The sequence below is a fragment of the Nostoc sp. LPT genome, assembly GCF_017115165.1.
Classification (GTDB): domain Bacteria; phylum Cyanobacteriota; class Cyanobacteriia; order Cyanobacteriales; family Nostocaceae; genus Nostoc.
Genome location: NZ_JABXKF010000035.1, coordinates 1 through 57,671, shown reverse-complemented (window position 1 = coordinate 57,671; position 57,671 = coordinate 1). Strand labels below are relative to the sequence as shown.

57 protein-coding genes and 1 tRNA gene (1 of these 58 running past the window's edge) are annotated in these 57,671 nt (G+C 40.3%); 39 read left to right on the top strand and 19 right to left on the bottom strand.

Features of this window, described 5'->3' with window-relative positions:
* Positions 1-205 carry the end of an MFS transporter gene (locus tag HWQ58_RS08485; RefSeq protein WP_292860346.1) on the top strand. It extends 1,049 nt beyond the left edge of the window, so 205 of the gene's 1,254 nt are visible here — the last part of the coding sequence; its start codon lies beyond the left edge, outside the window; the stop codon is at positions 203-205.
* 39 nt (positions 206-244) lie between these two features.
* Here the strand turns inward: HWQ58_RS08485 and HWQ58_RS08480 are convergent.
* A tRNA-Arg gene (locus HWQ58_RS08480) sits at positions 245-318 on the bottom strand.
* 34 nt (positions 319-352) lie between these two features.
* On the opposite strand from HWQ58_RS08480, the gene moaC reads away from it, so the two are divergent.
* The gene (moaC, locus tag HWQ58_RS08475) at positions 353-862 is read left to right on the top strand and encodes a cyclic pyranopterin monophosphate synthase MoaC (protein WP_292860343.1); all 510 of its coding nucleotides are present in this window, start codon (positions 353-355) and stop codon (positions 860-862) included.
* A 309-nt stretch (positions 863-1,171) separates the two neighbouring features.
* Here the strand turns inward: moaC and HWQ58_RS08470 are convergent, their stop codons facing one another.
* A complete protein-coding gene (locus HWQ58_RS08470; RefSeq protein WP_292860340.1) occupies positions 1,172-1,843 on the bottom strand; it encodes a Uma2 family endonuclease in 672 nt (223 codons plus the stop codon).
* 123 nt (positions 1,844-1,966) lie between these two features.
* Here HWQ58_RS08470 and HWQ58_RS08465 point away from each other — a divergent pair, with 123 nt between their 5' ends.
* The 3 genes from HWQ58_RS08465 to HWQ58_RS08455 all read left to right on the top strand — a co-directional run bounded on the left by HWQ58_RS08465 (position 1,967) and on the right by HWQ58_RS08455 (position 3,147).
* Positions 1,967-2,224: a hypothetical protein gene (locus HWQ58_RS08465; RefSeq protein ID WP_292860338.1), complete on the top strand. Its 258-nt coding sequence runs from the start codon at positions 1,967-1,969 to the stop codon at positions 2,222-2,224.
* Positions 2,225-2,343: 119 nt separating this feature from the next.
* Positions 2,344-2,652 carry a DUF3181 family protein gene (locus tag HWQ58_RS08460; protein ID WP_292860335.1) on the top strand — a complete coding sequence of 103 codons (309 nt, stop codon included), beginning with the start codon at positions 2,344-2,346 and terminating at the stop codon, positions 2,650-2,652.
* A gap of 279 nt (positions 2,653-2,931) precedes the next feature.
* Positions 2,932-3,147 carry an acetyltransferase gene (locus tag HWQ58_RS08455; protein ID WP_292860332.1) on the top strand — a complete coding sequence of 72 codons (216 nt, stop codon included), beginning with the start codon at positions 2,932-2,934 and terminating at the stop codon, positions 3,145-3,147.
* 67 nt (positions 3,148-3,214) lie between these two features.
* On the opposite strand, the gene HWQ58_RS08450 is transcribed toward HWQ58_RS08455, so the two are convergent.
* Entirely contained in the window at positions 3,215-3,685 is a 471-nt protein-coding gene (locus tag HWQ58_RS08450) for an ABA4-like family protein (protein WP_292860329.1), read from the bottom strand.
* A gap of 391 nt (positions 3,686-4,076) precedes the next feature.
* The gene (locus tag HWQ58_RS08445; protein WP_292860326.1) at positions 4,077-5,261 is read right to left on the bottom strand and encodes an acyl-CoA dehydrogenase family protein; all 1,185 of its coding nucleotides are present in this window, start codon (positions 5,259-5,261) and stop codon (positions 4,077-4,079) included.
* Positions 5,262-5,917: 656 nt separating this feature from the next.
* Here HWQ58_RS08445 and HWQ58_RS08440 point away from each other — a divergent pair.
* Positions 5,918-7,603, top strand: a complete 1,686-nt coding sequence (locus tag HWQ58_RS08440; RefSeq protein WP_292860323.1) for an iron uptake porin — start codon at positions 5,918-5,920, stop codon at positions 7,601-7,603.
* Between the two features lie 219 nt (positions 7,604-7,822).
* On the opposite strand, the gene HWQ58_RS08435 is transcribed toward HWQ58_RS08440, so the two are convergent.
* The 3 genes from HWQ58_RS08435 to sfnG all read right to left on the bottom strand — a co-directional run bounded on the left by HWQ58_RS08435 (position 7,823) and on the right by sfnG (position 11,425).
* A complete protein-coding gene (locus tag HWQ58_RS08435; RefSeq protein WP_292860320.1) occupies positions 7,823-8,872 on the bottom strand; it encodes a hypothetical protein in 1,050 nt (349 codons plus the stop codon).
* A gap of 92 nt (positions 8,873-8,964) precedes the next feature.
* Entirely contained in the window at positions 8,965-10,173 is a 1,209-nt protein-coding gene (locus tag HWQ58_RS08430) for an SfnB family sulfur acquisition oxidoreductase (RefSeq protein WP_292860317.1), read from the bottom strand.
* 154 nt (positions 10,174-10,327) lie between these two features.
* On the bottom strand, positions 10,328-11,425 hold the full coding sequence (gene sfnG / locus HWQ58_RS08425; protein ID WP_292860314.1) for a dimethylsulfone monooxygenase SfnG: 1,098 nt from the start codon (positions 11,423-11,425) through the stop codon (positions 10,328-10,330).
* A gap of 572 nt (positions 11,426-11,997) precedes the next feature.
* On the opposite strand from sfnG, the gene HWQ58_RS08420 reads away from it, so the two are divergent.
* The gene (locus tag HWQ58_RS08420; RefSeq protein ID WP_292860311.1) at positions 11,998-13,047 is read left to right on the top strand and encodes an LLM class flavin-dependent oxidoreductase; all 1,050 of its coding nucleotides are present in this window, start codon (positions 11,998-12,000) and stop codon (positions 13,045-13,047) included.
* Positions 13,048-13,070: 23 nt separating this feature from the next.
* On the top strand, positions 13,071-15,089 hold the full coding sequence (locus tag HWQ58_RS08415; protein WP_292860308.1) for a LysR family transcriptional regulator: 2,019 nt from the start codon (positions 13,071-13,073) through the stop codon (positions 15,087-15,089).
* Positions 15,090-15,382: 293 nt separating this feature from the next.
* Here the strand turns inward: HWQ58_RS08415 and HWQ58_RS08410 are convergent, their stop codons facing one another.
* Entirely contained in the window at positions 15,383-16,099 is a 717-nt protein-coding gene (locus HWQ58_RS08410) for a heme oxygenase (biliverdin-producing) (protein ID WP_292860305.1), read from the bottom strand.
* A gap of 567 nt (positions 16,100-16,666) precedes the next feature.
* Here HWQ58_RS08410 and glmM point away from each other — a divergent pair.
* The 10 genes from glmM (at position 16,667) to HWQ58_RS08360 (ending at position 27,018) form a co-directional block, all read left to right on the top strand.
* Complete coding sequence (gene glmM / locus HWQ58_RS08405; protein WP_292860303.1) at positions 16,667-18,139, top strand: phosphoglucosamine mutase; 1,473 nt, start codon at positions 16,667-16,669, stop codon at positions 18,137-18,139.
* Between the two features lie 341 nt (positions 18,140-18,480).
* Entirely contained in the window at positions 18,481-19,257 is a 777-nt protein-coding gene (locus HWQ58_RS08400) for a glycosyltransferase family A protein (protein ID WP_292860300.1), read from the top strand.
* 164 nt (positions 19,258-19,421) lie between these two features.
* On the top strand, positions 19,422-21,077 hold the full coding sequence (gene hpsL, locus HWQ58_RS08395; RefSeq protein WP_292860297.1) for a hormogonium polysaccharide biosynthesis protein HpsL: 1,656 nt from the start codon (positions 19,422-19,424) through the stop codon (positions 21,075-21,077).
* A gap of 271 nt (positions 21,078-21,348) precedes the next feature.
* Positions 21,349-22,329 carry a hormogonium polysaccharide biosynthesis glycosyltransferase HpsN gene (hpsN, locus tag HWQ58_RS08390; protein WP_292860294.1) on the top strand — a complete coding sequence of 327 codons (981 nt, stop codon included), beginning with the start codon at positions 21,349-21,351 and terminating at the stop codon, positions 22,327-22,329.
* Positions 22,330-22,388: 59 nt separating this feature from the next.
* Entirely contained in the window at positions 22,389-23,564 is a 1,176-nt protein-coding gene (gene hpsO / locus HWQ58_RS08385) for a hormogonium polysaccharide biosynthesis glycosyltransferase HpsO (protein WP_292860291.1), read from the top strand.
* A 49-nt stretch (positions 23,565-23,613) separates the two neighbouring features.
* A complete protein-coding gene (gene hpsP / locus HWQ58_RS08380; RefSeq protein ID WP_292860372.1) occupies positions 23,614-24,789 on the top strand; it encodes a hormogonium polysaccharide biosynthesis glycosyltransferase HpsP in 1,176 nt (391 codons plus the stop codon).
* Positions 24,790-24,847: 58 nt separating this feature from the next.
* Positions 24,848-24,964 carry an element excision factor XisH family protein gene (locus tag HWQ58_RS08375; RefSeq protein WP_366837582.1) on the top strand — a complete coding sequence of 39 codons (117 nt, stop codon included), beginning with the start codon at positions 24,848-24,850 and terminating at the stop codon, positions 24,962-24,964.
* Positions 24,965-24,975: 11 nt separating this feature from the next.
* Positions 24,976-25,299 (top strand): XisI protein, encoded by a 324-nt coding sequence (locus HWQ58_RS08370; RefSeq protein ID WP_292860369.1) that lies wholly within the window; start codon positions 24,976-24,978, stop codon positions 25,297-25,299.
* Positions 25,300-25,680: 381 nt separating this feature from the next.
* Positions 25,681-26,319: a peroxiredoxin gene (locus HWQ58_RS08365; protein WP_292860289.1), complete on the top strand. Its 639-nt coding sequence runs from the start codon at positions 25,681-25,683 to the stop codon at positions 26,317-26,319.
* A gap of 114 nt (positions 26,320-26,433) precedes the next feature.
* A complete protein-coding gene (locus HWQ58_RS08360) occupies positions 26,434-27,018 on the top strand; it encodes a Uma2 family endonuclease (protein WP_292860287.1) in 585 nt (194 codons plus the stop codon).
* Positions 27,019-27,025: 7 nt separating this feature from the next.
* On the opposite strand, the gene rppB is transcribed toward HWQ58_RS08360, so the two are convergent.
* Positions 27,026-28,417, bottom strand: coding sequence for a two-component system sensor histidine kinase RppB (gene rppB / locus HWQ58_RS08355; protein ID WP_292860284.1), 1,392 nt, complete (start codon positions 28,415-28,417; stop codon positions 27,026-27,028).
* 503 nt (positions 28,418-28,920) lie between these two features.
* Between rppB and HWQ58_RS08350 the strand changes: the two genes are divergently transcribed.
* The 4 genes from HWQ58_RS08350 to HWQ58_RS08335 all read left to right on the top strand — a co-directional run bounded on the left by HWQ58_RS08350 (position 28,921) and on the right by HWQ58_RS08335 (position 30,660).
* Positions 28,921-29,085, top strand: a complete 165-nt coding sequence (locus HWQ58_RS08350; RefSeq protein WP_292860282.1) for a hypothetical protein — start codon at positions 28,921-28,923, stop codon at positions 29,083-29,085.
* 58 nt (positions 29,086-29,143) lie between these two features.
* Positions 29,144-29,452 (top strand): helix-turn-helix transcriptional regulator, encoded by a 309-nt coding sequence (locus HWQ58_RS08345; RefSeq protein WP_292860279.1) that lies wholly within the window; start codon positions 29,144-29,146, stop codon positions 29,450-29,452.
* The gene (locus HWQ58_RS08340) at positions 29,439-30,347 is read left to right on the top strand and encodes a reverse transcriptase family protein (protein WP_292860276.1); all 909 of its coding nucleotides are present in this window, start codon (positions 29,439-29,441) and stop codon (positions 30,345-30,347) included. The genes HWQ58_RS08345 and HWQ58_RS08340 overlap by 14 nt, the downstream gene beginning before the upstream one ends.
* Before the next feature lie 79 nt (positions 30,348-30,426).
* Positions 30,427-30,660, top strand: coding sequence for a hypothetical protein (locus HWQ58_RS08335; RefSeq protein WP_292860274.1), 234 nt, complete (start codon positions 30,427-30,429; stop codon positions 30,658-30,660).
* 68 nt (positions 30,661-30,728) lie between these two features.
* On the opposite strand, the gene rppA is transcribed toward HWQ58_RS08335, so the two are convergent.
* Entirely contained in the window at positions 30,729-31,439 is a 711-nt protein-coding gene (gene rppA, locus HWQ58_RS08330) for a two-component system response regulator RppA (RefSeq protein WP_292860272.1), read from the bottom strand.
* Between the two features lie 300 nt (positions 31,440-31,739).
* On the bottom strand, positions 31,740-32,438 hold the full coding sequence (locus tag HWQ58_RS08325) for a DUF305 domain-containing protein (RefSeq protein ID WP_292860270.1): 699 nt from the start codon (positions 32,436-32,438) through the stop codon (positions 31,740-31,742).
* A 193-nt stretch (positions 32,439-32,631) separates the two neighbouring features.
* On the opposite strand from HWQ58_RS08325, the gene HWQ58_RS08320 reads away from it, so the two are divergent.
* Positions 32,632-32,769 (top strand): hypothetical protein, encoded by a 138-nt coding sequence (locus HWQ58_RS08320; protein WP_292860267.1) that lies wholly within the window; start codon positions 32,632-32,634, stop codon positions 32,767-32,769.
* 154 nt (positions 32,770-32,923) lie between these two features.
* On the top strand, positions 32,924-33,781 hold the full coding sequence (locus tag HWQ58_RS08315) for a sulfurtransferase (protein WP_292860264.1): 858 nt from the start codon (positions 32,924-32,926) through the stop codon (positions 33,779-33,781).
* Positions 33,782-33,822: 41 nt separating this feature from the next.
* Here the strand turns inward: HWQ58_RS08315 and HWQ58_RS08310 are convergent, their stop codons facing one another.
* Positions 33,823-34,014: a hypothetical protein gene (locus HWQ58_RS08310; protein WP_292860261.1), complete on the bottom strand. Its 192-nt coding sequence runs from the start codon at positions 34,012-34,014 to the stop codon at positions 33,823-33,825.
* A gap of 30 nt (positions 34,015-34,044) precedes the next feature.
* Here HWQ58_RS08310 and HWQ58_RS08305 point away from each other — a divergent pair, with 30 nt between their 5' ends.
* A complete protein-coding gene (locus tag HWQ58_RS08305; protein ID WP_292860258.1) occupies positions 34,045-34,185 on the top strand; it encodes a hypothetical protein in 141 nt (46 codons plus the stop codon).
* 65 nt (positions 34,186-34,250) lie between these two features.
* On the opposite strand, the gene raiA is transcribed toward HWQ58_RS08305, so the two are convergent.
* Positions 34,251-34,898, bottom strand: a complete 648-nt coding sequence (raiA, locus tag HWQ58_RS08300) for a ribosome-associated translation inhibitor RaiA (RefSeq protein WP_292860256.1) — start codon at positions 34,896-34,898, stop codon at positions 34,251-34,253.
* A 619-nt stretch (positions 34,899-35,517) separates the two neighbouring features.
* Here raiA and lipB point away from each other — a divergent pair.
* Both lipB and HWQ58_RS08290 read left to right on the top strand, forming a co-directional pair.
* Complete coding sequence (gene lipB / locus HWQ58_RS08295) at positions 35,518-36,210, top strand: lipoyl(octanoyl) transferase LipB (protein ID WP_292860254.1); 693 nt, start codon at positions 35,518-35,520, stop codon at positions 36,208-36,210.
* Positions 36,211-36,475: 265 nt separating this feature from the next.
* On the top strand, positions 36,476-36,676 hold the full coding sequence (locus tag HWQ58_RS08290) for a hypothetical protein (RefSeq protein WP_292860251.1): 201 nt from the start codon (positions 36,476-36,478) through the stop codon (positions 36,674-36,676).
* Between the two features lie 108 nt (positions 36,677-36,784).
* On the opposite strand, the gene HWQ58_RS08285 is transcribed toward HWQ58_RS08290, so the two are convergent.
* Positions 36,785-37,555 carry an amino acid ABC transporter ATP-binding protein gene (locus HWQ58_RS08285; RefSeq protein ID WP_292860248.1) on the bottom strand — a complete coding sequence of 257 codons (771 nt, stop codon included), beginning with the start codon at positions 37,553-37,555 and terminating at the stop codon, positions 36,785-36,787.
* A 76-nt stretch (positions 37,556-37,631) separates the two neighbouring features.
* Between HWQ58_RS08285 and HWQ58_RS08280 the strand changes: the two genes are divergently transcribed.
* From HWQ58_RS08280 to HWQ58_RS08255, 6 genes are all read left to right on the top strand, one after another.
* Positions 37,632-39,152, top strand: a complete 1,521-nt coding sequence (locus tag HWQ58_RS08280; RefSeq protein ID WP_292860246.1) for an ABC transporter permease subunit — start codon at positions 37,632-37,634, stop codon at positions 39,150-39,152.
* 398 nt (positions 39,153-39,550) lie between these two features.
* Entirely contained in the window at positions 39,551-39,817 is a 267-nt protein-coding gene (locus HWQ58_RS08275) for an AbrB/MazE/SpoVT family DNA-binding domain-containing protein (protein WP_292860244.1), read from the top strand.
* Positions 39,814-40,239 carry a putative toxin-antitoxin system toxin component, PIN family gene (locus HWQ58_RS08270; RefSeq protein WP_292860242.1) on the top strand — a complete coding sequence of 142 codons (426 nt, stop codon included), beginning with the start codon at positions 39,814-39,816 and terminating at the stop codon, positions 40,237-40,239. The genes HWQ58_RS08275 and HWQ58_RS08270 overlap by 4 nt, the downstream gene beginning before the upstream one ends.
* Positions 40,240-40,463: 224 nt before the next feature.
* The gene (locus tag HWQ58_RS08265; RefSeq protein ID WP_292860240.1) at positions 40,464-41,099 is read left to right on the top strand and encodes a restriction endonuclease subunit R; all 636 of its coding nucleotides are present in this window, start codon (positions 40,464-40,466) and stop codon (positions 41,097-41,099) included.
* A 69-nt stretch (positions 41,100-41,168) separates the two neighbouring features.
* A complete protein-coding gene (locus HWQ58_RS08260; protein ID WP_292860237.1) occupies positions 41,169-41,792 on the top strand; it encodes a Uma2 family endonuclease in 624 nt (207 codons plus the stop codon).
* 96 nt (positions 41,793-41,888) lie between these two features.
* A complete protein-coding gene (locus tag HWQ58_RS08255; RefSeq protein ID WP_292860234.1) occupies positions 41,889-42,053 on the top strand; it encodes a hypothetical protein in 165 nt (54 codons plus the stop codon).
* A 67-nt stretch (positions 42,054-42,120) separates the two neighbouring features.
* On the opposite strand, the gene HWQ58_RS08250 is transcribed toward HWQ58_RS08255, so the two are convergent.
* The 3 genes from HWQ58_RS08250 to HWQ58_RS08240 form a co-directional block, all read right to left on the bottom strand.
* Positions 42,121-43,335 carry a GUN4 domain-containing protein gene (locus tag HWQ58_RS08250; protein WP_292860232.1) on the bottom strand — a complete coding sequence of 405 codons (1,215 nt, stop codon included), beginning with the start codon at positions 43,333-43,335 and terminating at the stop codon, positions 42,121-42,123.
* A 79-nt stretch (positions 43,336-43,414) separates the two neighbouring features.
* Entirely contained in the window at positions 43,415-44,458 is a 1,044-nt protein-coding gene (locus HWQ58_RS08245; protein WP_292860230.1) for a glycerate kinase, read from the bottom strand.
* Positions 44,459-44,473: 15 nt separating this feature from the next.
* Positions 44,474-44,806: a DUF565 domain-containing protein gene (locus tag HWQ58_RS08240; RefSeq protein ID WP_292775454.1), complete on the bottom strand. Its 333-nt coding sequence runs from the start codon at positions 44,804-44,806 to the stop codon at positions 44,474-44,476.
* Positions 44,807-45,518: 712 nt separating this feature from the next.
* Between HWQ58_RS08240 and HWQ58_RS08235 the strand changes: the two genes are divergently transcribed.
* Positions 45,519-46,145 (top strand): hypothetical protein, encoded by a 627-nt coding sequence (locus tag HWQ58_RS08235; RefSeq protein WP_292860227.1) that lies wholly within the window; start codon positions 45,519-45,521, stop codon positions 46,143-46,145.
* 395 nt (positions 46,146-46,540) lie between these two features.
* Positions 46,541-48,460 carry a glycosyltransferase family 39 protein gene (locus tag HWQ58_RS08230; protein WP_292860225.1) on the top strand — a complete coding sequence of 640 codons (1,920 nt, stop codon included), beginning with the start codon at positions 46,541-46,543 and terminating at the stop codon, positions 48,458-48,460.
* A gap of 65 nt (positions 48,461-48,525) precedes the next feature.
* Here HWQ58_RS08230 and HWQ58_RS08225 read toward each other — a convergent pair whose 3' ends face one another.
* Positions 48,526-51,762 carry an ATP-binding protein gene (locus tag HWQ58_RS08225; protein WP_292860365.1) on the bottom strand — a complete coding sequence of 1,079 codons (3,237 nt, stop codon included), beginning with the start codon at positions 51,760-51,762 and terminating at the stop codon, positions 48,526-48,528.
* Between the two features lie 660 nt (positions 51,763-52,422).
* On the opposite strand from HWQ58_RS08225, the gene HWQ58_RS08220 reads away from it, so the two are divergent.
* The 4 genes from HWQ58_RS08220 (at position 52,423) to HWQ58_RS08205 (ending at position 57,384) form a co-directional block, all read left to right on the top strand.
* Complete coding sequence (locus HWQ58_RS08220) at positions 52,423-53,004, top strand: KaiA family protein (RefSeq protein WP_292860223.1); 582 nt, start codon at positions 52,423-52,425, stop codon at positions 53,002-53,004.
* A 109-nt stretch (positions 53,005-53,113) separates the two neighbouring features.
* On the top strand, positions 53,114-53,428 hold the full coding sequence (gene kaiB, locus HWQ58_RS08215; RefSeq protein ID WP_292860220.1) for a circadian clock protein KaiB: 315 nt from the start codon (positions 53,114-53,116) through the stop codon (positions 53,426-53,428).
* A 76-nt stretch (positions 53,429-53,504) separates the two neighbouring features.
* Positions 53,505-55,067, top strand: a complete 1,563-nt coding sequence (gene kaiC / locus HWQ58_RS08210) for a circadian clock protein KaiC (RefSeq protein WP_292860218.1) — start codon at positions 53,505-53,507, stop codon at positions 55,065-55,067.
* 103 nt (positions 55,068-55,170) lie between these two features.
* Entirely contained in the window at positions 55,171-57,384 is a 2,214-nt protein-coding gene (locus HWQ58_RS08205; protein WP_292860216.1) for a TolC family protein, read from the top strand.
* 74 nt (positions 57,385-57,458) lie between these two features.
* On the opposite strand, the gene HWQ58_RS08200 is transcribed toward HWQ58_RS08205, so the two are convergent.
* Positions 57,459-57,671 (bottom strand): hypothetical protein (locus tag HWQ58_RS08200; protein WP_292860213.1); only part of this gene is annotated, 213 nt, incomplete at its 5' end.

Below are 57,671 nucleotides of genomic sequence, written 5' to 3'. Positions count from 1 at the left end.
CGCTGCTCCTCTTTTGGGTATTATCGCAGAACTTGTAGGCTACCGCGATATGTTTGGCTACGGTGCTGCAATCACTTCTGTAGCACTTATCCTCTTCCTCACCCGTTCGAGCAAAAACTTATCCAACTCACTGCGCTTTGCATTAGGTCTAGCTCCAGATGCCTACGCCTTGAAAAACTTAAAAGTTAGGAGTGATGAAATGTGACTCTTCACTCCTAATTTTCAACTCTTAACTTTTTAAAAACGGGCGAGGAGGGATTCGAACCCCCGACACCGTGGTCCGTAGCCACGTGCTCTAGTCCACTGAGCTACACGCCCTCACCGACAATCTATATTAACACGTTCTAATCAAATGGCACAAGATAATTTTCCAGCTAATTTTGCCAACTTAACCCATCTAGATCCCCAAGGACAGGCACAGATGGTTGATGTGTCTGATAAAGCACCCACCATTCGCCAAGCAGTAGCAGCTGCCAATGTGCGAATGCTGCCAGCCACCTTCGCTGCCATTCAAGCCGGAAATGTCCCAAAAGGGGATGTGTTAGCAACTGCAAGATTGGCTGGGATTATGGCAGCCAAGCAAACAGCCACTTTAATTCCCCTCTGTCATCCGTTACCTTTGCAAAAAATCGCAGTCGAAATCATACCCGATTCCCAACTACCGGGTTATCAAATTCAAGCCACAGTCAAAACCAAAGCTGAAACCGGTGTAGAGATGGAAGCCTTAACTGCCGTTTCTGTAGCTTCTCTGACTTTATACGATATGGCAAAAGCTTTAGAAAAGTCGATTCAAATTGAATCAATTCGTTTAATAAGTAAAAGTGGCGGGAAATCAGGAGATTATTCGCCGTCAGAGCAATAAGCTATTGGGCATATTAGGTGACAGTTCAGTAGTGCTGAGTACTGAGTGCCTCGGCTTAGAGTATAACCCCATAGTTAAAACTAGGGGATTGAAAACTTGGACGTATTTTTTCTTGCACTACGTGTCTCAAAAAAAATAAAAATATTTTTTTCATAAATAAATTTAGGGGCGCGACTACCCTATATGCTGAGTGCAATTAATTTTACTTTTTACTCTAAGCCGAGTTACTCGGCACTCAGCACTGTTTTGGTGATAGGGAATAATCTGTACCCTGTAACCTGTACCATATTTCCTTCTTCATCTCCCCAGTCACGGCAGGTTGTCAGGATCAATGCCGAGATTACGTAAGTATGCTGCCAACTGTTCGGCGCGTTGGCGTTCTTGTTCTAATAAGAACTCAGCCCGTTCTGCCCGTTGATTGAGTTCCAGGGAGTTCAAAAATCTCTGTCCATCTAAACGGTAAATTACTAACTCTCCTTGCCCAGTCTCAAATCTAATTTCCAAACGGGGACTGACCCAACCATCCATTTGCCATAGCTTATTCAAATGGTTGTTTTGCCGCAACCAGCCATCTAGTTGAAAACTTTCAGGGTCGTACAAATAATATTCTTCAACACCATAAGTATCGTAAAACTCTAACTTCCGATCCATTTCCTTGGCATCGTTACTAAGGGAGAGAATCTCGAAGACTACTTGCGGTGAAATATTGTCTTCTTGCCACTGACGATAGGAACGACGTTTGCCCTTTGGTCTACCAAAGACAACCATCACATCAGGTGCAGTCGGTGTAATCAGCTGGGAACGGACAGGATACCAAAGTAAATCGCCTACAATTAAAATATTGTTATTATTAGCAAACAGAATCTCCAAATTCTCTTTAATTAAGACAATCCAACGATACTGTTCTGTGTTTTCTGCCATTGGTTTGCCGTCACTATCGGGATAAAGCAGATCGGAGTCTATTTGCCCAAAGATAGTCATAGGATTTAACCCAGCTGTGCTTGACTTGCAATTCAATTATGACTGCTTCTAGAAGTCTAATAGCAACGACTGCACCAAAAACCTTAGAATGAGTAGGTGTATTTAAATCTGTAACAAATATTTATGCCTCCTCGTTGGCCTCGCAAACCCGATCGCAAAGACCCTGATTACCGCAAGATTGATGACCGGATGAATTTTGCCATGCATGTAGCGATCGCTGCTACAATTAATTCTGGCTTATGGTTTTTTCACATCTTGAAAAGCACTACCTGGGAGTGGCTGCCGTTGTTCACTGCAAGTTGGACAGGAATAGTATTAGTGCATCTAATTTATATTAGTGCGATCGCTAATTACAGCGAAACTCCACCTAAATCCACCTGAAGACGGATTACTGATGCTGGGGCGATTGTAACCTCTGGTAGTAGGATTAGGCTGTTAATTGAGCCATAATGTAAGAAAGTCTGAGATTTCGCACTTTTTCTTAATGTAGGGTTATTTTTATGGCAAAGACTAACACCACAGAACTACTAGAAGCCCTAGCAGCTGAAATTGGCGAAAATGTCTACATAGATATTGCCAAATGGCATCTTTATTTATCTAATGCCAAACTGCACACCCTTGTAGCTGAACAGTTATATCCTTTAATTACTTCCAACAATGTAAGTGAAGATCAAGTTTTAAAAGTCTTGAAATCAATTACAGTAAAAATTGGTGGCGGTAGAAGTGAACTTCCTTTAAGTGATTTACTGCCACTGCAATGCCAAGTAACATTAATTGATATTTTAGAAAAATATCAACGCGAAATCTAATCTCTACAACCAAGATTAGTTTGAATTAGACAATTTTCTCGATCAGTATTCCTTTATTTGAAATGCTGAATTGATGATTAATTTATTATCGCGTCAATTTTATAAAGATAAAAACCACAGAGACACATAGATGAATTTTATGTAATTTATGTGTTCATATCTGGTAAAAATTTCCTTTAACAATTAAGGAATCTCGACCTTCTAAATTGGTTGAGGCGCGAGTGAATATATTTTGAGACTCACTCCCAACTTTCATGCAAATTTATTGAGGCAATTTCTATGCTTTTACAAGTCAAAGATAGTGGCGAATTGGTAAAAATTGTTGAAATTCAGGAATTAATTGACCCGAATACTGATGCTGTTAAAGCAAAAGATCAAGAGGGTCAAGAAGAACAGCAACCAGAGACTTTTAAAAAAGAAAATCTCGTTTTTCCTTCAGGTGAAGTTCTACCGCGCTGTTGGTTAGATGCTGACTATAGACACGACAAGGCTTAATAATTTGAAAATCAGGTAATTTGTAATAGTAGGGGCGCACATCTATGCGCCCCTACTATATGCCAGATTATGACGCAGCTTTTTCTCCTACCGTCACCGTTTCATTCTGCTGAAACTTTGGAAAAAATCTCTTAGTAATCCAGTCAGTTAAAATGTGAGACAGTAATCCCAAAGGCCCAGCGAACAAAGATAAAGCCAGAGAGTGAATTGTCCAAACACCTGTTTTCTGTCCTTCCCAATAAATCCAGCGACCGACAAATAAATCCATCACTAAAAAATGAATCCAACCTGTTGCCGCAGCTGTTTCATTTGCAAAAAACCGTACAATATCAGCTAATTGAGGATTCGATAAAGCTTGAGCATTTTCTGGGGTAATGCTGTTGATAAACAAATACAAATACGCCCCAGCTAACAGCACAAAGGGTAGATATGATGACATTATCTGTCGTGTGACTTTCCAGTTCGGCAATAAAATCATCAACGCCCAAAATGGCAATACGAAAAGATTGGCAACGTTAAATAGTTGAGAAATCGTCATATTTGTATAAAGTAAGGAGTTAGTAATTTGAAGTTATTGTTCTTTTTTGTTTTGAATTAACTTCAGTAGATATATCCCCGACTTTGAAAATAAGTAGGGGATCTCGATATAATTATAAAGCTACAAGCTGTGATTCAATTTCTGAAGACTTCAAATCACTAAAACAGTGCCTCGGCTTAGAGTAACTCGGCTTAGAGTAAAAAGTAAAATTAATTGCACTCAGCATATAGGGTAGTCGCAACCCGAAATTTATTTATGAAAAAATATTTTTATTTTTTTCGAGACGCTCATGGTGAGAAAAAATATGTCCTAGGTTCAATCCCCTAGTTTTAACTATGGGGTTATACTCAGCACTACTGAATTCCGATTATCTACACCAATAACCCTATAACTATGAATAAAAGTTAGGTTTTGGCAGTTCATCATTTAACGCCCAATTTCCGATCTCCTGAATTTTGTAATCTACCGGATCATGGAGAGTGAACGTGCGAAGATTACGCCAATAGCGATCAAAACCGTATTTTGCCGTAGTAGCGCGTGCGCCCATAACTTCAAAAATGCGGTTAGTAATGTTTAAACCGACTCTGGTCGCTGCAACTTTGGCAGTAGCGACGCAAAGCGCACATTCCCCACGTTGTTCGGCGGTGAGTGACCATTCTTCTTCCCAAGCCGCTTGTAATAATTCTCCTGCTTGCTCAGTCAAGCTCTTAGCTGCTTGGAGTTCAACCCATATTTTGCCATAGTGCTGGAGGATGTAAGGATCTTGGGTTGCACTTTCTACGCCTGATGTCAGCCAAGGTTTTGTATTAGTTGCAGTATATGTTTTAGCAGCCTCAAATGCTCCTTGGGCAATTCCCAAGTAGATATTAGCAAGATTCAATTGAGTTAAGCAGGCGCGAATAGTGTTGAAGGGTTGACTGGGTTTGTCTCTACTACCAAGAATTTCGTCAGGGTACACCAACACATTCTCAAAAGTAACACTACCACTATCTGTTTGACGTTGCCCGATATTATCCCAATCATGATGAACAGTAACGCCTTGCCGTTGCGTAGGAATTACCAAAATATTCAATTCACTAGTTTTTTGATGAATGGCAGTAATCGGTAATATATCCGAGTCTTGAGAGCCAGAGCAAAAGCTTTTAATTCCGTTCAGACGAAAATAATCATTTTCCGGTGTCAGAGTCGCTCTTTTATCTAAAGGGTTGAGGGCATTGCACCAAAACCAATTATTCTGAATAGTTGCTGAGTAATATCGCTGTTTTTGCTCTGCCGAACCAAAGATATGCGGAATTACTACGCCTAGATGGTGGTAAGAAAAGACGTGAGCAATGGAACTATCAACCTTAGCAAACTCGCGGGTAATTTGCAGAACGGTAATCCAGCTTTGCCCTAAACCGCCGTACTCTGTGGGTACGATTAGTTTTAGCAGGTTGCTTTGGCGCAAGCGATCGCGTTCGTGCTTTGGCGTTCCCCCTTTAGCATCCCGCTCGACAGCAGTCTGGGCAAATTCCTCTGCTAAAGACTTAGCTAGATCGAGATAATTTTGAGACTCTTTTGTTTCGATTAATTGCATACTTTGCAACTTCTCCTACTAACCTTATTGTGAGAAGCAACTATAAATTTTGCTGAAAAACTTTGAATTAAAAATAGTTTTACAAAACTACTTTACTATAAAATAAGTATTGCATATATAAACTAATAAAGCAAGCTAAAATAAAATAATTTTTGCTAACTTGTATAAGTTGTTAGTGCAACGTAAAAAACATTTTATTGATAGATAAGTAGAATAAAAAGTTGAAAATAAATTCTATCGTCTACTTGTATTTCTAGAATATATATGCAATATTATTAATTCAAAGGCAAAAATCTACTTAAACTTGATAGTTATATAGTAGCTTTTAGTTACTTGCCGATAAAATCAGATTATTCTGTAAAATGGCAATATTTTTACAGATAGATATTCTCTTGGCAAATAGATTAGCTTGTGCAAGGACTCTATTTGTGTGAAAACAACTCTTTTCTACACTGAAATATGCAGATAACAATACTAGAAATTACCTGATATATCTGGTTATATCTCAAAGTGTAGCAATCTTAGTTAAAAATTTCCAGTGTTAAATTAATTCAACCTTATCAGGACTAGTCATGATTTTTTAGCTTGAAAAGTCACTGAAATGTGTGATGGCGTTCACTAAATTTTTCAAACTAAAAATATGAGGAGTGGTAGAAATGTTCAATCGTTCATTTCATAATTTATTCATAGAATCGATGGTTTTGGGGGCTACTTTGCTAGCCAGCACATCAGCCCATGCTGAAGACAGGAATTTAGTAGCTAGGACTGAAATTCAAACAAATATACCAATTGCGATCGCGCAACCCGCCGCAAGCATCGCCACTTTTGGAAACAATTCTTCGGTAACAACCATCGCCCAAACGCCCAAAATTCCTGCAATCAATAGTGATGCAAATGTCCAACAGACAAATAGTATGTCTCAGGTAACTTCTGTATCTCAGTTTTCAGATGTACAGCCAATTGATTGGGCGTTTATTGCACTCCAGTCTTTAGTTGAGCGTTATGGATGTATTGCGGGCTATCCAAATAGTACTTATCGGGGAAATCGCGCCATCACTCGCTATAAATTTGCAGCAGGTTTAAATGCTTGTTTATCTCGGATCAACGAGCTAATTGCAACAGCTACATCTGACTTAGTTACCAAACAAGACTTAACTACCCTACAAAGACTGCAAGAAGAATTTAGTGCTGAACTAGCAACTCTACGGGGTCGCGTTGATAATTTAGAAGCTAGAACTGCGGAACTAGAAGCAAATCATTTTTCCACAACTACAAAACTTTCTACGGAAGCCATCTTTGTGATTACGAATGCCTTCCAAGGCTCAGTTAATGGTGATAACACAGTTTTTCAAGATAGAGTTCGCCTCGTATTCAAAACTAGTTTTACAGGTAAAGACTCTCTATATACTCGTCTAAGTACTGGAAACACTAATATTTTGCAGCTTCCTGGTGGTTCAGCTGAAGGTTTGCAAACCTTCAATCTTGCTCCTAGTAACAACAACCTGGCCGTAGATTGGCTCTCTTACTATTTCCCAGTTGGCAGCAAAATCGATGCTTATATAGGAGCCGTGAACGGAGTATATTTTGATTTTGTTCCGACTCTGAGTCCCTATTTGGATAGTGCCACAGGAGGCCGTCGCGCTTTGACAGAATTTGCTTCCTCTAGTCCTATCTATCGTATTGGTGGTGGTGCTGGTGGGGGATTCAATTATCGATTAAGTGACCAATTGGTATTGAGCTTGGCTTACTTAGCAGGAGACCATGCCAATCCTCAGCTCGATAGCGGTTTTTTTAATGGTCAATATAGCGCATTTGGACAAATAGCATGGAACCCCAACAGTAACTCTGGCATTGGTTTGACTTATGTAAATGCTTACCAAAATCGAGGAGGAATATTTGACCTGGGTAGTGGTTTTACGCTGGTCGGAACAGCTCAAGCTAATACTCCATTTGAGCGGACGATTACCAACTCCTACGGAGTCGAAGCTTTCTATAAATTTAATCCTCGATTTGCAGTCAATGGGTTCTTTGGCTACACTAACGCCAAGAATCTAGCAGGTAGTGGTAGTGCAGATATTTGGTACTATGCTTTAGGATTGGCATTTCCAGATTTAGGGAAACAAGGCAACCTTGGTGGCGTTCTTGTGGGTGCAGAACCTTATAGAGGTGGTAATCCTGAACCTGCAAATGATTTATCCTTACATATTGAAGGCTTTTACAAGTATCAGCTTACAGATAACATTGCTATCACCCCTGGCGTAATTTGGATTACAGCTCCTGCTCAAAACAATGACAATCAAAATGCGGTAATTGGCACTCTCAGGACAACCTTCACGTTTTAAATCATCTCAGCAACGTTACAAATGCGTTGCTGATTAAGAATGTGAATTTGCTTAACGCACAGACGCAGAGAGTAAGATTTGAGAATGTTTTCATTTATTTAGATCGCACTCATATATTCTTCTTTGCGCCTCTGCACGAGATAACAAATGCAGATATGAAAGCCAAATTACTAATTCCTAATTCGTAGTTAAGAATATAATTACGAATTACGAATTATTCTAACGTCTTTCACGATTCAAGCTTAGGGGTTGTTCTTCAACTAGTGGCAGCACATCCTGCCAAAGGCTAATTCCGTCGTATAATCCTGGAGCCATTAAGAATACTTGCACCCAAAGGATATTAAACCACCAGTAAAGCCCTTGGATAATATTTTCCTGACCTACCAGATATGCTGTCAGCAGGTACAACAAGATTGAAATTATTAAACTAGCAACAGATGCAACTATGCCTTTTGTGGGCTGTGACAACTCTGTGAAAGGCCACATATTGAATTGCCAAACAAATCCTAAACCAACAGTTGTCCAAATTGCTGCAAAGGTTGGCCCTGTCGTTGTTGTAAATAAATCCAGTCCTAGTTGTTTGAGGAATAATTCTGTAATCAGAGTGAGTAAAAAAATAATACCTGTATGAAGTAACCCCAAACGTGGCATTCCTAGTTCCAATTTGTTCAAAGGCCAACGTTCAAAGAAACTGCCGAATACTGTCGAACAAGGATACCAATACCAAGGAATGTAAAATGGTTGAAGTCCCCACATTTGCGGCAAAAAAGTGAGGGCAGGGGCAATAAAGAAGATGGCAAAAAAGATATTGAGAAAGCCGCTCACTGGATGCCAGTTGCGTACTTTTTCGGTGGTGACAATCGTATTGTCAAAGAAGAACAAACTGGCGGCGGCTACAATGATTGCTGTTTGTCCCCACAAGCCAACAGCTGTATCAGTGAGAATTGCTTTTGCAGAGATGATTTTCCAAATTTCTCCAGTTATGTAAACTAGCGCCAACAGCGCTAATAAATTCACTGTTCCTCGTCCAAATCGGGTGGAATAAAAGCGAGAACCTGGATAGCCATTGAGGGAAAAACCTAGATGCCACCACCAGACGAAGCATATCGTGATGTAAGTCAACTTTGTTCCCACATTCAGCTGAATAACTTGACCAAAGATGAGTTCAAAAATATAGCTAATGACAGCAATTACAGCAATAAAAAACAGCCCCTTAAATGGCTGACTTTTCCAAATGCTCCGCCTCTGGGTTGGGTTTGCAACGCTCATAGTATCAACTTAAATAATGTTGGATTTATCAGGAGTAAAGCATTCTGGTAAATATTAATTCTGAAAGCTTCACCCCAGAGAGAATGTTGCAATTACAACCAAGGATGGCGCGGGGGATAGACACCATTGAGGAAGTAGTTACCAACAGCGTAGTACTTCCAACGCACGGGATCGTGGAGTGTGTGAGCGCGGGCATTTCGCCAGTGGCGATTGTAGTTGAATTCCTCCAATGTGGATTTAGTACCAGCTAGTTCAAACAATTTGTTGGTAGCTAGTAATGCTGCTTCGGTAGCTAAGGCTTTGGCTTCAGCAACTGCAATTGATGCTTCAACTACCTTGGGTTCTTCTAAGCCTGACTCGTTGGCGATGTCAAGAAATTCGCCTGCACGACGCAGCAATGCTTCAGAAGCGTGAACCTGAATTTGGACATTGCCTAAGTTATAGAGTGTCAGTGGGTCTTCGTAACCTTTTTCTAAATTGCTGTCAACCCAAGGGCGGGTATGCTTGCGAACGAAGTGGATGGTGTCACGGACTGCGGCTTTAGCAATTCCCACATCTACGGCGGCTTGGATAATTTGCGCGATCGCACCCATTGGTGTAGCCCTCTCAAAGGCTAAGTAGTGCGGAATCACGTGTTCTGCCTTAACTTTCACATTTTCAATAATGGTAGTGCCGCTAGCAGTGGTACGCTGTCCGAAGCTTGTCCAATCATCAAGTAGGGTTAATCCTTCGGCATCTCTTTCGACAAATGCCACCACTGTCTTACCATCTGGATTACTGGCAATCACAGGAACCCAATGTGCCAATAGTGCCCCAGCAGAGTAGTATTTACGTCCGTTGAGTGCGAAGTCAGAGCCATCTGGTGTTAATTTTGTTTGGACATCAGTCACAGACTTAGTGCCAATTTCTGAGAAGGCGTTACCAAAGCGCTTACCTTGTAGAACCAAATCAAAGAAGAACTTCTTTTGCTCATCTGTACCATCCAACCGGACTGCTTCCACCATGTAGAGATGGTTTTGGGGAATTTGACCGAGGCTAGAATCAGCTTCGGAGATGATTTTAATTACTTCTGCCAGGGTGGCACTTGATACAAAAGCACCGCCATACTCTTTTGCGACTGTAATTCCCCACAATCCACTCTGGGAAAACTTTTCTACCTCTTGGGCAGGTAAACGCCGAGTTTGATCGCGCTCTGAGTCTCCCTTGGCAAACTCAGCTGCTAGTTCGTGAGCGATCGCGATCGCTTCTTTGTCATCCCGAATAATATGCGCCTTCTGGTCAGTATTAATTACTGATGTCATGGTGAAACTCCTTGATTGTGATTGAATGACTGATAATCGTCACTACTATGAGACAGCCTTTGGGTTTTTCTTAGTGCCGTTCGGATATAGCTGTTATCTACAACAGTTTCAATCCACAAAACCCGCTCCTACAGAGTATGTTGCTGTTAATCTTTTACACTCCAACCAACTCATCAGCTGTCCGACGATTAGCTTTAAGTTCGCGCACAATTGGTATTACTGTCTTACCAAATGCTGGTAAATCATCTGTGTAGTGTAAGAAGCCACCGAGAATTAGATCGACTCCCGCTTCATGGAACTGGCGAATCTTTTCAGCTACTTGTTCAGCCGTGCCAATCAAGCCCGATCGGAAGCCATCGTTATACTGTACCAAGTCTTCAAAATTGGAATTCGCCCACATTCCCTGACGTTCACGAGTAGAAGATCCCGCCTGTTTCACCGCTTCGCCAAATCCTTTCACCGCCTCTACATCCGCTTGGGCAATAATATCGCGCAATACTTCATGCGCTTCTGCTTCTGTATCTCGCACGATGATAAAGGAATTCAAACCAAACTTAATTGTGCGTCCTGCTTGACGAGCTAATTCAGACACCTCTGCAATCTGCTCTTTCACGCCTTCTATGGTGTTGCCATTCATGAAATACCAATCAGACACGCGACCAGCCATCCGCCGTGCTGCCTTGGAGTTACCACCTTGGAATATCTCCGGGTGGGGATTCTGATTAATTGGTTTAGGCTTCACCCAACCACCGTTGATGCGATAAAAGTCGCCTTTGAAGTGAAACTCCTCCTCAGTCCACAAACCTTTGAGAACGCGGATAAATTCTTCTGAACGACGATAGCGTTCGTCATGGTCTAACCAATGTTCACCATATATAGTGAATTCATCTTTGAACCAACCGCTAACTACATTCAGAGCAAACCGACCGTTAGAGAGAAAATCAATACTTGCACCCATTTTGGCAACTACTCCCGGATGCCACAATCCAGGGTGAACTGCTGCAATCAATTTCAATTTCTTGGTGACTGGAGCCAAGGCTGACACAGTTGTAAGTGCCTCTAGCTGATATTCAGCGCCATAGCTAGCGATAAATCTGGCTTGTGCTAGAGCATATTCAAATCCAACTTCTTCAGCCGTCTGAGCTAGTTGAGCATTATATTCGTAAGTCCAATCTGTGCGTTGGGGAATTTTACTAACAACTAACCCACCGCTAACGTTGGGAATCCAGTATGCGAACTTAATATCTACCATAATTGTGCGTTTGTAATTGAAATTGCTTGGTTATTTGTCTAAGTTTGCAAGTGAAGTAACAAAATCTAAATTTGTGATCACTAACAAATCAGCTAAAACTTGATAGGGCAAAATTTTAGTCAAAATCGAAAGCTTGAGAGTGGTTGCAAACTACTTTGAGTTTACAAGTAGACAATTCTTTGATGGCAATAATATACCATAACTCGACTGTGCTACCGTAGTTTTTAATGAATCAGACTTTATCACAACAATTTTTCTGATGTCGTGACTCGATATACTTAAATTCCATTTCCATATTCCATTTTGGAATACTGCCCAATTTTCCTGGGTATTTAATTATTTTTTATACCTGCTGGCTATTATCCTGATTCAGTCAGAGCAATCAGGAATCAGGACTCGACAAAGTATCGATACTATTCCAGATCGTGATAAATAAATGCTTCTCATCTGTCATCTGCAACTATACATAGCAGAAATAAATGTGGTAGTGTGAACTATTAAATTACGGTAAAAAGATATAGCTACCGTAGTTTACTGAATGCCTCGTAAAAAAAAGCACAGGAAAAACATTTATGCCACTTCAGTTTGGAATTTGGTCGCCGGTCTGTGGTGGATGGTTGCGGGTTGTCAACCATGAAGCTAATTTATCTACACAAGACTTGGTAAAGCTGGCAGTTCAGGCAGACGAGTTAGGTTATGACTTTTATTACATTCCCGAACATTACTTAAATGCAGTTTATGGGCCTAACTATAATGTCGCTGACGCTTGGATTACAGCAGCTTTAGCAAGTTTGAACACCAAGAATATCAAGATTGTTGCGGCTGTACAACCTGGTTTTAAACTGCCTGCGGTAGTTGCCAATTTGAGTGCAAACATTCAAAATCAGCTTAGTAACGGCAGATTTGCTCTCAGTGGTATTGCAGGTTGGTGGAAGTTAGAAGTAGAAAGCTATGGAGATATCTGGCTACCTCACAGCGATCGCTACGCACGATTAGAAGAGTACATTGATGTAATCAAGGGGCTGTGGACAGTCGAAGGGTTTAATTATGTTGGCAAATACTACACTATTAAGGGTGGTATTCTCGCAGATCGGCCGACACCAACACCACCCATTTTCATTGCTGGTGAATCAGACAGGGCAATTAACCTAGCGGCTCGTCTGGGAGATTATCTATTTATCAACGCTGATGACCCAGAAAAAACGGCAGCATTGGTGCAGAAAGTGAAAAGATTGGCTAGCGATCGCTACGGTCGTCAGATTAAAGTAGCAATGAGTGCGTTTGCGATCGTTGGCGAACATACCGCCCAAGCCCAAGCCAGATTAGAAGCGATTTATCGTTCTGCCGATTGGCAGCAAATCGAGTACTTTCAAGAGCAAATCGATCCTAACGTAGTTGCCCACAACAAACTAGATATTAGTCAAACCATTGAAGCCAATCTCGGTTTATCTGCTCAACTGGTTGGCGATCGCTATACTGTTATTAAGCGCCTGAAAGAATACGAAGCCGTTGGCGTTGACTTAATAGTACTGAAATTTGAATCTATGTTGGAAGACACTATTCGCTTCCACAAACTAGTTATTTCCGAATATAGACAGCAGAGTAGCTTAATTACCTTGTAATTAAAAATCTTGCCTTACCTAGTATGAATAAGATTAAACTCGAAGACATTACCCTAAATCACCTCAAAATCTTAAAAGCAGTAGATGACTGTGGTAGCTTCTCTAAAGCAGCACAAAAACTAGGTTATAGTCAAGCACTAATTAGTAAAAAAGTCAAACAAATAGAGGATTATTTTGGAGTAATTCTCTTAAATCGCTCACCTGGCTCTATATGTTTGACTAATAAAGGCAGGAAATTGATTTCCCAGACACTTAATGTTGTAGAAACTGTAGAAAATCTGCAAGAAGAATTTCAGGCAACATTTAGCGCTGAGGGCGAAGATTTGATATTGGGAGCTACTAGTTTAATTTTAGAAGTCTGGCTCAAACAATATTTGCAGCGATTTCAGCTTTGTTTTCCAGGTAGAAATCTTAAAGAGATTGCGGTTAAAAATAGCACATTTTTTTCCAATTCTCAACTCCTAGAAATGGATCTTTTGCTCAACAGTTGCGCTGGATACAAAGAAGAACACCACTGCACTAGATTAAAAACTCATAAAATGCTGTTGGTATCCTTTGGGACAAGTAAATATCTCAATGAGCATAGCCCAGTCAAAATAAATGATATTGATCTGACTGATATTGTACTTTTAGACGAGGTTCATCAAGAACTATCTAAAAATGAATTTTTGATGATCAAATTAACTGGTGTACAGGTGCTACACAGTTATCAAGAGATACTAAACTACGCTGACAAAAATCAAAAGCTAACCATTTTACCTGACTTTTGCCAAGCTGATATAATATCTCAATATCAAGTTTTAACTTTTCCGATTCAAGATATCAATGAATATGGAATTTATCTTCATGTTCCTCGCTTTAGTGAATTGTTAATATCCGCAGAGGGTTTGGTAAGAAGTTTTAGACTAGATCCGGATAGCTTAGAAAGTTTGCCCAACGTAAATCTATTTTTAGGTAGCTGTTATCCCAAACAAGAAAATGTTTTGAGGATAGGTATTCAAAGAGATTCTATAGGACAGTTTATTGCTGGATATGGAACTAAGTATATTTCTGATTTACAGAGAGCATCATCACTTGAACAGGCTATTTTCAAAAATATTGAAATTAATCGAGATTTAGAGTTACAAATTCTGCCGTTTGCTTCTGGGGAACAAATGAACCGACAGATGAAACGGGGAGAACTAGATATTTGTATTTTAGATGATATTTCTCTCTTGAATAATGGTAGCCAATTCTTTGATGATTTAAGTTTTGGTTCTAAATTGATTGGGATTGCTTCGTATAATCTTTTGGGTCTAGATATAAATATTGTTTTGCATAAAGATTCTTCTATAAACACTATCCAGGATCTAAAAGGTAAACGAATTTCTACCTTATTTGGTTCAAATGCCCATAGATTCATCATTACTCTTTTTGACCTCTATGATATGGATGTTAGTAAAGATTGCAGATTAGTGAATGAAGATCCTCGTAGAGCAAGTAAGAGTTTGGCAAATAAAACTATAGATGCTTACGTATGTTGTCAGACTTTTGCCTCGATATTAGAAGCTTATGCTTTTGTCAGAAAGCTGCCTCTATCTCAAACAATTAGTTTAAGAATTCCATCAATCAGAGGAATTGTTTGTCGCTCGCAGTTCATTAAAGAAAACCCTAAAATTGTAGTTGCTTATTTATATGATTTAGTGGTTGCTAACTATTGGTTTAATTCATCTCCAATCAAGGCAGCAGATTTATTAACTAAAGTGATTGATGTGAGAACAACTCAAGTAAATCAGTTTTTTAATCCTGTATTTGGGAACCGCATCGATCCGACTCTCAAACCTCAATGGTCTTGGTTGCTGAAGACTTTAAATCGCAGGTTGGAAGGAAAATATGGTATTTCACTATTTGATGTAGATTTTTGGATAGATGATTATTTTTTAAGACTTGTCTATAATTTGCTGAATCTAGATTATCACTTTCATCAAGTTTCTTTTGCAAGTGAATTTTCTAGCAGCTATTTTGTTGAAGAACAGTTTAGCCGACATATAAAAGTTTTGTAATGATTTAGGTCGGAGGTAGTTATACTAATTAAAAATTAAAAATTAAAAATTCAGAAAACTAAATTTTATCTATCTGTCACATTCTTTTTTTAGATTGGTACTAACTGCTTCAATCATAATTGAGGGGCAATCTCCCCATGCTTGCTTTCACGAATCAAAAGCAGTCACAAGGCTATTGCCCCTAAATATTTTGAGCGTTTTTCGCTCTTTCCCCAGAAACACCTATGAATTATCCTTGATCGGGCTATCTGAATTTATGACTCCACACACCATACTCCGCAATCTCAACACGGTTATTCAGCAGTGATGAGTTCAGTACTACCACGTGTACGACGCCGTGTGAGACTATTATATAGCATCACACCGATCGCCTTAATTAAATTGCCTTCCAATTCTTGGAATAGCTTCATGTTCGTGCCAAAGGCGGCGTTAGCTTCATCAACGATGCGATCGGTTGCCGCCTCGTCAAGGGGTAATTCATCCAAAATTTGCCGATATTTGGCTTTGAATGCCTTCTCATCAGTAATTTCTGGAAACTCATAAAAGGCTATTCCTTGTCCATCAGACAAATTCATCGCTGTTACAGCAATATTTTTGAGAATTTGTCCCCCGGATAAGTCACCTATGTAACGAGTGTATGAATGGGCGATTAACAATTCCGGTTCTGTAGCAGATATTTCTCGGATGCGCTGTACATAAGCTTCACCTGCCGGAGATAGTTTGATTTGCTCTCTCCAGTTTGCACCAAAGTAATAACTCAGGTCTTGCTCTAGGCTATGCTTACGGTTTAGCTGAGGAAAGTTAATTTTAGAAACTATTGGGTGCTGGCGATGCTTTTCGATTTCCTCTTCCATCGCTGAGTAGACGAAGTAAAAGTTAGCAACTAGTTTCCGGTAAGAGTTTTTTTCCACTACTCCTTTTAAAAAGCACTTGACAAAACCTACATTTTCTGCCATTGTGTGGGCTTTCTTAGTGCCTACACGTAATTTGGTTGCTAAATTGCTGCTCATGCTAAATTTCTCAACTTTAAAAAGTTAACTGCCGGAGTTTTGATTCATTAACGGCTAAAAAAGCCATTAAAACGTTACCTTAAAACTATTTGATGAGAATTTATATTAAAATTTTTTAAGCTGCAATGATTTTGTCGTTTTTTACACAGCAACGAGGCTAAGAGAACAGAACTTTAGATTTCAATATTTTGATTTTTTGTGTTCTTTGCTGAATCTTGCTTTCATTCTCAGCTTTGGTGAAAATTTTTGTGATAAAACCAGAGTAATGTTTATTACATACTTCGTGGTTGGTAGCATTGCAATGGGGGAACTAAAACAGATAAAAATCAAAAATAAAGTTGCGGCCATAAAAGGAATAATTAGCTAAGATGTGGAGATTTTACTGATAAGGTAAAAACCAATACTGACTTTATCAAAGATTTACAATCAAAGACCAAATAATTCAGTATTATTACGTAAAGATAGCTTGGTCTAGAATGAATTTCTAAAGAGAAAAAGCATGTCAAAATTGCTGAATAAAGTCTTAAGTGCTATTTTTCAGTGTGATTGTGTGGAGTGTTTAAAAATATGGTTTCATCTATAACTCGGACATCGGGCATTTCTGGGGGTTCTACTTCTGAAGTTGAGGGATTGGGCAAAGGAATTGAGAGCAGTTTTGGACTGAATTTAATCTCATTACCAGCAAATCCCTTATTTGGCACAGATGGGATTCGCGGGCGAGTCGGAGAATTACTGAGTGCGCCTCTAGCATTGCAAGTTGGTTTTTGGACGGGAATTGTTTTACGTAACCATGCGACTCAAGTAGGGCCAGTCATTCTCGGACAGGACTCTAGAAACTCCAGCGATATGCTGGCAATGGCTTTGAGTGCAGGGTTAACAGCAGCAGGGTTAGAAGTCTGGTATTTGGGATTATGCCCCACTCCTGGCGTTGCCTATCTCACCAGCGTCACTGATGCCATCGGCGGAGTGATGATTTCTGCTAGCCACAATCCCCCAGAAGACAACGGGATTAAGATTTTTGGTGGCAATGGTGGGAAGTTACCGCAAATATTGCAGGCAGAAATAGAAGCAGGACTGCGTGGCAAAATATCACCAATAACTAGAGTCAGTAATTGCGGACGGCATTACTCACGTTTCGAGTTAGTGGAAGATTATGGTTCGGCGTTGAAAAAACCCTTGAACAGTGCCCTAAATCTTCAGGGAATGAAGATTGTTTTAGACTTGGCGTGGGGAGCAGCAGTTGGATTAGCACCATCAATATTTACACAAATGGGAGCCGAGGTAATCTGCTTGCATAACGAAGCAGATGGCGATCGCATTAATGTTAACTGCGGTTCCACGCACCTAGACATTCTGGCAGCAACGGTACAAGAACACAACGCCGATATCGGCTTTGGCTTCGATGGCGATGCCGATCGCGTCTTAGCAGTAGACAATACAGGCAGGCAAGTTAACGGCGATTACATTCTTTACCTGTGGGGACGGCACTTACAACAAAACCAACAATTACCAGACAACCTGATTGTATCTACAGTCATGGCCAACTTAGGCTTTGAGAAAGCTTGGCAGCAAATTGGTGGTAACTTAATTCGTACCGCAGTTGGCGACCAATACGTGCAAGCCGAAATGCAGCGCACTGGAGCAATGTTAGGTGGCGAACAATCAGGGCATATTCTTTGCTGTCACTATGCCGTGACTGGAGATGGCTTGTTAACTGCATTACACATAGCATCTTTGGTGAGAGAGGCGGGTGTTTCCTTGAGCGAATTAGTAGATCAAAGCTTCCAAACCTATCCACAATTGTTGCGGAACGTGCGCGTTGTCGATCGCGATCGCCGTTTGGGATGGCAAGATTGCCAACCTGTACAACAAGCGATCGCTCTTGCTGAAGTTGCAATGGGCGATTCCGGCAGAATTTTGGTTCGCGCCTCTGGCACAGAACCAGTCATTAGAGTAATGGTGGAAGCCGCCAATGCCGAACTCGCCAACTACTGGACAAATGAATTAGTTTCGCAAGTTCAGCAGCATCTGATGGACTAAATTAGCTAATATCTCATCTTTGCTTAAAAAAAACGTCAAGTTTAATCACAGCTTCTACGAATTAATCCACCCTTGGTTATGTGTAGAAGCTGTGACATTTTGATTACTTGTTAAACCCAAAGAATCCCAAAGAGCCAAAGCTATGCTTCATCTCCCCTCACCGTTTGCCGAGAGAGGATTAAGAGAAGCCAGCGCAATCTTCTTTCTTGGGGTGTAGGGTGCAATGACTGTGGGAATCACAACTAAATTATCCGAACATGATATAAATTCAGTCTTAGCGTCAGTCGGAACGTGGTATTATTTACCTCGAGATTCCTAACTACTTGTTCTGATAAAATACAGTGCTTGTTTTTGTTATCCCACTCAAAAGTGCACAAGCTTCCAATTCCTGGGAGCGTGTTACACAATTATTTGAAAGATGCATTAAATCAGTTTGCAATCAAACCTCACCTAACTTTCACCTTATTGTTGTTTGTCACGAAAAGCCCAAAATAGAATTCACTCATCCTCATATTACATACATTACAGTTGATTTTTCCGCTCCAAACGAGCCTACCCCTGTAGCCAAAGGAGACACAGATAAAGGGCGTAAAATCTTAAAAGGATTGGTTTATGCTCGTCAATTTTCTCCCACTCACACTATGACAGTTGATGCTGACGATTGTGTTAGTGAAAAGTTAGCTAAATTTGTTCAACAACATCCTGATTCTAATGGATGGTTTATAAGTAAAGGTTATAAATATCAAGAAGGCAGTAATTACATATATATTAAGAGGAGCAATTTTTATAAAATGTGCGGTACTTGTAATATTATTCGATATGATTTGAATTATTTGCCAGAAACCGCAGAATATAATCGTGGCTACGGATACTATAGATATTATATAGACCACGCTAAAGTTAGAGACACTTTAAAGAGCAAAGGAAAATCAATTAAATCATTACCATTTTCAGGTGCGGTTTATATTTTAGCAACAGGAGAAAATCTTTTTGAAAATTCAAAAAGATTAAGATTTAGCATTTTTAATCGTAAATTGTTAAATCAATCATTGAGAGATGAATTCGGATTATATGATTTACAGCAATCAAAAGAAATTTATCAACTCTCGGAATTGTAAATTATTTTTGAAAAATTCTAAGTAGTCTTGTAGGGTGTATTAGCAAAGCGTAACGCACCAAAAGCTTGGAATTCTACTATAGTTTCGGCGCTAACACACCCTAAAGCAAATGTTAGTCCTATATAATAGAGTATTTTGCGAGGCTGATAGGCTACAGTGCCACTATGCCAAAATTAAAATCAAAATCTCAGCAATCTAAAAAATCGAAAAAGCAGGCTAAAAAGGAAACTTCTACCCTTAGCCTCAAAGAACAGTTAGCCCAAAAGCGCAAATCTGCCCAAGTACGTAAAGAACTCACTAGCTTACTCACCACCGCAACTTTTGGCGGTGTCTTCGTTGGCATTCTACTTTTTTTCGTAGCTGGAATTAAAGCAGCAGTCCCTGGCGTGTTAGGGATAATAGTCATGTCCCTTTCCTACAAATATCCGCGCCAAGCTTTATATGCCTTCATCATTTACATACCTGTGGGAGGTACTGTCACCTACTACTTGGGCAATAGTCCCATACTCCAATTAGCTAAAGATGCCTTTTACGTTCCAGCGCTAATTGGACTTTGGCAGACTTGCCGTAGACAGGGGCTACCCTTAATTATTCCCAAAGGCATTAAAATCCCACTTTATATTGTTTTGGCTTGCAGTCTGCTAACACTGTTGTTTGTCAATGGTGCACAGCAATTTAACCCACCTAGTGCGGGACTATTAGAAAAAGCACGCCAAGAAATACCATTAGGCATGGGAATTCTGGGGCTAAAAGTATTTTTAGGCTATGTCCCCCTGATTGGTTGTGCCTACTATCTAATTCGCGATAAGCGGGATTTTCTATTTTTATTGCGCCTCCAGATTGTCCTCACACTGATTTGCTGCGCGCTGGGATTTATTCAATATTTTTTACTACTAACTGGTGTATGTCAAGGCACTAGAGGTCTTGAAGGAGATGCCTTATTTAGAGCAACACTCGAAGCTCGGTGTTATTTTGGTGGAGCGCTAGTATATAGTCCCGAAGAAGGGATTATTCGCCTACCAGGGACATTTGTAGCTCCTTGGCAGTGGGCATGGTTCTTAATTTCTAGCACCTTTTTTACCTTTGCCACCGGCTTCAACGATCCCTCCCCAATATGGCGGATAATCGGTTTAGCTTCTTTAGTGGGAGTTTTTATCGATGCTGTAATCTCTGGACAGAGAATCGCCTTAGCTTTAGTACCAATCTGCTTCGGGATTTTGCTATTACTCACTGGACAACTTGGCAACCTGAAACGATTTATCCCCATAGGCGTGGGACTTGTCTTCATTCTGGGAATTGCGATGGTGACTAACCCTGCTGTCGTACAAGAGAGAACCGAGAGTTTTGCCAGTCGTTGGAACGCTTCACCACCTCAAGATTTTATCATCCAGCAATTTGAAGAAAACTGGAAAAACGTAGACGGGCCATTGGGAAGCGGCTTAGGACGAGCAACAAACTCTGCCCGTGTGATGGGTGAAACTAAGCTTGTAGAAACCTACTACCCCAAAGTACTTTATGAAGTGGGAATTTTTGGATTATTAGCGTTTCTGGGTTTGGTAACAAGTTTAACAATTCTTGGCTTTAAAACCTATCGCTCCATAAAGAACCGTAATTTCCGCAGTTCCGGAGCAGCTTTGTGGGTGTTTATATTGTTTATTAGTTACAACACTTACTACTATCCTCTGGATGTCGATCCTGTTGCTGCCTATTATTGGTTTTTTGCAGGAGTTCTTTTTAAATTGCCAGAATTGGAGAAACAAGATAAAGAAGATGCCAACCCTCAGCAAAAAAACAAGAAAAAACGTCTAAAAACAATTTAAATGAAATAAAAATGGGCAAAGAATATCATTGGAGGTCAAAAATACCTCAGCATTCCAAATCTACCTCGAAATTATCGCCATATACTTATTTTTCGATGATACTTATTGATGGGTAAGCAATTTCGTAGTCAGAGAGAGGAATGAAAGCGAGGTTTTTCAGAAACCATGAAAATACAGTGTGTAAATTAAAGCAATAGCCACTTACTGAATTTCATGAAAATTAATTTTTACAAGGCTATTATAGAAGTAGTAAAATTACTTAATGATAATTATGAATAATTGGCCATTAGTTACTGTAGTTATCGCAACCTACGGACGAGAACAAGCGCTACGCGATAGCATTGTGGATGTCTTAAAACAGGACTATCCAAATTTTGAAGTTTTAATTGTAGACCAAACTCCAAAACACCAACCAGAAATTCAAGTCTACCTAGAAGAGATGGCAAAGGCAGGTAAAATTAAATGGTTGCGCTTAGATTGGGCAAGTTTGCCAGGGGCGCGGAATTATGCCGTCCGGCGGTCATCTGGTGAAATAATATTGTTTATTGATGATGATGTTCAGTTAACCCCTGGATTGTTAGCAGCTCATGCGAAAAATTATATGCAAAATCCAGAGGTGGGGGCTGTCGCCGGTCGGGTTTTTGACAAAATGAAATTAGGTGATTCTGGAGGAGATTTACAGATTGAATATCTGCCTCCCGAAGCTATGGACCCAGGAATTGCTTGGTATCATATTGATTTAGTACATACCATCAAACCCCAACAAGTACTGACAGCGAGGGGTTGTAATATGTCATTTCGCCGCGAAATTTTTACTAAGTATGGATTGAGGTTTGATGAGAGATTTGGTGGGAGTGCAGTACGCGAAGAGTCAGATTTTTGTTTGCGGTTGCGACAAACGGGGTATAAAATTTGGTACGACCCAGAGGCCCATTTGGTACATTTAGGCGAAGAAACAGGGGGTTGTCATGATATTAGTATGCGATCGCTAAAATATCAACTCACCTTCTACCACAACCATTTTTTACTGGGGCTGAAAAACCTAACTGCGACTCAAGCTTTGCGCTTATATGGTCGTTTATTTGACTGTCACGTTCTCGGACGCCCACCTTGTCACAAAAGCGGTTCCCCCATCAAAATTGCCACTCGCGCTATTTTCTACACTTTGGGTTTTTTCAAAGCCTTGGGTACTGTCATCCAATCACTATGGAACGATGGTCAAATTTACAGTCGATTGGATGAACAAGTTTAGGTATTAGTCATTTGTCATTGGTTATTAGTCATTAGTGAATAACAAAGAATAAATGAAAAATGAGAATTTTAGTTGCTAGTCATACTTATATCGTAGACCTCAACTGTGAGAAATTACGCGCTTTATCTCAACTAGAACCGGGGGTTGAAGTGACGGTTGTAGTACCAAAGCGCTGGAAACCAGGCGGTGTACAAAACAGAATTATTGAAACTGAATACCGTGATGAAGGCAGATTTAGAATAGTTCCAGTTTCTAATTTTAGTCAAAATCATCAGGGACTCCTTACCTTTGGCGCTGATTTGATATCTTTATTCAAACAATTTTGCCCGCAAATCATCCAAGTTGAACAAGGGTCTAGAGCCTTGGCTTATACTCAAATGATTGCCTTAAATCAGCTATTAAGACTCAAGGCAAAAAATGTATTTTTTACCTGGTGGAATCTTCCTTATGAACTGAAACTACCAATTTCTTTATTAGAAAAATATAACCTCAACCATAGCCACGGCATTATTTCTGGCAATCAAGATGGAGCAGAAGTTTTGCGACAACGGGGATATACAGGAGCAATTAAAGTCATGCCGCAATTGGGAGTAGATGAAAGTTTATTTACTCCCAAATCCCAACCAGAGTTAGCAGCAAAATTAGGTATTGATAAAGGAGATTTTGTAGTAGGGTTTGTTGGGCGATTTGTGCAAGAAAAGGGATTATTAACACTTTTACAAGCTTTAATATATTTGAAAAACAAACCTTGGAAGTTCCTGCTGCTGGGACGGGGAGAATTGCAAATTGAATTACTCAAAATAGCAGCAGAAAACAATATAAAAGAACGGTTAATTTTGGTAGAAAGTGTTCCTCATGATGAAGTTAAAAATTATATCAATTTAATGAGTACTTTGGTATTGCCTTCAGAAACAACTTACAAGTTTCAAACCTTAACTTCTGTTGGTTGGAAAGAACAATTTGGTCATGTGCTAATTGAAGCGATGGCTTGCCAAGTTCCTGTGATTGGTTCTGATTCTGGGGAAATTCCCTATGTAATTGGTGATGCTGGCTTAGTATTTCCTGAAGGTGATGTTCAAGCTCTTGCTAATTGCTTAATTCAATTAATAGATAAACTAGATTTTGCTCATACTCTTGGTGAAATGGGTTATCAAAAAGCAATGATTCAATATACAAATAAAGCTTTGGCTAAACAGCAATTAGAATTTTATAAAGAGTTGGTCATTAGTGAATAATAAAGGACAAAGGACAAATGACGAAAGATAAATGACAAATGACAAAAAAATGAAAATATTACAAATTGTTCCCTCAATTTCTCTAATTTATGGTGGCCCTAGTCAAATGGTACTAGGATTAGCTCCAGCGTTAGTAAAAGAGGGAGTAGAAGTTACAATTCTCACAACTAATAGTAATGGCGATAATGGTCAAATACCTCTGAATGTCCCTTTAAATCGCCCTATTAAACAAGATGGCTATGAAATAATTTACTTTCGTTGTGCCCCATTTCGTCGTTACAAATTTTCCCTAGATTTATTAAACTGGCTAAAACGTCACGCTCACGAGTTTGACATAGCACATATTCATGCTTTATTCTCACCAATAATTAGTGCTGCTGCTCTTGTGTGTCGTCAGCAAAAGCTACCTTATATTTTCCGCCCTTTGGGTACTCTCGACCCGGCTGATTTACAGAAGAAAAAGCAATTAAAACAGCTTTATGTTGCAATTATAGAACGTCAAAATTTAGCTAGTGCCGCAGCAATTCATTTTACTAGCGACCAAGAGGCTAAAATATCAGAACGTTTTGGAGTATCTACGCCAGATTTGGTGATTCCCTTGGGTGTGATTCCTTGTCAATCTTCTCTTAAAAATGTATGTAGTCAGTTAGAAATACCAAAGGATGTACCTTTAGTGCTATTTATGTCACGAATTGACCCGAAAAAAGGGTTGAATTTGTTGATTCCGGCGCTAGAGAAGCTGTTAGCAGTTGGTTATAAGTTTCATTTTGTCTTAGCTGGGACAAATCCTCAAGATCCAGATTACGAACAAAAGATAATATCCCAAATTCAAAATTCACCATTGCGATCGCACGCTACAATTACTGGCTTTGTTAGTGGTGAATTAAAAGTTAGTTTACTACAAGCTGCTGATTTATTTGTCTTGCCTTCCTACTACGAAAACTTTGGGATTGCTGTAGCTGAAGCTATGGTTGCAGGTGTACCCGTAGTCATTTCTGACCAAGTGCATATTTGTCGACAGATACGTGATAGTGAGTCGGGTTGGGTAGGCGCAACAGATGTTCAAGCACTGGTAGAGTTACTGCAAGAAGCTTTGCAAAATCCCGCAGAACGCCAACGACGGGGATTAAACGCCCAAAAGTATGCCTTGGAAAATTTTAGCTGGGATGCGATCGCAAAGCAAACAATCCAAGCTTACCAAAAAATTCTGGCAAACAAACTCTAAGTGTCATGGGAGCAATGTGATAGGTTGAAATAGCAAACTGTAAGATCAATCATCTCTTGTGGCTGCTAAAGATCGCTTTCATCAAGTTGTTAAGACATCTCTCACCAAGGATGGGTGGAATGTTACTCACGATCCATTACAAATAAAGGTGGACGGTGTTGATTGGAAAATCTAACAGATCAATTAATGAACTATCAGCAAACTGTCCAGCAATTATTGATGGGCTATGCTCAAAATAAGCCTGCTTATGGTGATATTGAAGTTGAAACTATTTTTGATACGGAGCGAAATCACTATCAAATCATGCATTTGGGTTGGCAACATAAGCGCTGGATTCATCAATGTGTAATGCATCTTGATATTCGGAATGAAAAAATCTGGATTTTCTACAATTCAACTGAACATGATATCGCGGCCGATCTAGTCAGGCTGGGTGTACCAAAACAAGATATTGTGCTGGGGTTCTATCCTCCTTTTATGCGTGAAATGAGTGATTATGGGGTGGGATGAAAGAGTTAGAGAACGTTTATCACCAAAACAGTGCCTCGGCAAGCAGCCCCTAAATTTATTTATGAAAAAAATAAAAATATTTTTTAAGGGGACTCGACATGCTGTGAAAAAGCGAAAAACGCGGTCTTGGGCAAAGCCCCAAGTGGAGCGATTTTTCAAGACAATATGTCCAAGTTTTCAATCTCCTAGTTTTAACTATGGGGTTATACTCTAAGCCGAGGCACTCAGCAGTCAGCACTACTGAACGCTCGTCCTTTATCCGAAAGTGCTGACAACCTAAAATTTTGTTTCAAACCGCTAAAGTCCGATTGGGAAATAGGGGTTTTATGTCATGATGGCATACTAGAATATATATGCTTTTCTAACTACAGGGAATCTCTCATGGCTCTCCGTCTAGGTGATACAGTACCCAACTTTACGCAAGCCTCAACACACGGCGACATCGATTTTTACCAATGGGCAGGTGACAGCTGGGTTGTGCTGTTCTCTCACCCTGCTGATTTTACACCTGTTTGTACAACAGAACTCGGCACAGTTGCCAAGCTAAAACCAGAATTTGACAAGCGCAATGTCAAAGCGATCGCACTCAGCGTTGATGACGTAGAATCCCATAAAGGCTGGGTGGGAGACATTGAAGAAACTCAAAGTACCACCCTTAACTACCCAATTTTGGCGGATGCAGATCGCAAGGTTGCTGATCTGTACGACATGATCCACCCTAATGCTAATGCGGCTGTGACAGTGCGATCGGTCTTCGTGATTGACCCCAATAAGAAACTCCGTCTCTCTTTTACCTATCCTCCCAGCACGGGACGCAACTTTGATGAACTTTTGCGGGTAATTGATTCTCTGCAATTGACTGATAACTACAGCGTGGCGACACCAGCTGACTGGAAAGATGGAGAGGATGTTGTAATTGTCCCCTCACTGAAAGATCCAGAAGTACTAAAACAGAAATTCCCCAAAGGTTACGAGGAAGTTAAACCCTATCTGCGGCTAACTCCTCAGCCTAACAAGTAAATCTGAAAATGATTTCTGATGAAAAGCAAAGACGCAAAGATATAACTTTGCGTCTTTGTTTTTTGCGTGAGAATATAGTTAGTGGGCTAGGCATCATACCTGGAGGAAATCCCGATGTTTTCATCTCCTTTGGTTTTGCAAATTCCGTCATCAATGCAAATGACAGACGAACAATTTTTTGAATTCTGTCAGGTGAATCGTGATTTACGCATTGAGCGAAATAAATTTGGAGAATTGCTAATTATGCCTCCTACTGATTCAGAGACAGGAAACCGAGCAGGTAATATCTCAGGACAGTTATGGGTATGGTCGGAACAAGATGGTACAGGTATAACTTTTAGCTCTAGTACCGGATTTAAGTTATCAACAGGTGCAGAACGCTCTCCAGATGCTTCCTGGATTAAACTAGAACGGTGGAATACTCTATCTCCAGAACAACAGCGAAAGTTTGCTCCCATTTGTCCAGATTTTTTAGTCGAACTCAAATCTCCTAGCGACAACCTCCAAACTTTGAAGGAAAAAATGGAGGAATATATGAATGAGCCAGGAATACAGTTAGGCTGGTTGATTGACCGTAAGCAGCGTCAAGTTTATATTTATCGTCCTGGATTTTCAGAGGAATGTTTGGATAATCTTGCTAATGTAAGTGGCGAATTGGTATTGCCTGGGTTTATTTTGAATATGAGTAAAGTTTGGTAAGAAAATTTTATTTAAATTTAGGCTGGCGACGATACAGCAATTTAAATTGGTAAATTGGCGTGACATCAAAGGGTAATTGAATGGTAAAAGTGCTACCTTTGCCTAATTGACTCTGCACATTGAAACTACCTTGGTGTGACTGAATAATTGCCTGAGCGATCGCTAATCCTAATCCAGAACCACCACTCTTACGAGAGCGATCGCTATTCACCCGATAAAAGCGATCAAAAATCCGAGTTAGTTCCTGGTGGGAAATGCCAATACCTGTATCTTGAACCTGAATCACAGCATAATCTTCATCGCGATCTAAGACAACAGTCACCTTTCCGAATTGTGGCGTGTATTGAATTGCATTGATAAGTAAATTAGAAACCAGACGATAAAGCTGGTCAGAATCACCTACGATATTTAGAGGTTGCTCGACTCGGATTACAGATGTTAGTGTCACTTTAGCAGAAAAGGCGATCGCTGCAAATTCCTCTATTAAGTCACTGACGATATCATTTAAGCAACAGAGTTCATGTCGTAATGGGATATGTTGCCGATCTAGGCGAGCTAATAGGAGCAAATCAACAACTAAAGTAGTGAGTCGCTGATTCTGACGCTGTATAGTTTGTAGAATGTCCCGTGCTTCGATTTCATCTAGTTTCGGCATCAACAAGGCTGATTCCACCGTTGCTTGTGTTGCAGCTAAAGGGGTTCGTAATTCATGTGCGACATCTGCTGTAAATTGTTGGATTTGTCTATAAGATTGATAGATAGGTTGCATCGCTAATCCTGCTAACCACCAACTAGCAACACTAACTACAGCCATCGTTGTAGGCAATCCCACTGCTAAAATTAATTTCACAGCATGCAGATAACTATTGAAATCTTCCAGACTTCGCCCCACTTGGATGTATCCCCAATCACGATTGTCTTGAGTGTGCAGTACAAAGGAAATTTGGTGGTATGGCTTGCCTTTGCTGTCTTTGAGAGTTTGCCAAAGTTCCTTGTTAAAGACTAAAGAAAGTCCCTCTGGATGAGAACCTGCGATCGCAATCAAGCGTCCTGAATTATCAAAAAAACGTACATAGTAGTAGCCTTGATGGATGGCGCTGAGAGTATGTTTTTTAGAACTTGACTGCTGTTGAATACATCTTTCCCCAAGTACACAAATATTTGGTAAAAGCTGCTGGACAACTAGTTCAATGTGTCCGGGTTGCTTTAGTCTCAGTTCGATACTATCGTGTATAGTTCCGGCGACAGATTCCAGTTCTCGATCTAATGTTACCCAATGAGCATGGGATACGGCTTTGTATACGCCGAATCCACACAGGCTTAAAATTACAGTCATAACGAGTGCATACCACAGAGCCAAACGTACCCGCGTTAGGTTAAAGAGTTTATTTTGATTCATAACAAAACATCATTGGCAGCCGCTTGAATCTGTACAAGAAAACGTTTAGGTAGGATTATCCTGTCAGTATCCTACTGCGATCGCCTAGCACATAATAATTCTTCAAATTTAGTTCGCTAATAGCGAACTAAATTCTAATAGATGTGCTACACTGTGTTCAGTCAGGTTAAAGGAGACAGTTGCCACTTACTGGATCATTCTGTGATCCGAGGGAGATGCTTTATGATCTTCTACCGTGTTTCCTGGGAAAAAACAGTGAAAATACCTTAGAAAACATACGAGAACACGAGTAATTGTAAGTATCTATGTGAGTCTGTCTACATTATGTGACAACTAAAGAATTACCACTGCTATAACCCAGGACACAAGCGCAGTCTAAGCAATTTAGCTGTGGCAAGTATAGGGGAGGATTAAAACTGCCGTTCTCCGGGTTTGTTTGTGGCAACACTTATTCACGTCACTGTGAGTAAGTGCAAACACCCTATTATAAGGAGATGTCTCCGATGGAGAATCCAGAATCTGACAAACGGCAGAAGCAGTCTAAAAAGCGTAAATATCAGCAGTGCCTGAAATGGCTCCGCAAACCTCAAACGCTCCGTCTGCTATTTCAACTCGGTCTAGTCATCTACAAGTTATTGAAATGGCTGATTGAGCTTTTGCAGAACTAGACTGCTAAATCTTCTATAGAACCCTTCTTAAAAAACCTCTAACCAAGGGAGGTTAGACATGCTAAGTGAAGCTCTAAGATTGATAAGAGTATTCTATGACCTAACACAGAAAGAGCTTGCAGAGAAACTAGGCATATCCAAGTCATATCTCTCGGAAATTGAGTCAGGTAAAAAGACTCCAACACTTGATTTGCTGAACCGATACTCAGAGTTTTTTGATATACCAGCATCCTCAATCATGTTTTTTTCAGAAAGCTTAAACAAGGATATAAAAACAGAGAAGTTAAGGATATTTGTATCCTCTAAGATTCTTGCCATCCTTAACTTCATTGCTGAAAGGTCTGGTCATTCTTATGCGGAAGAGTAAATATGCAAGATACGAATTAGACCAGTCGCCTTTTTACTGTTTGAAATCTAAGGCAAAACTTGCAAAGCTCTTGCGTGTTAGTCAAATTAAGCTTAAACTGCTGACTAACACAGAGCATTTGTATGTAGAGTCAGACATATTCGATCCAGAGAGAGGAAAAAGCCGTCGTTTTGAAAAGCCAAGACAAGACCTTAAATGTGTCCAAACACGGATTGAAGAGCTTCTAAAGCGAATTAAGGTTCCAAACTACATACATGCTCCTGCAAAAGGGCGTTCCTACATCAGTAATGCTAAAGCTCATGTCAATTCCACAGAAGTAAGGAGCCTTGACATTGAAAAATACTTTCCTTCTACACCAGCCAGGCGTATTGATTGGTTCTTCCGTAAACAGATGAAATGCTCTTCAGATGTCGCTAACATCTTAGCCAAGCTATCAACTTTCAAAGATCATCTGCCAACTGGAAGCCCATCGAGTCCTATACTTTCCTACTTTGCACATATAGATATGTGGAAAGCAATCAACGAAATTGTTGATTTGGCAAATTGCACTTTGACTGTTTATATAGATGATGTCACAATCTCAGGCGATCGTGTTCCAGGTGAGTTGATTTGGCAAGTCAAAAAGCAGTTTAATCGTTACGGATTACGTAGTAACAAGAAAAAGGAAAAGCATTATATTGGCAAAAAATCATACGAAGTTACTGGAATTATTGCTACAAAGGAAGGTGAGTTAAAAATTCCTAACCGACAGCATTTAAAGATGTATCGATGTCGTAAGTTGCTTAAATTAGGTATTAGATATGAAAAAGGGAAAGATATGTTGAAAAGATTAAGAGGTTTAAAAGCACAAATGCAACAAATCAGAAAAGTAAACAACAGTAGCATAGAAACATGATTAAATATTTTTAATCAGAAGGAAATTGTTGCCATAAGCCACACTATTTAACTATTCACAAGCAGCGAGGTTAAAAATATTGACTAGTGTTGAAGGAACATATCGTAATGCTCGAGTGGAACTCACTGAACAACCCATTGATATAGATGAAGGAACGCGAGTAATTGTGATTTTTATGAGGTCGAATGAGATTGACCTAGCTTCTCAGGGAGTTAATAAAGCGCAGGCTGAGATTTTGCGATCGCATCTAGCAACCTTTGTAGATGATTGGGAGAGCCAGGAAATGAGTATTTATGACAACTATGTACCATAACAAAGATATTGCAGTAGGCTGAATGCTCCTAATAACAAACAAGCTATACTTTTCTCTTGAGCCATAGATTAAAAACGGGGACTTTCATTGGTGAGATTGAGACGATATCCCACACTATGCATAGTTTCAATGGGGTTCTTGCAGCCACTATTAGCTAATCTGCGGCGCAGCAAACGTATTTGAGCCGCCACCACATTACTAACTGGTTCTGCACTCAGCTCCCAAAGCTGATTACGAATCTGTTCAGTTGTGACAATTTGGTGAGGGTGCTTCATAAAATACTCTAGTAGCTGGAATTCTTTATTAGTTAAAGGAATTACCTGTTTATCCCCTTGATGGTTCTGACTGACAACCATACTGTTACCGTAATCGAGAGTTAGGTTGCCAACAGTTAACTCCTTGGATTGAAATTGGGGCGATCGCCTCTGCAAAGCACGCAACCGTGCCAACAATTCCGCCATACCAAAGGGCTTCACTAGATAATCATCAGCACCTGCATCTAATCCAGCAACTTTATCTTCCATCCTATCTTTAGCTGTCAACATCAAAACAGGCAGAGGATTACGCCGTGTTCGTAGGCGACTACACAGTTCTAATCCAGACAATCCTGGCAACATCCAATCAATAATAGCTAGGGTGTACTGCGTCCACTGGTTTTCTAGATAATCCCATGCCTCATTACCATCTAAAACCCAGTCAACTACATACTTTTCCAGATTCAAGGTACGCTTAATTGCTGAACCCAAATCTGGCTCATCTTCGACTAGCAGGATTCTCATATAATTTATCCGCCAACAATTAAGGTGATTTCTCAAAATAATTTTACCGATTAAGAGGGCGAACAGCCGTTCTCCCTAACGCTGGAATTGTGTTGCATGGTAATTTTTATTCTGGAAATCACCTAATTTGTATTAGAACTTACGCAAAATATTTCTCAAACCTCATTTCCACCGAAGTTCAGATCGGCGGAAGCCGCCGCTCCGACTTCTCTCCGTGTCGCGCCAGTTGCTACAAGTCGGGGAACCCGCCCAACACACTGTCTTCTCTGTTACTTGCCAAACCATATTACGAATTACAAATTATTTGTTGTACCAAGTTTTTCGCCACTGTTGCATTTCTTTTATTTCTATCTCTTGGGCTTTAACAATTTCTTGGGCTAATTTCTTGATTTCAGGGCGCTTAGACTTACTTAAGGCATCTTGCCCCATTGTTACAGCCCCTTCATGGTGAGGAATCATCGCATTGATAAAGCGTAAATCAAATTCAGTATCGGCTGCACCTAAGTCTTGACTCATCATCATAGTTTGCATTTGGTCAGACGACATTTCCATCGTATGACCCATTTGGCTGTTGTAAGCCATTGGTTTATCTCCCGCCTTAGCATACCAAGCTTGTCGCCACTGCTTCATCTGAGTGATTTCTTGGTTTTGCGATTTGATAATATTGTCTGCTAGTTTTTTGATTTCAGGACGTTTTGATTTCACCTGCGCTTCTTTAGCCATTTCCACAGCCCCTTGATGGTGCGGTATCATCGCGTCGATAAATCGTAAATCAAAATTAGCATCGGCTGGGCCTAAATCCATTCCCATGCTGTGATTCATCATGCCACCACCATGATTCATCATCTGCTTGTCATTTGCATTGGTGGTAGTTGCCTCTGGCGCTTGGCTTTGGTTCTGGGAAGCAGTATTGGTACAACCTGTAATTAACCCACCGCCTGAAGCGATCGCAGTAAAAGTTAACGCCAAAAAGCCATTCCTTAAAAATAGCAGTTGCATAAATCTTACCTAACAGTTTTCTAATTCTAACGATCTAATAATCTAATGAAATTAAGATGAAATTTGAAGCTCCCTAACAACTTTTACGAAGTAGGGGATCTTGTTTCTCATTTCTATGTTGTCAGCAATACTTACATTGGTATCACCTACCAACACAATACCCAAGGATTCACGGCAGTGATCGTAGCAATTCATGCAGAACTTCCAGGATGAGATTTGCACAGCCTTATCACCCGATCGTTGTTCAACTCATGCGGTAGGACAAATGCCTTTGCATATTCAATTAGTTGAGGGAGATGAGAGTGTTGTTAATGAACTTTGGCGAGAGTAATTTATTTAAAATTATGAATTTTCACTTAAAAATAACACAGCCAGAAAAGTTATCTCATAACATTTAACATTCATTTTTCTGTAATTTGCATTCCAAAACGCGAATATACCAAAGGTGATAATGCCTAATAGTACAATAACAGAAGCATGAAAGCGTGAATAAAAAACTCCTCATTTCTCCTCAAGAAGTCACGTTACTGTTAGCAGAAAACTCATCAAAAACTGTCATTATCGATACGCGAAGTCAAGAAGATTATGCTATTTCTCATATTTCTGAATCCATAAACATTAGAGATTTTTTCACCTATCTTTTAGAGAATTCCTCCCCAGCAGGATTAAAGGAATTGCAAGAGTATTTTGCAGAAATAATGAGCAGGGTAGGAATATCTGGTGTAGAACAATTAATTGTTTATGAAGATACTTTAAATAAAGGTTACGGTCAATCTTGTCGAGCAGCTTTTTTACTGAAATATTTGGGTTGCACTCAGGTATCTATTTTGCACGGAGGATATAGAGCATGGCTCAAGGCGGGATTACCTACTACCGATAAAGTACCGCAGCGTGAAAGCAGCATATTTAGATTGCATCCCAACGCTGATATGATGGTGACTACCACCGAGATGTTGCAAGCAATTGACAATCCAACAATTATTAAATTAGATGTGCGCGATCGCAACGAATGGCTTGGGTTGAGTTCTTCTCCTTACCATCCTGATTTTTGTCCTCGCAAAGGTAGAATCCCTAATGCAGTATGGTTAGAATGGCATCATCTAATGAATTCTGAATCGGAAATTTCCACATTCCGATCGCCAGATGAAATCCGAGAAATTTGTAAATCAGTAGGTATTACTTTTGAGTCCATTGTGTATATTTATTGCTTTAAGGGTTCAAGAGCTGCGAATACATTAATAGCCCTTGAAGAGGCGGGAATTTCTGCTAGAAATTATTTTGGCTCTTGGAATGAATGGTCTCGTGATTTTGCACTACCAATTGATAGCACACTCATGCAATGAGCGTATAAAGCAATACGCTTGGGTTAAGAAGAATAGTAGATTCAAACATCAACATTTATCTGTTCTATCTGTCTAGCAGCTTTATCCCAAAGCTTTGCTGAAGTCTCATCTTGCCAATGAGTTCTTAGATTTTCCGCTTTTTTGTGACATATTCGCTCTAACATTTCTAATATTGCGGATAATGTCAATTGATTAATTAATGATTCTAAAATTTCCATATATTCTTTTTGCATGATAGTTACCTCCTTAACGTCATCTGATATATGTGTGCAGACATCACCCAGAAAGTTATGGATGAATTTGCTGTGATGACTGGGCGACAATATCAATTATTTGAATACCACGGCGATCCAGCAGCCAAACTGCAAATTTTCACATTACTCCAACGCTCGCGTATTAGCTAATTTCTGTAGGCAGAGGTGGAGAGGGGAAGACTTACTGCAACTTCTTCCCTGCTCCCCTCATCTCCCTATTTACTCGAATGCGACTTTTCTGGCATGACTATATTAGTGTGGCTTGCCTTGCCATTTTTGCCGTTAGTATGTCCGTTACCATTGCGGGGATGAATAACACCATAACCGCCGTGATTACGTTCATAAATTACATTAATCTCTCCAGTTTCAGAATTGTGGAACATATAAAAGTCGTGTCCCACGAGTTGCAGTTGTTCTAGGGCTTCTGCAACGGTCATCGGCGGCATGGAAAAATATTTGGTGCGGACGACCTCATTGGGCAATTCAGCGGTGCGATCGCCAATTAAATCTGTTACTATCGACTCTGGAATAACTACTTCTGTTGGTTGAGTATGAGTTTTGTGGTCTTGACGCCGTTCTTTATATTTTCGCAATTGACGGGCAATTTTATCTGCAACTAAGTCAATGCTGGCATATAGACTTTCGCTGCTTTCCTCGGCCCGAATAACGCTACCATTAGCATAAATAGTTACTTCAGCCGCTTGTCTTGGATTAATTCGAGGATTCCGGGCGACGCTCAGATGCACATCCACTTCATTGGTAATGCTTTGAAAGTGACTAACTGCTTTTTCAATTTTTTGATGTACATATTCACGAATCGCATCGGTGATTTCAATATTTTTGCCGTGGATGACAAGCTTCATGTAATACTCTCCCGCTGAATATTTTAGATGTGTGAATTTGCTTTGTATGAAAAGAAATTGCGGTAAGGTTTATTACTCCCGCCAAAACAAATTGTGAACTATATTGTATCTACTGCTGTTAAGCTGTCTCTCAGCTTACTGCATCTGAGGAATTGTCAACTATACCCTTAATTTACCTCCTCATCTCTGCGCTGATGTCTAATTGTATATCCAATTAGCACTCAAGAGTTGAGGAAATCTAATTGTAGCTCCTATGACTACCTTTTCCTTTAAAGGAATGCTTACAGAACTGTTGATATTTGCTCCTTCTGTGTTCGATTGGGTTTGCTTGCTGTTGTTCAAGAATACAAGGCTTTGTGGAAGTTTGATTCTGTTTGCAATGCAAACAATAGTATTAAAGTCATCAGCCAGTACATTCGTCCTTATTGTCTTGGCATGATGCTTATTGCAGAGAATTCCTCCTAAAACCTATTGAGGTTAATATTCAAGCTAGCACTTTGTTTTTTCTAATGCATCTTCCCTTGACTTTCCTTTAAAATCCTTTGCAAAGCTTGACAATTGTTGATTTTAATCTTGTAACTTGAAATATATTTAGTTCTTTATACAGTTGAATTTTGGCATGATCCATAGTATCGAACCACACAAAAATATTTGTTTGCTGTATAACCAAGGATTAATGCCTTACTTGGAAGCTCATGGATGGCAGCGATCGCTCCTCACTGAGCGCATCCACGACCCCAGTCTAGATGACGTATTAATTTTGCTAGAACATCCACCTGTCTACACTCTGGGACAAGGAAGCAACTCAGATTTTATCAAATTTGACATTGACAAAGGTCAATACGATGTGCATCGAGTTGAACGAGGCGGTGAAGTTACTTACCATTGTCCCGGTCAACTGGTGGGCTATCCAATTTTAAATCTGCAACGTTATCGTAAAGACCTCCATTGGTACTTACGGCAAATCGAAGAAGTCATAATTCGCGTATTGGCAATTTATGGATTGCAAGGAGAAAGAATTCCGGCTTTTACTGGCGTTTGGTTGCAAGGGCGAAAAGTTGCGGCTATTGGTATTAAAGTCAGCCGTTGGATTACTATGCACGGCTTTGCGTTAAATGTTTGTCCAGACATGACAGGCTTTGAGCGCATTGTACCCTGTGGTATTTCTGATAAACCTGTAGGCAGTTTAGCCGAATGGATTCCAGGTATCACCTGCCAAGAAGTGCGTTTTCACATAGCACAATCTTTTGCGGAAGTCTTTGACGTGGAATTAGTAGAATCTCAGCCTCAAGGATTTTTCCTGTCTGAGTAAATTCAGCTTGTAATATGTAATAAATACTATAGCAGTCCTATTTAAATTGTGAGACACTTATGAGAGTGGTCCATATTTAATAGTATCAAAATAACTATTTAATACCCATTTGAAAAAAGAATGTAATAGATACAAACCTGAAAAGCCAGATTAAATCAGACTTTTTGAATTTTGAATTGGTATAACTGCGGTTGTCAAAGCTAGAATTTGATTATTTTTAAATTTCTATACTAACTTTTTACGGCTGTCAAGCACAACTTTGCGCGTGAATTACTCAAATAATCTCCAGGTATATGCCCCATCGATAACATCTCTCAAAGAACGTGATTGGACAGCTTTGATAGAACTATTTGATAGAGACGACGGTGATGAAATTGAAGCTGATATCAGCGGTAGTTTATTTTGGCTAATACCTGAACCTTGTTGGGAAGACGATCCTTTTGATTTTTTGCGCGAGTACCTTTAAAGAGTGCTGAGTGCTGAGTGATGTTAGTGGTAGCGGGGCGTTTAACCCGTGATGAGTAGTGAGTGGGAAGTTTAAAGGAAGTCTTTAATTACGAATTACGTTAGCGAGTCATCGAGCGTCATTACGAATTATTTGAAGGCGACTTAGGAAAATACGTAGGCGATCGCTTTGGGGATTGGTCAGCACATCATAGGCTGGGCCTTGTTCTGTCACAATACCTTTATCTAAAAATATCACCTGATGGGCTACTTCTTTTGCAAATTGCATTTCATGGGTGACAACTACCATTGTCATCCCTTCTGTGGCTAATTGTTGCATCACTTGCAGAACTTCACCGACGAGTTCGGGATCTAGGGCGCTGGTAGGTTCGTCAAATAGCATGATTTGGGGATTCATACATAAACTACGAGCGATCGCTACTCGTTGCTTTTGTCCGCCAGAAAGTTGTTCGGGATAAGCAGAGGCTTTGTCAGATAAACCAACTTTTTCTAAATATAATCTCGCTAGTTGGGCGCTTTCTTTTGGTGTTTGACCCAAGACTTTACGCGGTGCGAGTGTCATATTTTCTAAGACGCTGAGATGGGGAAACAGGTTGAACTGTTGAAAAACCATGCCTACTTGTGTTCGTAGTTGCCGCAGTTGGCTATAGTTGACAGTGGGTCGGGATAAGTTAATTCCGTTGATGATTAAACGCCCTCTGTCAATGGTTTCTAGGCGGTTGAAGCAGCGTAGTAGGGTACTTTTACCACAGCCCGATGAACCGATAACTGCAACAACTTCTCCCCGATTGATTTCGCCAGTGATTCCTTTGAGAACTTTCAGGGAACCAAAGTTTTTTTCGATACTGTCAAAAATAATCGCGGGGATGGTATTGTTCATTACTTATGTCAAGCTGCTCTAAAGTTGATTGTAATATTTTAAGAAACCGCAAAGGCACAGAAGGAGAGAAAATAATATGGCTAAATTTGGTTTTATGCGTTGGCTGTATTTATGTGTCTTCGTGGGTTTTAGCTGTTTATTACTGATTAGCTGTGCTGTAAACTCTAGCGCGAGGAAAACTTTGCGGGTTGCTACGGAACCGGCGTTTCCACCTTTTGAGTTTCAAGGAAAAGGTGGCGAGTTGCAGGGGTTTTCCATTGATTTGATGAATGCGTTGGCGAAGCCCGCCGCAGGCATCGCTTCTTCTGCTAACTTTAAAGTGAATTTTCAAAGTCTGCCTTTTGATGGCATTATCCCCGCTTTGCAAGCTAAAACGGTAGATGCGGCCATTAGTTCGATTACGATTACTGAGGAGAGGGCAAAAACAATTTCTTTTTCCCGTCCTTATTTTAAGGCTGGGTTAGCGATCGCAATTCGCACAGACAATCAAGAAATTACTGGTTTTGATAGTCTCAAAAATAAAAAAATTGCAGTCCAAATTGGCACAACAGGGGCTGCAAAGGCTAAGAGTATTCCTGGGGTACAAATTCGCAGTTTTGATTCTGCACCCATAGCCCTGCAAGAATTGCTTAACAGTAATGTAGATGCGGTAATTAATGATGCACCTGTGACTTTATATGCAATTAATACAGGCAATCTTCAGGGAATTAAAGTAGTACAGAAATTGCTGACGGAGGAGTTTTATGGAATTGCTACAGCTAAAAACTCGCCGAATTTGACATTGATAAATGATGGCTTGGATAGGGTGCTGAAAAATGGCACTTATACCCAAATTTACCAAAAATGGTTTAAAGTTGAGCCACCATCACTACCAGCTAAGTCACCATTTGAGAATCAAACTAACGCTGGCGCACCTAAAATATTAACTTCAATTAGCGTGGTTTTGCAGGCTTTTCCAAGTCTATTGCAGGGTGCATTGATAACGTTGCAATTGACGATACTTTCTGTAGTATTTGGTTTAATTGGCGGTTCCTTAATTGGTATTGTTCGCCTGTCTCATATTGCACCTGTGCGTTGGTTGGCGAGGGCGTATGTAGATTTTTTTCGGGGAACGCCTTTGTTGGTGCAAATTTTTATGATTTACTTTGGTTTCCCAGCAATTTTACAAGAACTTGGTTTGACATTTTCTTTTGATCGTCTTACTGCTGGGGTAATTGCCTTAAGTTTGAATAGCGCTGCATACATTGCCGAAGTTGTTCGTGCTGGAATTCAATCAATTGAACCAGGACAAGCAGAAGCAGCAAAATCATTAGGTTTGAGTTCTGTGCAAACTATGAGTTATATAATTTTTCCCCAAGCTTTCCGGCGGATGATTCCACCTTTGGGTAATGAGTTTATCAGTTTATTGAAAGATACTAGCTTAGTTTCTGTAATTGGGTTTGAAGAATTAGTACGTAAAGGACAGTTAATTGTTGCTGATAACTATCGCGCCTTTGAGATTTATGCAGGTGTAGCGGTGGTTTATTTATGTTTGACGTTACTTTCTTCACAAGCGTTTAGTCGCTTAGAAGCTTGGATGAATCCCATCAAGCGCTAAGAGACTTTCAAAAATAATTTCTCAAAATCAAGAGAATGATAATCAAATCGCTTCGGGACTTCCGCCATCTCGCGGCATAGTTACAGAAGACGACCTAACCGCCTATACACGGCATTGAAAATTTAATTTCTATTCCCAACACGATTTACAAAGCCTTCTTCCCTATTGATGGTAGCGTTCATCACGTTGCAGCACTCATAGGTGTAATAACTATTATCAGTCTTCTGCTGTGGAAAAAATTTAAACCCAATAGTTTAAAGTTGATACTTGGTGGGCTTGTCGGCGTTGTCATTGCCACCGTCATAGCTACAGTGTATCGATGTAATCAGCTAGGGGTTAAGATAGGTTTTATATAGGGAATTTGGATTGAGTTGCGCCTAAATAAGGAAAATTCCATAATGGAAACAGATACTTTCGTTAAAGTGACAGCAGAAGGTAAATTGGAACTACCAGCAGAAATCCAAGCAAAACTTAGTCCTGGTGATGAATATGTAATATCAATTACGGAAGACGAAATTGTACTGAAAAAAATTCGCAACCCTCTAACTTGGTGTGAATTATCGCAAAGATTAGAGGAATCTGAACCAGATTTACAGCAACCGTCATTGTCAGAAATTAGTAAACTTGTTAAGGAAATGCGCCGGGAAAAACGGTCTAAAGCATGAGGATTGTATTAGATGTCAATGTTTGGATTTCGGGTTTGCTATGGGTAGGAATTCCTGGTCGGATTTTTGATTTAGCAGAAGAACAAAAAATTACTATTTTTGTCTCTGAACCGATACAGGAAGATATACAAGAAATTTTAGGGCGTAAAAAGCTTCAGGCGAAAATAGAGTCTTTAGGTGTAACTATAGAAGATTTGCTAGTTGTAGTAAGACAGTTATCAGAATTATGTCCAACGGTTACAGTAGATTTTCCCCAGCTACGCGATCCAGATGATGCTGTAATTTTGGCAACTGCCTTAGCAGCTAATGCCGAAGTTATTGTTACTGGTGATTTAGATTTACTAGTGTTGATGGAATTTAACGTAATTCCCATTTTGACCCCGCAAGATTTTCTCAATCGGTATTTTCCTGATATGCTCTAATTTAGATACAGTTCAATACCTGTGGTTTCTAATTCTTTTTATTGGCGAAATTATGCTAAGTATTTCTCGAATTGAGATATACCACTCACAATTATTGTAGATAGATTATTCGTATAAAATATCAATGACTATTTCTGGTCTATGAGGAATGTTTATTTACCGAAATATTTATATTATCTGTTAATCTTCACAATTTTCTATAAGCCTTAATCAAGCAAAAATATATGACAATTCTTAACGCTCGTAATTTATCCTTAGAAGAAGTTCAGCGTCTGTTTGGCTTTCAAGAACAGTACAGTGACTCATTTTCTAACTATTTATCTCTCGAACCCCTTGCAGAAGCAGAACAGCAGGAACTTCTGCAAATTAGAAATGACTTTCGACGCTACCTTACAGCTGGTAAAGTTTCTGAGGGTCAGGTAAAGTTTCTTGCAGTTGCGCCTTTATTAAGATTAGCTGGTTTTTATCGCTATCCTATCGAGATTGTTTTGGAGGAAAATATTGCTGATATTGAGGTTGAGGATGAAGATATCAAAATTAAAGGTAGATTTGATATTTTAGCTATTAGCAAAGCTAAACATACAAAGCCTCAAACATATTTTTGGGTATTGTTAATTGAATCTAAAAATAGTCAGATTGATATTTCAACAGGTTTACCTCAGTTACTAACTTATGCTTATAAAAATTTAGATAATCAAAAATCAGTTTGGGGATTAACGACTAATGGTAGAAGTTATCAGTTTGTCTATATCGAACAAGGAAATCCCCCTATTTATTATCTGTTACCAGAATTAAATTTAATGGAAAGAGAGCGTTCAAATCAGTTGCTACAAGTTTTAAAAGCAATTTGTCAGCTTTAAAAGCATTGATACTAGAGTTCGGTAAATTATCCAAGTATTTAGGCAACGTGTAAACCAAGGTAACAATTTATGAGTCAAGCCATACCTAAACTAGTAACATTCGATGAATTTGCTGCGTGGCGACCCGAAAGCGGAAGATACGAATTACACGATGGCGCGATCGCTGAAATGGCACAACCAGTTGGAGACCATGAAGATATTGTGGGTTTTTTGGCACTAGAAATATCGGCTGATATCAAACGTCTAAATTTACCTTATTACATTCCAAAAACTGTATTAGTCAAAGTACTTGAAGGTGAATCAGCTTATTCACCAGATATATTAATAATCAATCGACCAAATTTAGTGAATGAACCTTTGTGGAAAAAAGAATCGACTGTAAGTCAAGCTGCATCAATTCCATTAGTTATTGAGGTTGTTAGTACTGATTGGCGGGATGATTACTACAAAAAATTAGCTGATTATGAAGCTATAGGTATTCCTGAATATTGGATTATAGATTACGCTGCTATAGGTGCTAGAAAGTTTATTGGCAACCCCAAACAGCCTACTATGTCTATTTATCAATTAATCGATGGTGAATACCAAGTTACTCAATTTAGAGGTACGGTTCGCATTGTCTCGCCTACTTTCCCAGAATTGAATTTAACCGCCGAACAGATTTTTCAAGCTGGAGGTTTCCCAAGTAGTTAAGATTACTGAGAGAGCTTTTTACAACTTGTCTAATTAAGAATTACGTTAGCGTAGCGTTAGCGAGTCTTCGAGCGTCATTACGAATTACGAATTAATATGAGACTACCTTGGGATGAATGGGAAGCAAGTAACCAAGAAATAGAAAAAGTAGCGAGCAAATTTATCTTTGCTAATTGCTATGACAGCCAAAAAGCTTGCATTGTACTACAAGCACAACAAGAAGACTTTTTTTATGCACAGTACCAGGTAACGGAAACGTAGAAACTGCAATACTTCGTGCGAAATGACTTGTTTGTGAATTTTCACAATTTCCTGTAAACCTTATATGTTAAAGTTTACAAGTCTCGACGCGAGAAAAGAACATTATCTTTGATCTCACAAACATCCTATGATCGTCCAATAATCGCCTCCATGTGATTTCATCAGATTGGCGAATACCGTCATCGCGTCCTAGCGCAGGCAAATGTCCTTGCGGAGAATTTTTAGTGAAGGTCAGGTCTGAGTAAGATCGCCACGAAAGTCTAAACATTCCTTTTCGCCATCCGACGAGATCGCTAAACTTTTCGTAGTCTTTTCCAACGTTTTCCCAAATCCGCTTTTGCACATTAAACCCAAAGTGCCCATTGCTGTATTTTACCCACAGTTGGTCAATAGTGCGTAAGTCAGTGCAAGGAAAGTTATTAATAGATTCAACATCAAGCCAGCCTTGTTGTTCTTTGCCAGTCGCTTTGAGTATAACAACCAGAGTTTCTCGATCTGCTTCTTCCCAATTCCCTGCTTTAAGTAAATCCCGCAACTGCGTATAGTCTACACCTTTCTCAGAAAGGAGATCGTTACCAGTAGATTGCTGTTGTAATTGCAGCTTATCGGCTTTTTCTTGTTCTCGTTGTCTTTGTAACCTATCTGCCTCTTCTTGTTCTTGGTGTCTTCGTAGTCTTTCTGCTTCCTGTCTTTGTAGCCTATCTGCTTCTTGTTGTTCCTGTAGCCGCAGCCTTTCTTGTTCCTGTTGTAACTTTCTATTTTCCTCTTCTTGTTCCCGTAGTCGCAGCCTTTCTGCTTCCTGTTTTTGCTGTTCCTCTTTTTCCTTCTTTAACTTCTCAGCAGCCGCCCGAATTCCTTTAGCTACATCTGTGAAGGCTTCATCTTGATTGTGCCAATTTCTTGACACTACAGGTTCAGCATTCTTAGGCAAAGCTTGAAGTTTTGCAAATGGTGCGCCACTCCAATCAACGCTTCGCAGAATAACCGGGATAACACAAGCCTCTCCAGCATGGTGACGTTCTATCGCCTTCTTAACTTCGACATCCCAACAATATTTAGAAAAAAGAAAATCTGAACTGATCAGCAACAGAATGATGTCGGCGGTGTTTAGATTATCATTAATTTGGTAATCCCACTCCTCTCCAGGTAGTATCTTGCGATCGTGCCAGCTTGAAATCACGCCCTGCCATTCTAATATGGTCAGGTGTTTAGCTAGTTCATCCCGTAGAGCTTCGTCTTTGTGAGAATAAGAAAAGAAAAGCTGTAACGATACCTCTGGCATTTTTGGTCTAAGGAGTAGGATAAATGACGCTTTGAGCAAATTATAGTGTTTTTAGCTGATTTGCTTGAGAACTAATGCCCTAAGCCCGATCGCAATACACTTGACCAAAACTATGATCGGGATTAATCTCAATCACTAAATCAACCGCTGTCGCATCTCTTACTAACGGCGTGATAAATAATTCCGGGTGAAGCGATCGCCAAAAATAATTGACAAATTGCTCTATCTCTGCATGACTCATTCCCGATTTCCCCGCAGCAATCATCTGCTGTTCCGCTTGTTTACGCCACTCCAAAGAACAGCGGTAATCGATGGGATACAGCACAATTAAACTGTCCAATCGATCCCACAGTGGTAAATAATCGTGGAGGCGAAGATTCATATCACGGGCAAATGCTCTATCCTCATCTGTGAGAATTGGCGGCGGTGCAGTATTAAATACATCTGGATCGATTGGTCGCACACCCACAAACCAACCTTCAAATAGTACAATATCTACATCCGCCACCATTTCGGAAGTAGTGCGATCGCCAGCGCCTTCAAAAGCTGATTTATCAAAGCGGGGAAGCATCACTGGACTTTGCGACTGGCGAATTTGATCTAGTACATTTAAACCTAAGTCTATATCGTGGGTTCCTGGTGGGCCGCGCCAAATTAAGCGGGGATATTGCTGTGTTAAAAGCAAGCGATCGCTGTAAGTTTTATATAAGTCATCCAAAGACAAACTCACAGTCCTGTATCCCAAATGATCGAGAATCAAAATCAGAACCTTTGACATTGTGGTTTTACCAGTACCTTGTCCTCCCAAAATTCCTTGAATCAGAGGATGTCCCAACTGTTGGCGCTGCGATGCTAGTTTGATCCCCAAAGGCAGCCACAAATCCCACAATACCTGTAACATTTCCTGGGGTTGTACTTGGAGAGTAGTTTGACAGAATTCGCTAAAAGCTGGGAAGACAGATTTTAGCAAATGCGATCGCCTTTCGATCATTTCATCAACATTTTCCGGCGCGATCCCAAAAGCCTTTGCCTTTAACCTATCTGCCAGCGCTGCTTCTCTTGCTTCCTGCTTCCAAGTTTCCTCCATCCCATTGGTTGCCAAAACACTCAGCCACAAATTCATAAATTCTCCATCTGACTACGATCCCAGCTTAAAAGCTTCGAGAAACAGGCTGTAGATGAAACCAACTTTCAGGAGATTTAGTGAGTCTACCAAGAGTGATCGCCTATCCAAAAAGCTGCGACTATAAAATATTCTGCTGGTAATTTCCGTCAACAGTACTAAAAAACCAGCTGCCACAATGTCTAACTCTGCCCGTTGTCCAGCTGTAGTGGAAACTGCGTTTCCCAGAAAAAAACCAAACAAAAAACTAATTATCAGCAACGATAGTCGTCGCCAAGGATTTAAAAACCATTGCCCAAAGCGTGTAGCAATGGCATCGAACAAGTTATTGAGACGAGTGTTTTGCATCAAAGGGACTTCTGGGAAAAGTCAAGATATCTTGAAATATATCTATATTAAGGTAAGGAGGATATTGGTTTTAGCATCAGCTGGTTTGTTAATATTATAGATATCTACTGGAATTCCAGTATTTATTCAAATTTGACTATTCTATCATCTTCTTCAGAAGTACAGTTTCTTAGAGGGTGTTTGGAAACAATAATATTTAGTTTGATCCCCACGTTCCAGCCTTAAAAAATGGGAAAATGATTCAAAATTCCCCTTTTTAAAGGAAGTTAGTCCGTTATACGGATTTGCTGACTTGTATTCATCTATGGAAGTAAGCTACTCGTAGCGTCTCCCAACAGGAGAAGATAAAATACACTACTTAGATTTATCTGACGTTTAGCAAAAAGACGCCTTGTTGAGGCTGCTAGCGGTTTCAGGGAACTTTTGTTTTTTTATACAAATGAAATGGCGGAATAGGTATCAAAGTTATCTTGTTTTTATCCATACTTACGGTCAAAATCCAAAGTAATGGGTGTCTGTACCTCTCGTGTTTCAAACATCAAAGAGATTATATCCTGCAAATGTTTTCTAATCAAAATGATATTTATCATACATTTGTGTTTCTAATTTTAAGAAAGTCTATATTTGGCTATTTTGTGTGATTGCTTTTTGGGATAATAGGCTACTATTTGGTCAAGCCTAGACAAAATATTTATTTCTAATAACTATCAATATGAAATCTTCAGTGTATCGTAACGTCGGTATTACAGCTTTGTGCTTGGGACTGCTTGTTGCTCTGGTGGGATGCTTTGGAGTGAGTGTATCTTTTGAGTCCACAAACCCAGATACATCTTCAGAACTGCCAACAGAAACTCAAGAGTGGCAGACAACTTCGGTTGTACCTGAAAAAGGTATTTCTGCTAGTCTATCTACACCAGCGCCTACCCCAACCAATCAAGTAGAACATAGCAGTAAAGAGAATACTTATCCTGTCTTGGCAGAGCGTGATAAATCAGCAAGCATTGCCAAGGATCAAGGGACTTTGCGAATGAGCAATCAAACAAATCAGCCTGTGCGGCTGGTTTTACTGGCACGACAGTCGGTAGCAAAAGGATCTAGTAAAAAACAGACTCACTATGATGTACCGGCACATTGGGATTTTGCTCCCCAAGAAGGTAGTGAGAAGGGACTGGTTCTATCCCTACCTCAGAATAATTTAAAGCTGGAGAAGGGAGATGTTTTAGTTGCTTTTGCACAAGATGGTTCCCGTCGTTACTGGGGCCCTTATATTATTGGCGAAACTCAATTACCTAAGTGGAATTCCCAAAACAGAGAATGGCAACTTGTGCTGAGTCAATAAATATTGCTAACTGGTAAATATTGAGTACGGAAGCAATTTTTAGAGAGTGGGCATTGTTTACCGTTTACTCAAACCTTTATTTTTACATCCTTACCAAGCCCCGTGGGGGTGTAGGGGTGTAGGGGTGTAGGGGTTGCATGGTGGTAGGGGGGGGAAGAACTAGCCCCAACCACCCGCATGAGTCTTTAGCCCTGCCTAAGAAGGGCAACCGTGAAGTCCTTTGGTTTCAATCCCCGTCCAACACCTTACACCCTTAAACCCTTACACCCCTAATGAACCTACAGTTGGTAAAGTGTTAAGTAATGGATAGAGGAAAATTGTTGAATTAAAAACTCCCAAGAACAAAAGATCGATAACCAACGACTATTGATTAGTGATTGTTGACTATTGACTAAATGAGAATGAAATTGAGTGTTAAGCACACTGTTGATCGGTGGTTCAACAAAATAGCAAAAAATCCAGCCCTGAGTGTAACTGTATCGATTTTGTGGTTGATGGTAGTTGGCTGGGTGGCTTTTGGGTGGAATTTGGGCAACACTGGCTTGATTGATGAGACAGAGCCGCTCTTTGCCGAAGCTTCCCGCCAGATGTTCGTTACAGGTGATTGGATTACCCCATTTTTCAATGGTGACACTCGTTTCGATAAACCTGCTTTAATTTACTGGTGTCAGGCGATCGCATATCACATATTTGGCGTGAATGAATGGGCAGTACGCCTTCCTTCCGCGATCGCAGCATTCGGCTTAGTTTGTTTAGCTTTTTACACCATCCAGTGGTATCTGGCTAAACAAGACGAATTAGAACAAGTTTCACGTCCAACTCGTCGCTACTTAACATCTTTTATAGCAGCAGCACTCATGGCACTCAATCCCGAAACTATTATTTGGGCGAGAACGGGTGTCTCTGATATGCTACTCACCGGATGTATGGCATCGGCTTTGTTATGTTTCTTTCTAGGGTATGCAGGGAAGGAAGGGAGTAGGGAGCAGGGAGCAGGGAGCAGAGGAGCAGAATTAATCACCAATGTCCAATCCCCAATGTCCCATGCCCCATTTCTTAATAAGTGGTACTTAGCTTTTTATGTGCTGATTGCTGGTGCAATTTTGACCAAAGGCCCGGTGGGAATTGTTTTGCCGGGGCTAATTGTTGCTGCTTTTTTGCTTTACGTGGGTAAAGTACGAGAGGTGTTGCGGGAAATGCACCTTCTCGTAGGTATACTGATAATTCTCGCTTTGTCAGTGCCCTGGTATGCTTTAGTAATTTGGCGCAATGGCTGGAATTACATTAACTCCTTTTTTGGTTATCACAACCTGGAACGCTTTACAGAAGTAGTTAATGGTCACTCAGCACCTTGGTATTTTTACTTATTAGTCGTGCTATTGGGTTTTGCACCATACTCAGTGTATTTACCAGCTTCTATAATCAGACTAAAGTTTTGGCAGCGATCGCATTGGCGATCCCTTGAACGTTTTCAGCAATTTGGTTTATTTGCCTGGTTCTGGTTTGCTAGCATCTTTGCCTTTTTTAGCATTGCCGTTACTAAACTCCCTAGCTACGTATTGCCTTTAATGCCAGCAGCAGCAATCCTGGTAGCCTTGTTGTGGAGCGACTTTTTTTTAGATACAAAGACACGGCAAACAATTCCTGTTTCCCCCTCTCCCACTCCGTCCATCTCCGCGTCTTTGCTGCGAATGAGTGGTTGGGTGAATGTAGTATTTTTATCAGTTCTGGCAACAGCACTGCTGAACATAACCCACATATTAGGTACCGATCCAGCCATCAGTAACTTCCACGAACTAATTCAAAAATCTGGTTTACCAGTAATCGCGGGTCTAATTTGGCTAGTTTGTGCTGTTTTGGTTGCGGGTTTATTATTGAGTCGCCGCTGGAACTACATTATCAGTATTAATTTAATCGGGTTTGTGGCGTTTATAATTTTTGTCTTAACGCCTGCTTCATTCTTTATCGATCGAGAACGTCAATTACCCTTAAGGGAATTGTCTGCGGTCATTCTAGAAGCAAAACAACCAAACGAAGAATTGATTATGCTTGGCTTCAAAAAGCCTAGTGTGGTATTTTACAGCCACATCCACGTAAATTATTTAAAATTTCCTAAAGAGGCTGTGGAGCATATTAAAAACCAGGCTGCTAAAGGACTAAAACCTTCCTCAGTGCTGCTGTTGACCGAACAAAAAAAGTTTTTACAAATGGACTTACAGCCAGATGATTACAAGAATTTATCGACCAAGGGTGCTTATAACTTGGTTCGAGTTCCTTTTAAGAAAATGAAAAATGAAAAAATAGACATATCATAAAAGGTCATTAGTCATTGGTTATTCACAAAGGACAAAGGACAAAGGACAAATGATTAATGACCAGATTAACATTTGTCATTTTGACCGTTAACAGCTAAAGCTTGATTGATTTGGTTTAATAGGTCTTCCATTGATATTGATCGCGGTAATATTTGGGTAGCGATCGCACCAACAACAGTTTCTATCGATTCCAAACCATTCTTCTTCTGCTTGTTAATTTCCTGATAAGTTACTCCATCCGGGAAACTGGTTTCTGAACGATTAAATCGCTGATTTAATACCAAAATTGGTGGCAACTTTAAAGGCGAATCTCCTAATGTTTTCAGTGCTTTGAGTACATCTTTGTGGATAGAGGTTTCTCCTAAACAAATTAGCAGTAAGTCAACGCTTTCGTGGCGAATTTGTTGCAACACTTCTGCCCAACAAGGACTCATCGCCGCTTTGAAGCCTGCTGTTTGGAGGTATTGAATTAAGGCTTGGAACCATTCAGATCCGCGTTCAGCAGTTTCACTACTAATTGAGCAATTTTTTTCTGTCCGATAACCCTTGGCTGGCTTACGCCTTACCTGGGGGAAATCCCGCAGCATTGTTAAATCCACTACTAAGATGTTGGCAGGGCAGCAAATACCAGAAGCAATTTCCAGTACTGATAGTAAGGCATCTGTTTTTTCGGTGCGACTGCTGTTGTCTTTCGCAAATGGTGTTAAGTAAGGAAATACAGATAGCCCTGGTATTTTAGAAGCTATTAGGGTAGTTGCAACATCACAAGTAACCAGTGGTATAGCTGCTAAACGCGGATGTCCAATTAGTTGTTGCAAATAAATTTGGGCGGTGGTACTTTCTACATCTAGCAAAATGACATCAAACTGCCATACCCGCGCCAAAAGTTCTGCCTGCTCTAGGTCATCTACTTCAATCACCCGATGTTCTCGAAGTGAGGGGTGGGGATTGACAGATTCCAACTGGGGATTTACCAACCTGAGAATTCGCAGTGGGGTTTTAGTTGGGGTAATTGTACTATTGTTTAACCCTTGCTGCAAAATTGCTTGTGCAGTACATAATTTTTCTAGAACTGGTGCTAAGACCTGATGCTCTACTGGCAAACTCAAAAAACCATCGGCTCGGTTAGCAAATGCTTGCTCCTTTTCGGCTCCTGTCGCTGTCACAATTACAGATATATGACGGGTTGCGGTGTCAGATTTTAGTAAAGTCAGTACATCCCAACCTGATAGCAGGGGTAACAACGGATTTAAAAATATTGCTATTGGTTGCAAGCGCCGCGCTTTTTCGACTGCTTCTGTCCCTGATCGCGCAATCACTACCCGATATCCTAAACCTTTGAGTTGTTCGGTCAAGTCTTCAATATATCGAGCTACAGCCTCGACTACCAAAACCAATCGTTGCGAACTCGCAGGATGATGCTGTGTGGGCGTACTAGGATGTTGACGAGCGGCGGCGAGATTTTCCCGTGTCGGTTGGTATCGTGTCTCCTCATCTTCTCTGATTTCCATATCTGGTTCCGAAAAGCCTGTTTTCGGAGGGCTGGGTGGCAGAAGTAGTGTAAACTGGCTGCCTTTACCTTCACGCGATAAGAAGCTGACATCTCCTCCGTGGAGACGAGCCAAGGCGCGAGTTAATACTAGCCCCAAACCAGTGCCTTCAAATTGGCGAGTGAGAGGATTTTCTAGTTGTTGGAATTTTTGAAAGATTAAGTGTTGCTGGTGTTCAGGAATACCAATACCTGTATCCCAAACTGTAAAGGCAATCCATCCTTCCCAACGACTCACTCGCAGCCCAATTTCGCCAGATATTTCGGTGAATTTAAAGGCGTTGGAAAGTAGGTGTACTAGCATCTGGCGTAAGCGCAATTCGTCTGCCACCATCTGATCTAAACCTAGTTCAATGGAAAGACTGAATTGGGGAGCAGATGAACGGGCATTTGCAGGTGGCGGGGCAGATGTTGCTTTGGTGGTTTGAGTGTGGATAGCTTTGGCTTCCGATAGGGCGCGATCGCACACAGCCCGAATTTTCACCGGAGTCAGCGTCAAATCCATTTGTCCCGTTTCCATCCGGGTCAAATCTAAAATGTCATTCACCACACTCATCAGGTGGCGTCCGCTTTGATGAATCAGTCCCGCATAACGGGCTTGACGCTCGTTAAGTTCTCCCAACTGCTGATCCACTAGCAAGCGCGATAATCCCAAAACGGCAGTTAGGGGAGTTTTGAGTTCATGACTAATACAAGCTAAAAACTCGTCTTTTAACCGATTTAGTTGAATTAAATCCGCATTCTTCGCTGCTAGTTCTTTACAAAGTTGCTGCTGTTGAGTGACATCAGTAGCTAAAACCAACCACAAATCAGTGCTGAGTGCAATCTCCTCTTCGGCACTCATAACTTTAAACTCAGGACTATCTAAGGGAATTTTGGCAAACTGCCAGATTTGCTCTTGACCATTTTGCACTTCGACAACGCAGGTACAAGTACCCACCTGACTATCCAAATAGCATCGGCTGTATGCAGCATCACTTAATGTTTCTTGCTGAATCAGTTCTTCTTCACTATTATGCTCATTCTCCCTACCATTGGCATGAACTTTGATTGCTGGTTGGGTGACATATTCTGCTATTTCGGAGCGTTTAGGGACAAGTATTGCCTCCACCTGTTGCCTAACCCCTTCTGGATCTTTCAAGGTTCCTAATTGCTGCCACCAGGCGGGATTTCGCGCTACCACCTCGCCAGTACCCGTTTGCAACATCAAAGGCCAAGGCAGTCTTTCTAGCAAGTGTACCAGTGGCTGGTGTTTTAACGAATTGGATTCATTTGGTTCACCATCATACTCATGGCGATGCTCGCTAGACCTTTGTAAGCCAGCCATACGTTCTTGAGCCAGCGATCGCAACAGGCGTGAACTATCTAGCAGCCCCAAATACCGACCCTCAGAGTCAATCAGCGCCCAATCTAAGTTTTGGGGTTTTTCGACTTGTGAATCGCACCAGCGTAAGGTTAATCGCTCTACACGCTCCGAAGCTGATATTGTATGTATTGGCTCAATTAGACCTTGACCCCAGGTAGAGAGCGATTGTTGTAAATTTAGATTTTTATCGTCACTTTGTGCTAATAATTTTGGGATTAAACGGGCAGAATACAGCAATCCGATGGGGCATTGCTGTTGATTCACTACTACCAAGCGATCGCACTGCTCTTGCTCAAAAATCTCCAACACCACTGCCAGAGAACTTGTTTGGGGGCAGCTAGGTACGGTTGCCTGAAAGTCATAAAGCGGGTAATCTAGCATTAACATAGGGATTTGGGGGTCATTCTTCCTGTGGAACCCTCCGGCATTTCCATCTGCCAGTTGATGGTCTTTTCGCCTGAAGTCATATCTTTTAAGAAGACTCATATAAGCAACTCTGGTTATTTCAACGCCATTAAAACAACGGGATTTACCCTAACGGACACGGGAATTGCGAACGAGTACATTTTTCCAAGAGGCGACGTTTCTAATTTTTAGCAACTAGCCAGCCTCCCCAGTGTCTTACTGGTATTTAAACTCCTCATCGATAGCGACGGCTAAAACAATTATGGCCCCAAAGATTCGCTTTAGAACCTTGAGGAATTATAATGATTTGGAATGCGACAATCCTTTAAGTTCGTTTAAGTATCTTATCAAGGAGCAAAATAAAAAAATCTATCTATTTATATACATAGATATGTAAATCATGAGTTAATTATTGTGTCTTGCTATGCCGACGGATACCTCACCATCAAAGACCTACTAAGTTCTACCAGTTAGTTGCTCCACTAGATTGTTAAGTGTGTAGCACTATCTGTTCGCATAAAGCGTTATTTTGGGGTTAAATTACCAGTTGACTGCACACCCAGTATCCCCTATAAGCGTTAGCCAAACTTATCAGCCCGCGTTTCTTGGTCAAGGCGATCAAGGAGATATATTCAAGAATAGATGTTATTACCGATATTGATTCTGCAATTTAATGTTAACAAATGCTTAAACAATCCAGTTGACTTAGCCAACCTAAAAGGTTTGAGTACGTGGGTGGGGAAATTGATGGATGCAATTATTGCCCAATTTTGCTACTTACCTGTTGCTGCAACCACATCTGTAAAAATCAACTATTTACCAAATTGGTCGCAACTAAATCCAAGTCAGGCATACACTAGCAAGTACGTTTATGTATTTGCCAGTCAGATGCAAAAAAGTCAACAGCATTTTCAGGAGATGACTCCAGAAGAAAGACAAGGATTATTAAGACAGCTTAAATTAGATTATAGCTTGATTCTTATAGATTATTTTACTACAGACAAAACACTCAAAGAGAAAATTGATAAATTTATCAATACTATATTTTATGCTAATATTCCGGTGCCCCAAATAATCGAAATTCACATGGAGATAATTGAAGAATTTTCTAACCAGCTAAAATTAGAAGGAAGGAGCAATGAAACGTTACTTGATTACCGCCTAACGTTGATCGATATCTTGGCTCACCTGTGCGAAGTTTATAGGAGTTCGATTTCTAAATAAATTAAGTTTATTGCTGTAGATTCAAATTGGAATAAGCTACTGGTGTTAGTTACTCCCAATGCGCGAACGCATCTTGTTATTTTTATGCTCATAACTAGCTATTAAGTATATGATTAAAGCCAGAAAAACCTACGTTCTTAAGCTTTACGTAGCCGGAAATACTCCGAATTCAGTCCGGGCATTAAAAACACTCAAAGATATTTTAGAGCAGGAGTTTGAAGGTGTTTATGCTTTAAAAGTGATCGATGTATTAAAAAGTCCGCAACTGGCGGAAGAAGATAAAATATTGGCCACACCAACATTATCTAAAATTTTGCCTCCACCCGTTCGCAAAATTATTGGGGATCTTTCAGATAGAGAAAGAGTGTTGATTGGATTGGATTTGCTCTATGAAGAACCGAGTGAAGAAGATTTTGAAGAGTAAATTTTTAATTATAAAAAATTGAGTCCAAACTTTAATCATAAGAAAACAGGTTTTAATATCCTTTTGTTATCAAGCAATGAGTGAAAACGAGCAACTAGAACCAAAGCAACCACCGAAAATTGGGGGTATAGAAAAAATTCGGACGATGATCGAAGGGTTTGACGATATTAGTCATGGTGGTTTACCAATTGGTAGAACTACCTTGATTAGTGGTACATCTGGCACAGGCAAAACCTTATTTTCTCTTCAGTTTCTCTATAACGGTATTACCTATTTTGATGAAGCAGGAGTATTTGTTACCTTTGAAGAATCACCGAGTGATATTATTAAAAATGCTCATGTTTTTGGTTGGAACTTGCCCCGCTTAATTGAAGAAGGCAAGTTGTTTATTCTTGATGCATCTCCCGATCCAGAAGGTCAAGATATCGTGGGAAATTTTGACCTTTCTGCACTCATTGAGCGCTTGCAATATGCCATCCGTAAATACAAAGCTAAACGAGTTTCAATCGACTCAATAACAGCAGTATTTCAGCAGTATGAAGCGATGGGAGTAGTGCGACGCGAAATTTTCCGCCTAGTAGCACGTCTCAAACTACTAAGTGTCACCACTCTAATTACCACTGAACGTAGTGAAGAATATGGGCCTGTTGCCTCTTTTGGAGTAGAAGAATTTGTTTCCGATAATGTAGTAATTGTTCGCAACGCTTTAGAAGGAGAACGCCGCCGTCGCACAATTGAAATTCTCAAGTTGCGCGGCACAACTCACATGAAAGGCGAGTATCCCTTCACGATTACTAATGAAGGAGTTAACATCTTCCCACTCGGAGCAATGCGCTTAACTCAACGTTCTTCTAATGTTAGAGTATCTTCTGGTGTCAAAACCTTAGATGAAATGTGCGGTGGTGGTTTCTTTAAAGATTCAATTATTTTGGCAACAGGAGCCACAGGTACTGGTAAAACCTTATTAGTAAGTAAATTTATTCAAGATGGCTGCCTCAATGGAGAACAGGCAATATTATTTGCTTATGAAGAATCACGCGCTCAACTATCTCGTAATGCTTCCTCTTGGGGAATTGATTTTGAAGAATTAGAACATCAAGGTTTACTCAAAATAATCTGTACCTATCCTGAATCAACTGGTTTAGAAGACCACTTACAAATTATTAAATCAGAAATTGCTATTTTCAAACCTGCTCGGATTGCCATTGATTCCCTATCAGCACTAGCTAGAGGAGTTACGAATAATGCATTTCGACAGTTTGTAATTGGTGTGACAGGTTATGCTAAACAAGAAGAAATTACTGGTTTCTTTACTAACACAACCGACCAATTTCTGGGAGCGCATTCGATTACTGACTCTCATATTTCCACGATTACCGATACAATTCTGATGTTACAGTACGTAGAAATTCGCGGAGAAATGTCGCGGGCAATTAACGTATTCAAAATGCGCGGGTCTTGGCATGATAAGGGCATTCGTGAGTATAATATTACTGCTGACGGGCCCGAAATTAAAGATTCTTTCCGAAACTACGAACGGATTATCAGCGGTGCACCTACTCGCGTTAGTATCGATGAAAAGGCGGAACTTTCTCGCATTGTTAGACGTTTTGAAGACAAACAGAGTTCCGAACCCTAAATTTAGTATCGTAGTATATTCTTTCCTAAGTTTAGTATCGTGCTATATTCTGTGGTGAAGAAAGGTTTTCTGCCGCTAGATTGATTTTCGTGTGAGGGATGCGGTGAAAGGACAGCAATTATTTTATAGCTTCTTACCTGGTGTAACAGCAGCGGTTTTAACAACTCAGCCTGCTTGGGCTGGTACTGCGAAACTAACTGGGGTACAACTGGCGTCTTCTCCTAGTGTTTTGACTTCTACTTATAGTCAAGGCTTGGTTGTGGACACCATAAATAGGCAACTGCCTAACAGTGCAAATGTTAGTGTTCCAACCCTAGTCCCTGAAGAGGGTTTTACTAAACTTAGTATGAAACCTTTAAGTAATAACAGTATTCCAGTATTTACGGCTGAAAATACTGTTGTGCCAATAAAACAACTACTTAAGAAAGATAAAGGTAGATTTTTCAGTTTGACACCTACCTCTAATCCTTCCCAACCTCAAAACAACCAAAAACAGAGTAATTCAACCGCTTATGAGCAGAAATTAAAGAAGATAGTAGTTCCCAACTACACTTCAAAACCCCCTTCTGTCCAAAAAGGAATTTTGTCCCTGTCTTCTACGCAGCAGCCAGTGGTTCAAAAGATAAATACTGTTACTCACTTGCAAACATTTTTACAAACTTCAGCCACAGGTGCAGGAGCAGCAAAACTGTTGTCAGCGCAGAGGTGTCCACAGGAGTTGAGCAAAAGCAAAACTGACTCCTTGGCTGATTTGCTAATAACCTCAAGCACTTGCTTACAACAAAATGCTATTGGTCGCTTGGCTCAGAGTAATACCACGATTCCGGCAGATTCGACGCCAATCACTGTGCCAGGAACCGTAACTCCTGCACCAGGGGGTTTGGTGCAACCTGCTACTTTACCAGGAACCGTAACTCCTGCACCAGGAGGTTCGGTGCAACCTGCTGTACCAACAACCGTAACTCCTGTGCCGTCAGGGCGGGTACAAATTCCAGAGAACCTGATTCCTAACTCAAATCCCCTACAATTTCCCACCAAACCGGAGGAAGTGAGACTTCAGGAAAATCAACCAATTACTTTGGCACAGGCTTTGGAGTTAGCACGGCGGAATAATCGGGATTTACAGGTGTCTCTATTAGAGCTAGAACGCAATCGAGCGTCTCTACGCGAGGCGCAAGCTGCTTTATTGCCCACTCTGGGAGTTAGCACCGATATTACTCGTGGTCAGTCTGCTAGTAGTCAGCTTCAAGACAAATTAAGCGCACGAAATGGCTTTCCCTCTAACCAAGATCAACCCAGTACATCTTTCAATGGTTCAGCACAACTTTCATATAACCTTTATACTTCTGGGAGAGTGCAAGCTAGCATCAAAGCGGCTGAAGAACAGGTACGTTTCTATGAGTTGGCTGTAGAAACTCAGTCTGAGACAATCCGTTTGAATGTTGCCACTGACTACTACAATCTGCAACAAGGGGATGAACAAGTACGCATTAGTCAGTCGGCTGTAGTGAACTCTGAGGCTAGTTTACGTGATGCAGAAGCTTTAGAGCGAGCTGGGGTTGGTACGCGGTTTGATGTGTTGCGATCGCAGGTGAATTTAGCAAATGCCCAACAAAATTTAACTAATGCTAGATCTCAGCAGTCAATTTACCGTCGTCAATTAGCAACTCGGATAAGTTTGCCGCAAGGAATAAATATCAGTGCCGCTGACCCTGTACAATTAGCTGGTCTTTGGAACCCAACCCTAGAACAAAGTATTGTGTTGGCTTATCAAAATCGTCCAGAACTGCAACAGCAGTTAGCACAACGTAATATTAACGAGCAACAGCGTAGACAAGCTCTTGCAGAACTGGGTCCTCAAGTTAGTTTGGTTGCTAGCTACAACCTGCTAGATCAGTTCAGTGATAATGTCAGCGTTACTGATGGTTATTCATTCGGAGTTCAGGCAACCCTAAATTTGTATGATGGGGGAGCAGCAAGAGCAAGAGCAGCTCAACAGGAAGCTAATATTGCGATCGCAGAAACTCAATTTGCTGAACAGCGCAATCAAATTCGCTTTCAGGTAGAACAAGCCTATTCTACCCAGCAATCTAGTTTGGAGAATGTTCAAACCGCTAATACCGCTTTAGAACAAGCTAGGGAAGCTCTACGTTTAGCACGTTTGCGATTCCAAGCTGGTGTAGGTACTCAAACTGATGTCATTAACTCTGAAAATGATCTCACACAAGCTGAAGGTAATCGAGTCACAGCAATTTTGGATTACAACCGCGCTTTAGCTCAGTTACAACGGTCTGTTACCCTCAGAGCATTCCGCTAATACTGTTGACTTATCTCTCAATTAAAAATTTTAAAAGCCTCATTTTTCAATAATTAAATTGAAGAATGAGGCTTTTAGCTTATTTTTTCATTTAATACTAATTCAAAAAATGATTGCGACAGATAGACAGAGAAAACCCAGATACACCAAGCGGTTTCCAATCCAAAATCTAAAATCCAAAATCCAAAATCTAAAATCGTATCAGATTGGTGGTAGGAGGAATAAAGGGTTAACTCACATCTTGCACCTAACCGAACAAACCCATAAAAGGTAAATAAAAAGTACAA

Coding starts and splice junctions, on each gene's coding strand:
- HWQ58_RS08240 (WP_292775454.1), bottom strand. CDS start 44,806: ATGCAAAACACTCGTCTCAATAACTTGTTCGATGCCATTGCTACACGC.
- HWQ58_RS08440 (WP_292860323.1), top strand. CDS start 5,918: ATGTTCAATCGTTCATTTCATAATTTATTCATAGAATCGATGGTTTTG.
- HWQ58_RS08360 (WP_292860287.1), top strand. CDS start 26,434: ATGTTTTCATCTCCTTTGGTTTTGCAAATTCCGTCATCAATGCAAATG.
- HWQ58_RS08225 (WP_292860365.1), bottom strand. CDS start 51,762: ATGTTAATGCTAGATTACCCGCTTTATGACTTTCAGGCAACCGTACCT.
- HWQ58_RS08370 (WP_292860369.1), top strand. CDS start 24,976: ATGAACTATCAGCAAACTGTCCAGCAATTATTGATGGGCTATGCTCAA.
- raiA (WP_292860256.1), bottom strand. CDS start 34,898: ATGAAGCTTGTCATCCACGGCAAAAATATTGAAATCACCGATGCGATT.
- HWQ58_RS08220 (WP_292860223.1), top strand. CDS start 52,423: ATGTTATTACCGATATTGATTCTGCAATTTAATGTTAACAAATGCTTA.
- hpsL (WP_292860297.1), top strand. CDS start 19,422: ATGCCAAAATTAAAATCAAAATCTCAGCAATCTAAAAAATCGAAAAAG.
- HWQ58_RS08235 (WP_292860227.1), top strand. CDS start 45,519: ATGAAATCTTCAGTGTATCGTAACGTCGGTATTACAGCTTTGTGCTTG.
- HWQ58_RS08420 (WP_292860311.1), top strand. CDS start 11,998: ATGCCACTTCAGTTTGGAATTTGGTCGCCGGTCTGTGGTGGATGGTTG.
- moaC (WP_292860343.1), top strand. CDS start 353: ATGGCACAAGATAATTTTCCAGCTAATTTTGCCAACTTAACCCATCTA.
- hpsN (WP_292860294.1), top strand. CDS start 21,349: ATGAATAATTGGCCATTAGTTACTGTAGTTATCGCAACCTACGGACGA.
- HWQ58_RS08345 (WP_292860279.1), top strand. CDS start 29,144: ATGCTAAGTGAAGCTCTAAGATTGATAAGAGTATTCTATGACCTAACA.
- hpsO (WP_292860291.1), top strand. CDS start 22,389: ATGAGAATTTTAGTTGCTAGTCATACTTATATCGTAGACCTCAACTGT.
- HWQ58_RS08465 (WP_292860338.1), top strand. CDS start 1,967: ATGCCTCCTCGTTGGCCTCGCAAACCCGATCGCAAAGACCCTGATTAC.
- HWQ58_RS08455 (WP_292860332.1), top strand. CDS start 2,932: ATGCTTTTACAAGTCAAAGATAGTGGCGAATTGGTAAAAATTGTTGAA.
- HWQ58_RS08310 (WP_292860261.1), bottom strand. CDS start 34,014: ATGCAAAAAGAATATATGGAAATTTTAGAATCATTAATTAATCAATTG.
- HWQ58_RS08230 (WP_292860225.1), top strand. CDS start 46,541: ATGAGAATGAAATTGAGTGTTAAGCACACTGTTGATCGGTGGTTCAAC.
- HWQ58_RS08350 (WP_292860282.1), top strand. CDS start 28,921: ATGGAGAATCCAGAATCTGACAAACGGCAGAAGCAGTCTAAAAAGCGT.
- lipB (WP_292860254.1), top strand. CDS start 35,518: ATGATCCATAGTATCGAACCACACAAAAATATTTGTTTGCTGTATAAC.
- hpsP (WP_292860372.1), top strand. CDS start 23,614: ATGAAAATATTACAAATTGTTCCCTCAATTTCTCTAATTTATGGTGGC.
- HWQ58_RS08260 (WP_292860237.1), top strand. CDS start 41,169: ATGAGTCAAGCCATACCTAAACTAGTAACATTCGATGAATTTGCTGCG.
- HWQ58_RS08415 (WP_292860308.1), top strand. CDS start 13,071: ATGAATAAGATTAAACTCGAAGACATTACCCTAAATCACCTCAAAATC.
- HWQ58_RS08460 (WP_292860335.1), top strand. CDS start 2,344: ATGGCAAAGACTAACACCACAGAACTACTAGAAGCCCTAGCAGCTGAA.
- HWQ58_RS08265 (WP_292860240.1), top strand. CDS start 40,464: ATGACAATTCTTAACGCTCGTAATTTATCCTTAGAAGAAGTTCAGCGT.
- HWQ58_RS08430 (WP_292860317.1), bottom strand. CDS start 10,173: ATGACATCAGTAATTAATACTGACCAGAAGGCGCATATTATTCGGGAT.
- HWQ58_RS08245 (WP_292860230.1), bottom strand. CDS start 44,458: ATGAATTTGTGGCTGAGTGTTTTGGCAACCAATGGGATGGAGGAAACT.
- HWQ58_RS08470 (WP_292860340.1), bottom strand. CDS start 1,843: ATGACTATCTTTGGGCAAATAGACTCCGATCTGCTTTATCCCGATAGT.
- HWQ58_RS08340 (WP_292860276.1), top strand. CDS start 29,439: ATGCGGAAGAGTAAATATGCAAGATACGAATTAGACCAGTCGCCTTTT.
- kaiB (WP_292860220.1), top strand. CDS start 53,114: ATGATTAAAGCCAGAAAAACCTACGTTCTTAAGCTTTACGTAGCCGGA.
- rppA (WP_292860272.1), bottom strand. CDS start 31,439: ATGAGAATCCTGCTAGTCGAAGATGAGCCAGATTTGGGTTCAGCAATT.
- kaiC (WP_292860218.1), top strand. CDS start 53,505: ATGAGTGAAAACGAGCAACTAGAACCAAAGCAACCACCGAAAATTGGG.
- glmM (WP_292860303.1), top strand. CDS start 16,667: ATGGTTTCATCTATAACTCGGACATCGGGCATTTCTGGGGGTTCTACT.
- HWQ58_RS08270 (WP_292860242.1), top strand. CDS start 39,814: ATGAGGATTGTATTAGATGTCAATGTTTGGATTTCGGGTTTGCTATGG.
- HWQ58_RS08365 (WP_292860289.1), top strand. CDS start 25,681: ATGGCTCTCCGTCTAGGTGATACAGTACCCAACTTTACGCAAGCCTCA.
- HWQ58_RS08410 (WP_292860305.1), bottom strand. CDS start 16,099: ATGAGCAGCAATTTAGCAACCAAATTACGTGTAGGCACTAAGAAAGCC.
- HWQ58_RS08325 (WP_292860270.1), bottom strand. CDS start 32,438: ATGCAACTGCTATTTTTAAGGAATGGCTTTTTGGCGTTAACTTTTACT.
- HWQ58_RS08320 (WP_292860267.1), top strand. CDS start 32,632: ATGCAGAACTTCCAGGATGAGATTTGCACAGCCTTATCACCCGATCGT.
- HWQ58_RS08435 (WP_292860320.1), bottom strand. CDS start 8,872: ATGAGCGTTGCAAACCCAACCCAGAGGCGGAGCATTTGGAAAAGTCAG.
- HWQ58_RS08450 (WP_292860329.1), bottom strand. CDS start 3,685: ATGACGATTTCTCAACTATTTAACGTTGCCAATCTTTTCGTATTGCCA.
- HWQ58_RS08285 (WP_292860248.1), bottom strand. CDS start 37,555: ATGAACAATACCATCCCCGCGATTATTTTTGACAGTATCGAAAAAAAC.
- sfnG (WP_292860314.1), bottom strand. CDS start 11,425: ATGGTAGATATTAAGTTCGCATACTGGATTCCCAACGTTAGCGGTGGG.
- HWQ58_RS08255 (WP_292860234.1), top strand. CDS start 41,889: ATGAGACTACCTTGGGATGAATGGGAAGCAAGTAACCAAGAAATAGAA.
- HWQ58_RS08280 (WP_292860246.1), top strand. CDS start 37,632: ATGGCTAAATTTGGTTTTATGCGTTGGCTGTATTTATGTGTCTTCGTG.
- HWQ58_RS08445 (WP_292860326.1), bottom strand. CDS start 5,261: ATGCAATTAATCGAAACAAAAGAGTCTCAAAATTATCTCGATCTAGCT.
- HWQ58_RS08305 (WP_292860258.1), top strand. CDS start 34,045: ATGTGTGCAGACATCACCCAGAAAGTTATGGATGAATTTGCTGTGATG.
- HWQ58_RS08275 (WP_292860244.1), top strand. CDS start 39,551: ATGGAAACAGATACTTTCGTTAAAGTGACAGCAGAAGGTAAATTGGAA.
- rppB (WP_292860284.1), bottom strand. CDS start 28,417: ATGAATCAAAATAAACTCTTTAACCTAACGCGGGTACGTTTGGCTCTG.
- HWQ58_RS08250 (WP_292860232.1), bottom strand. CDS start 43,335: ATGCCAGAGGTATCGTTACAGCTTTTCTTTTCTTATTCTCACAAAGAC.